Below are 57671 nucleotides of genomic sequence, written 5' to 3'. Positions count from 1 at the left end.
TTCTCAGGCGCGACGCGCACTACGCCAAGGTTAGGGTGCAACGTCGTGAAGGGGTAGTCAGCGATCTTGGGACGGGCATTCGAGACCGCCGTGATCAGCGTGGACTTGCCCGCATTGGGCTGCCCCAGCAGGCCGACATCGGCCAGCACGCGCAACTCCAGCTTCAGCTTCTTGGCCTCGCCAGGCCATCCGGGCGTCTTCTGGCGCGGAGCGCGGTTGGTACTGCTCTTGAAGTGAAGATTGCCGAATCCGCCGTCGCCCCCCTTGGCGATCATGATCTTCTCGCCCGGCTCCAGGAGCTCGGCGATGACGGCGCCGGTTTCTACGTCAGTGATGATGGTGCCCACCGGCATGCGCAGCACGATGTCGTCCGCGGCCGCACCGTATTGGTCTGAGCCGCGTCCGGCCTCGCCATTGCGGGCCTCGTGGCGGCGCGCGTAGCGGTAGTCGATCAGGGTATTCAGGTTGAGGTCACCGACAGCAAACACACTGCCGCCACGACCGCCATCGCCGCCATCCGGGCCGCCGAAGGGAATGAATTTTTCGCGGCGAAAGCTGGCACAGCCGGCACCACCATTGCCGGCCACAACATCGATGGTGGCTTCGTCTACGAACTTCATGTCTTGCTTCTCGGGCTCGTGGAAGGAGCCATGGTAAGGCAGGCCCACAACTGGGGCCTCACCTGGGTTGCAGCCGAAAAAACAAAGCCCCGGGCATGCCGGGGCTCAGTCTGAACGGTGTGGCCGGCTGCTGCCACCGCACCGCTTCGGTCAGGTCAGAAGACTCAGACCGGCGTCACGACCACGGTCGAGCGGTTGTTCTCGCCCTTGGTGGTGAAGGACACGGTGCCGTCGATCAGCGCGAACAGCGTGTGGTCCTTGCCCATGCCGACGTTGGAGCCAGCGTGGAACTTGGTACCGCGCTGACGCACGATGATGGAACCAGCCGAGATGGCCTGGCCGCCGTACACCTTCACGCCCAGCATCTTCGGTTTGGAATCGCGGCCGTTACGAGTCGAGCCGCCGCCCTTTTTCTGTGCCATGGATTACTCCTTGAACTGTTGCGAGAGCGAGGATCAGCCGTTGACCGCGCTGATTTCCAGCTCGGTGTAGGTCTGGCGATGGCCTTGGCTCTTCTTGTAGTGCTTGCGACGACGCAGCTTGAAGATGCGCACCTTGTCGTGCTTGCCCTGAGCCACCACAGTGGCCTTGACGCTCGCGCCAGCAACCAAGGGAGTGCCGATCTTCAGTTCGGCGCCGTTACCCACGGCGAGAACTTGATCGATCACGATCTCTTGGCCAACTTCCGCAGCAATCTGTTCTACCTTGATCTTTTCGCCAGCAGCAACCTTGTATTGCTTGCCACCGGTTTTTATGACCGCGTACATATCAGCCCTTTCAATGAAACTACCTGCCGCTTGCATCGCGCATCCTGTATCGAGGCTCCGCCACAGCGAAGCACTCCGGCAGCACTCTGGCATTAGAACGAAGCCACGCCAGACTACCGAACAAGACCGCCGCACAAGGCTGCAGGCCTAAGCCTCCGCACGCAATGCGCGCAGAGCCGGCGACTATAACATGATCGCTTACCCGGATTCAAGCGCCCCCGCATCGCCGTGGGAAGCCACCGACGCCCGCGAGCCCGCCTCCCCACAAGGCCGACACCCCCGGCTGCGCTTCCTATAATCCCAGCTTCGCCCAATAGTGAGCCCAGAGTGCACGCCCTGTCTGCCTCGTCCCCCCTTCGAGAGGTTCTTGCCGCGCTGGACGCGGACATGCGCGAGGTGGATGCCGTCATCGCCCGACGCCTGACCTCCGATGTCGCCCTCGTCAATCAGATCGCCGGCTATATCGTCCACGCTGGCGGCAAGCGCATGCGCCCCAAGCTCGTCCTGCTGTTCGCGAACGCCCTGGGCTTCGAAGGGCCGGAGCGCTTCGAGCTGGCCGCCGTGGTGGAATTCATCCACACAGCCACATTGCTGCACGATGACGTCGTCGACGAATCCTCCTTGCGCCGCGGCAAGCAGACCGCCAACGCCCTGTTCGGCAACGCCGCCAGCGTCCTGGTGGGCGATTTCCTTTATTCGCGCGCCTTCCAGATGATGGTGTCGACCAACCGGATGCGCGTACTGGACGTACTGGCCGAGGCCACCAACATCATTGCCGAGGGCGAGGTCCTGCAGTTGATGAACATGCATGACCCCGACATTTCCGTCGAGGACTATCTGCGCGTCATCCGCTACAAGACAGCAAAGCTGTTTGAGGCCAGCGCCCGCCTGGGTGCCGTGCTGGCAGACGCCAGCCCCGAACTCGAAGACGCCTGCGCCGCCTACGGTCGCGCGCTGGGCACCGCCTTCCAATTGATCGACGATGTACTGGACTACGAAGGCGACACCCAGTCGCTGGGAAAGAACGTGGGAGACGACCTGCGCGAAGGCAAACCCACCCTGCCCCTGCTGGTGGCCATGGAGCGGGGCAGCGCCGATCAACGCGAGCTGATCCGCCACGCCATCCAGCACGGCGAGGTCGAGCGCCTGCCAGACATCATCGACATTGTGCGCAGTACCGGAGCCCTGGAGGCCACGCGCGAAGCCGCCCGCCAGGAGGCTGAACATGCCCGTGAAAAACTTTCGCTGCTACCTCTTAACAAGTGGCAAGAAGCTCTGCTAGAATTCGCGTTTCTGTCGGTGAACAGATCCAACTGAATCGCAGTACGATCTCACAATCGCAACTGAGTCACAACCGGAACTGAGCCACGCCCCAGTCAGCATCTGAACAGGGCAGGCAAAGCAAACGAGCTTGTGGGTGGTTGTTGAATGCGGATCGCCTGGGAGCAGCCAGGGCACCGAGGGACAAGACACATCGGGGTGTAGCTTAGCCTGGTAGAGCGCTACGTTCGGGACGTAGAGGCCGGAGGTTCGAATCCTCTCACCCCGACCAGATTTTTTGACTTGATCACTGAGCTGGGCCGCAAGGTTCTTCCATGCAGCAAAGTCAGCTCAAGCATCAGACGACATCAAACGGCGCCTTCGGGCGCCGTTTTCGTTTGGACTCACGAGACACAACTGGTCGCAAATCTGCAGCCAATGTGGTGTGATTACAAGGAATTCCCGGGCTTTCCAGTGCCGCAGAGGGTCCGGGCTCGGTTTACAGTGCCAGAGGCAGCCCTTGTGCCTGCATGCCCATGCATGCAGGCACTCGCAAGGCCACCGCTGATATTCGTTGGGAAGCTCACCGCTCGTCATGCAAGCCGATTCAACGCTGGTCGATCCATCATCCATGCTGTCCGGGGTTGCGCGCGTGCTCGTGCATGCCGGTAAGCTGCCCGCCAAGCAGGCCGAGGACCTCGTGCGCCAGGCGCGCGAAAAGAAGATCAGCTTTGTCAATGCACTCATTGGCGCGAACCTGATCTCGCCCGGTGATCTTGCCCACACACTCTCCAGTGCGCTGGCGGTCCCTCTGCTGGACCTCAACGCGTTGGATGCGCAGCGGCTTCCTCACAACATCATCGACAGCAAGCTCGCACAGCAGTACCAGGTGATTGCGCTGGGGCGCCGCGGCAACCGCCTCTTCATCGGCGGGGCAGACCCGACGGAACCGGAGGTCGTCGAGCGCATCAAGTTCGCCACCCAGCTGTCGCCAGAGTGGGTAATCGTCGAGCACGACAAACTGCAGAAGCTGCTGCAGGGCACGACCACGAACGCGACAGAGGCCCTGGAGTCCATCGCCGGTGGCGACTTCGATTTCGACATCGCCGAGGAGGACGCCTCCCCGCAGGAAGAAACGCCGGAAATGGCGGACGTGGAAGACGCCCCGGTGGTGCGTTTTCTGCAGAAGATGCTGGTGGACGCCATCAACATGCGTGCGTCCGACCTTCACTTCGAGCCCTACGAATACAACTACCGGGTCCGCTTCCGCGTTGATGGCGAGCTGCGCGAGATCACTCAGCCGCCAGTGGCCATCAAGGACAAGCTGTCCTCCCGCATCAAGGTCATCTCGCGCCTGGACATCGCCGAGCGGCGCGTGCCCCAGGACGGACGGATGAAGCTGAAGTTCGGCTCCAAGTCCATCGATTTCCGCGTTTCGACCCTGCCGACCCTGTTCGGCGAGAAGATCGTGATCCGTATTCTGGATCCCTCCTCGGCCAAGCTGGGTATCGACGCCCTGGGCTATGAAAAGGCGGAGAAGGATCGGCTGATGGCCTGCATCCAGCGGCCCTACGGCATGATTCTGGTCACCGGGCCCACGGGCTCTGGCAAGACGGTGTCGCTGTATACCTGCCTCAACATCCTGAATCAGCCGGGCGTCAATATCTCCACCGTGGAGGACCCTGCGGAAATCAACCTGCCAGGCATCAACCAGGTCAATGTCAATGACAAGGCGGGCCTGACCTTCTCCGCGGCCCTGAAGTCCTTCCTGCGCCAGGATCCCGACGTGATCATGGTGGGCGAAATCCGTGACCTGGAAACGGCCGACATCGCCATCAAGGCCGCGCAGACGGGTCACATGGTGATGTCCACCCTGCACACCAATGACGCGCCGACCACGCTGACCCGCCTGATGAACATGGGTGTCGCGCCGTTCAACATCGCATCCAGCGTGCTACTGATCACGGCCCAGCGTCTGGCACGGCGTCTGTGCGAGAACTGCAAGGCCCCTGCAGAATACCCGCGCGAAGCCCTGCTGCGCGCCGGCTTCACCGACAACGACCTGGACGGCTCCTGGCGCCCCTACCGCGCCGTGGGCTGCTCCATGTGCAACAACGGCTACAAAGGCCGGGTCGGCCTGTACCAGGTCATGCCCATCACCGAGGCCATCCAGCGCATCATCCTCAGCCAGGGCACGGCCATAGACATCGCCGACCAGGCCCGCAAGGAAGGCGTGCGCGATTTGCGCCAGTCCGGCCTGGTGAAGGTCCGCGCCGGCGTCACCACGCTGGAGGAAGTCCTGGCAGCAACCAACGAATAGGCTTCAGGCCACTGACCCGACAGCAGTACCGCTGCCTGCAGCGGCGGCAACGACAACAGGGCCTCTGATGCCCGGGAGTGAATATGGCGACAAGCGCGACCACCACCAAGGGTGTGAACGAGCAGGTCTTCGAGTGGGAAGGCAAGGACCGCAATGGCAAGGTCGTGCGGGGCGAGATGCGCGCCGGCGGCGAAGCCATGGTGAGCGCGTCGCTGCGCCGCCAAGGCATCCTGGTCAGCAAGGTCAAGAAGCGCCGCTCCAGCGGTGGCAAGGCCATCAAGCAGAAGGACATTGCTGTCTTCACCCGCCAGCTCGCCACCATGATGCGCGCCGGCGTGCCCTTGCTGCAGTCCTTCGACATCGTCGGCCGCGGAGCCACCAATCCACGGTTGACCAAGCTGCTCAATGACATCCGCCAGGACGTCGAGACCGGCACCAGCCTGTCCGCGGCCTTCCGCAAGCATCCGCTGTACTTCGACGCTCTCTATTGCAATCTGGTCGAGGCGGGCGAAGCGGGCGGTATCCTTGAACAACTGCTGGATCGACTGGCCATCTACCAGGAAAAGACGGTGGCCATCAAGCAGAAGATCAAATCGGCACTGACCTACCCGATCGCCGTGCTGGTCGTGGCCTTCATCGTGCTGGCCGTCATCATGATCTTCGTGGTGCCCGCCTTCAAGGATGTGTTCTCCTCCTTCGGCGCACAACTGCCGGCGCCAACGATGTTCGTGATCACCCTCTCCGAGATCTTCGTGAGCTATTGGTGGCTGATCTTCGGCAGCATCGGCGGCGGCATCTATTTCTTCTTCCAGAGCTGGAAGCGCTCAGAGAAGATGCAGAAGACGATGGACCGGCTGCTCCTCAAGATCCCCGTGTTCGGCGACCTCATGTACAAGTCCGCCATGGCACGCTGGACGCGCACGCTGGCCACCATGTTCGCTGCAGGCGTGCCCCTGGTCGAGGCCCTAGATTCCGTGGGCGGGGCCTCTGGCAACATCGTCTTTTCGGAGGCCACCGAGAAAATCCAGCGCGACGTCTCCACGGGTTCCGCACTCACTACCTCCATGCAGTCCACCGGCATCTTCCCGGTGATGGTGCTGCAGATGGCCGGCATCGGCGAGGAATCCGGCTCCCTGGACCACATGCTGGCCAAGGCGGCCGAGTTCTACGAAGAGGAAGTGGATGATGCCGTGAAGTCGCTGTCCAGCCTGATGGAACCCTTCGTCATCGTCATCCTGGGCACGCTGATCGGCGGCATCGTGGTGGCCATGTACCTGCCGATCTTCAAGCTTGGCCAGGTGGTCTGACGCATGCCCGGAATGATCGCTCCCGAATGGCAGTACCTGCTGAGTCCTTGGGCTCTGGGCCTGCTGGGACTGTGCATTGGCAGTTTCCTGAATGTGGTCGTGCTGCGCCTGCCGCGCATGATGGAAAGGGAATGGACGCAGGACGCCGCTGCCCACCTGGGTGATGCCGGCGTGCTGGAGCGCAGCACCGGTCTGCCCCCCACCAAAGCCGCCCCGCTGGCCGACCAGATCCAGAAGCTGGGTGAGTTGCTGGACAAGCAGCCCGCATTCAGCCTGGTCACGCCACGCTCGCGCTGCCCGAAATGCGCCCATCAGCTGGCCTGGCACGAGAACCTCCCCTTGCTGGGCTGGTTGCGCCTGCGTGGCCGCTGCGCGTCCTGCAAGACCCCCATCTCTGTTCGCTATCCGCTGATAGAAGCGCTGACGGGCGCCCTGTTCGCTGCCATCGCCTGGCGCTTCGGCCCCCAGTTCCAGACCCTGCTGTGGTGCGGCTTTGCCGCGGCCCTGGTGGCTCTCGCAGCAATCGACTGGGACACCACCCTGCTGCCGGACAGCATCAACCAACCGCTGCTGTGGGCCGGCCTTTGGGCTGCGCTGCTGGGCTGGACCCTGCCCCTGGACCAGGCCTTGATCGGGGCTCTGGCGGGCTATTTGAGCCTGTGGTCCGTCTACTGGCTGTTCAAGCTGCTGACTGGCAAGGAAGGCATGGGCTACGGCGACTTCAAGCTGCTGGCGGCCCTGGGGGCCTGGCTGGGCTGGCAGATGGTGCTGCCCATCGTGCTGGGCGCCTCTGTGATCGGCGCCATCGTGGGCATCGCCATGAAGCTCACCAGCAGCCTGCGCGAAGGCCGCTATGTCCCCTTCGGCCCATTCCTGGCTGGTGGCGGGTTGGCCGTGCTGCTGATCGGCCCGACACGCCTGCTGAGCTGGTGGCTGGGCGGGCACTGAGCCACCGCATGGTGGTTTACGCATGCGCATCGGACTGACCGGCGGCATCGGCAGCGGCAAGAGCACAGTCGCGCGCTGCCTGGCCGAACTGGGCGCTGCGCTGATCGACACCGACGCCATTTCCCGCAGCCTGACCGCGGCCGGTGGCGCGGCGATGCCGGCCATCATCGCGGCCTTCGGCCCGGAGGCACAATCCCCGGACGGCGCCCTGGACCGCGCCTTCATGCGCGAATGGGCCTTTCGTGAGCCCGATGCGCGCAAACGCCTTGAAGGCATCCTGCATCCCATGATTGGCGCTGAGACTCGGCGCCTCGAACAGGCCGCCGCGGGCAGCCCCTGGATCGTCTTCGACGTGCCGCTGCTGGTGGAGTCGGGCCGCTGGCGCCAGCGTGTCGACCGCGTGCTGGTGGTGGACTGCGAGGTCCAGACCCAGATACAGCGTGTCATGGCCCGCAATGGCTGGCCATGCGAGGCCGTGCAGGCCGTGCTCGCGCAGCAGGCCACGCGGGCCCAGCGCCGAGCCGCAGCCGATGCCGTGATCTTCAACGAAGGCCTTGAGCTGGCCGCCCTGGCCCATGAGGTCCGCCAGTTGGCCGAGCAATGGCGCACCTGAGCCGAGCCACGCTCGCCAGGCCAGCACAAGCCCCTTTCGGCAGAGCGAGCTGCGGCGGGACCTGCCGGCTGTGAAACAATCCGGGCATCCGCCTGCAGGCAGCCAAGCCGTCCTGCGCGCCCACAACGCCAATTGCCCTGGGATGTCCGCCTTGGTCTTGTACGAATACCCGTTCAACGAAAGCATTCGAACAATGCTGCGGCTGGAGCATCTCTTTGATCGCCTCGGCCAGCTGATCGCCCGCGAGACGGCGCTGGACCATCACTTTGCCCTGGTCACCCTCTTCGAGATCATGGACGTGGCCTCACGGGCCGACCTCAAGTCCGACCTGCTCAAGGAACTGGAACGCCACAAGGCGCAGTTCAACAGCTACCGCGGCAATCCGGCGATTTCCGAGGCGGCGCTGGACCATGTGATCCAGCGCATTGACGCAGCCTTCAACAAGCTCAACGCCCTGTCCGGCAAGGCCGGCCATGCCCTCACCGGCAATGAATGGCTGATGAGCATCCGCAGCCGCATCAGCATTCCCGGCGGTACCTGCGAGTTCGACCTCCCCGCCTACTTCACCTGGCAGCAGTTCCTGCCCGTGCGCCGCCGCAATGACCTGATGCAGTGGACCCAGTCCCTGATGCCCCTGGCCGAAGCCCTGCAGGTGCTGCTGGGCCTGCTGCGCGACTCCGGTGCCCCGCACAAGGTCGCCGCCCAGGCCGGGCAGTACCAGCAGAGCCTGCCTCAGGGTCGCAGCTACCAGTTGCTGCGTATGCGCATAGATCCCAGCCTGGGCCTGATTCCCGAGATCAGCGGCCACCGTCTGATGGTGGCCATCCGCCTGATGCGTCAGGACGAGGAAGGCCGGCTCAAGCTGGCCTCCCAGGACGCCAGCTTCGAATTGACGCTTTGCGCCTGATCCCATGAGTGCCATGAAGAAGAACGCCCAGGGCGAACGCCTGGTGCCCTGCCCTCACTGCGGCGGCGATGCCGTCTTCGCGCCCAGCAACCGATATCGGCCCTTCTGCGGCGAGCGCTGCCGGGAGATGGATCTCGGCGCCTGGGCCAGCGAGTCTTTTCGCGTGGCTGCAGCGCCGCCCACCGACGACAACGAGCCGCTACCACACTGATTGATGGCTGCTGGCCGGCAGCTCAGCCCAGCAAGCCCCGCGCGCGCAAGGCCTGTTCGGCCGCTTGCGGCGTAGTGAACAGCAGTGCCTGCCAGCCGCGCGCGGCTGCGGCCTCGATGTTGGCAGGATGGTCGTCAAGGAACACCATCTCCCGCGGCGGCACGCCCAGCTGCGTCTCCATCAACGCAAAGATCTCGGCGCCCGGCTTGGACTGTTTGACACGGCTGGAGAAAATGCCCCCGTCGAACCAGCGATCCAGCGGGTAGTGGTGCTCCAGGTAGTCTGCGTAGATGGCGGGCATATTGGACAGGTAGTGCGTCTGGTGACCCGCCGCCTGTGCGGCCTCGATGAGTCGCACGGTGCCCGGTACGGCCTGCAACTCGTCCGGCACCGCATCCACCACCGCGCGCACCTCCGCTTCGGGCCAGCCGGTGCGTGCGGCGATGCGCTGGATGACAGCCTCCGGGCCGATGAGCCCCTGGTCGAAGGCGCCCCAATCACCGCTGTACTGGGTGAAGAACTCGCGCGCCGCGACCGCCCCCGCCGCCTCGTCAGGGCATCGATGGGGCCAGACCCGCGCCAGGAAGCTGGGCGGATGCCAGCGGAACAACACGCCGCCGAAGTCAAAGACGATACGCATCAGCTTCGCAGCCTGCGCAGCAAACCCGCCGTGGAGCCGTCCAGGCCTTGCACATCGCCGGAGCCCAGGCGGGGCAGCAGGCTGTTGCACAAGGCCTTGCCCAGCTCCACGCCCCATTGATCGAAGCTGTTGATGCCCCACAGCGCGCCACTGACGAAGACACGGTGTTCATAGAGCGCGATCAGCGCCCCCAGGCTGCGCGGCGTGAGCTGATCCATCAGGATGGTGGTGCTCGGGCGGTTGCCAGGAAAGCTGCGGTGGCGGGCCACGGTCAGCTTGCCCAGGGAAGCCGAGGCCGTCGGCGCCTTCTCGTGCAGGGCCTGCTCCACCGTCTTGCCCTGCATGAGCGCCTGTGACTGCGCCAGGCAGTTGGCCAGCAGCTTCTGGTGCTGGTCCTGCAGGCGCGCGGCCAGCTCACCCTGCACGTGGGTGCCGTGGCGGGGCGTCTTCACCGCGATGAACTCCACCGGGATCACGTCCGTGCCCTGGTGCAGCATCTGGAAATAGGCATGCTGGCCATTGGTGCCGGCATCGCCCCAGACGACGGGGCTGGTGCCATATGGCAAGACCTGACCCTCGCGGTCCACGCCCTTGCCGTTGCTCTCCATCTCCAGCTGCTGGAGATAGGCCGGCAGCCGGCGCAGGCCCTGGTGATAGGGCGCTACGCTGCGGCTGCTGAAGCCGTGGAAGTTGCGATACCAGAGGTCCAGCAATCCCAGCAGCACCGGCACATTGCGTTCCAGCGGCGTCTCGGCGAAGTGGCGGTCCATGGCATGGGCGCCCGCCAGCAGCTCGCGGAAGGCCGCGGCGCCAATGGCGATCGCGATGGGCAGGCCGATCACCGACCACAGCGAGTAGCGCCCGCCGACCCAGTCCCAGAAGCCGAAGCTGGTGTGGATGCCGAAGGCCTGGGCTGCCGCCGTGTTGCTGCTGGTGGCCACGAAATGGCGCCCGATGTCCGTGCCGCCCTGGGCCAGGAACCAGGCCTTGGCGGCCTCGGCATTGGCCAGGGTCTCCTGCGTCGTGAAAGTCTTGGAGGCGATCACGAACAGCGTCCTGTTCGCGTCCAGTCCGCGCAGGACGGGGGCCAGGTCATGCCCGTCGACATTGGAGACGAAGTGCAGGCGACGACCGGCGTCGGTGAAGGACTGCAGGGCCTGCACCACCATGGCCGGGCCGAGGTCCGAACCGCCGATGCCGATGTGCACGATGTCGGTGATGCCGGCATCTGCACGCACGCTCTCGGCAAAGGCCAGCATGCGGCTCAGCGAGGCCTGGACCTCGTCGCCGAAGGGCGCGGCGCCGGCCGGTGCGCGCAGGGCCGTGTGCAGCACGGCACGGCCTTCGGTGTGGTTGATGGGCTCGCCCTTGAAGAGCGCCTCGCGTTGCGATTCCAGCCGGCAGTCCCGGGCCAGCTGCAGCAGCAGGGCCAGCGTGGGCGCGTCGATGCGGTTCTTGGACAGGTCCACGAACAGCTCGGGCGCATCGAAGGACCAGCGCTCGAAGCGCGCCGCCTCGTCAGCAAAGGCCTGGCGCACGTCAAAGGCGGCGCCGCTGGATTGGTACTGTGCTTGCAGGAGAGCCCAGGCCGGGCTTTGGTCGCAACGCGGGTGCTGCATCAGAGTTGGCTTTCGATGATCTGGTCCAGCTTGCCGGCATCGACGGCAAACAGGCGGATGCCCTCGGCCAGCTTCTCGGTGGCCATGGCGTCCTGGTTGAGGGCGAAGCGGAAGGCCGCTTCGTTGTACGAGATCTTGGGCACGTCAGCTGTGGCCGCCGTGGCGGCATCCAGCGCACGGCTCAGCGGCGCCTCGCTGGCCTGCAGCTGGGCCAGCAGGTCCGGGCTGATGGTCAGCAGGTCGCAGCCCGCCAGGGCCTGGATCTGGCCGATGTTGCGGAAGCTGGCGCCCATCACCTCGGTGCGGATGCCGTGCTTCTTGTAGTAGGTGTAGATCTGGCTCACCGACTTGACACCGGGGTCGTTGGCACCCGCTTGTGCTGCCTCATCCCAGGCGCTGCCGGCGGCCTTCTTGTACCAGTCGTAGATGCGGCCGACGAAGGGAGAAATCAGCTGCACGCCGGCTTCGCCGCAGGCCACGGCCTGGCAGAAGGAGAACAGCAGGGTCAGGTTGCAGTGGATGCCCTCGAGCTCCAGCGCACGCGCCGCCTGGATGCCCTCCCAGGTGGAGGCAATCTTGATCAGCACACGGTCACGACCAATGCCGGCAGCCTCGTACAGGCCAATCAGGCGCTTGGCGCGGGCGATGGTGGCGGCGGTGTCGAAGCTCAGGCGGGCGTCGACCTCGGTCGACACGCGGCCCGGCACCACCTTGAGGATCTCCAGGCCGAAGCGCACCAGCACCTGGTCCACGATCTCGTCCAGCGGCTTGCCCTTGTGGGCCGCCACGGTCTCGTTCAGCAGGGGCGCATAGTCGGGCGACTGCACGGCCTTCAGGATCAGCGAGGGATTGGTCGTCGCATCCCGCGGCGTGAACTGCGCCAGTTGCAGGAAGTTGCCGGTGTCGGCGACGACAGTGGTGAAGGCCTTGAGTTGTTCGAGCTGATGCATAGGGAAACCCCGAAGTTCGTGCAGGCCGTTATTAGAACCGCTCCCCGCCCGCCTGCAAGCCGAATGAGGTTACAAGCGCAGGGAAGACGGATTCAAGCTTTCCCATAGGGCAAGGCCTGAAGACGGCGGTCCGGATTGACCCGATTACGAAACTCGTGCATCATAAATCTGGAAACTTTGTTACATCAAGAGTTCAAGCAGCGCAGACTGCTCGAGCCTCAACAGGAACCCTGGCATGGCATTCGATCTCGTCTTCTTTGGTGGCACTGGCGATCTCACCTGGCGCAAGCTGATGCCGGCCCTGTTCCAGGCCTTCCGTCACGGCAAGCTGCCCGAGGGCGGCCGCATCCTGGCGGTGGCCCGCGACGACATGCCCGACGAGCGCTACCGCGACTGGCTCAAGGAGCGCTTCCAGGAAGTCGAGGGCGCCAAGCGTCCCAGCGACGAGGAGTTCGAACGCTTCGCGGCCCTGGTGCACTACCGCCGCATGGACCTCTCCCAGCCCGAGCACTACACACGGCTGAAGGAGTGGCTGGGCGAGCGCAGCGCCGAGACCGTGGTGTTCTACCTGGCCACCAGCCCCCACCTATTCACCCAGATCTGCGAGCAGTTGGGTGCCGCCGGCCTCAATGGGCCGCATATCCGTGTGGTGCTGGAGAAGCCTCTGGGCCACGACCTGGCCAGCGCCCAGCACATCAACCGCGTGGTGCGTTCGGTCTTCACCGAGTCGCAAGCCTTCCGCATCGACCACTACCTGGGCAAGCCCTCGGTGCAGAACCTCATGGCCCTGCGCTTCGGCAATGCGCTCTTCGAGCCACTGTGGAACCGCCAGGCCATCGCCAACATCCAGATCACGCTGGCGGAGTCCTTGGGCGTGGGCACGCGGGGCCCCTTCTACGACAGCACCGGCGCCCTGCGCGACATGATCCAGAACCATGCGCTGCAGCTGCTGACCATGATTGCCATGGAGCCCCCCTCCACCAACGATGCCGACGCCATCCGCGACGAGAAGCTCAAGGTGCTGCGCTCGCTCAAGCCCTTCACGCGAGAGTCCGTGGCCCGCGATGTGGTGCGCGGGCAGTACCGCGCCGGCAGTGTGGATGGCAAGTCGGTGGTGGGCTATCTGGACGAGGCCAAGATCCCGGCCAATAGCCCTTGCGAGACCTTCGTGGCCCTGCGCACCGAGGTGCAGAACTGGCGCTGGGCCGGCGTGCCCTTCTACCTGCGCACCGGCAAGCGCCTGGCCGCGCGTGATGCCCAGATCGTCGTCAATTTCCGGCCGGTGCCCCATCCCATCTTCCCCGGCGCCAACCAGCCCAACCGCCTGGTGATCAAGCTGCAGCCCGAGGACGGCCTGGAGCTGCAGTTGCTGGCCGCCAAGGGCAACTCGCACGGCGAGTCCCTGGCGCCTGTATCCCTGGACCTGGACTTCGACAAGGCCTTCGGCAGCGCCCGCGTAGGTGCCTATGAACGCCTGCTGCTGGACGCCATCGCCGGCAAGCTCAACCTCTTCGTTCGCAGCGATGAGCAGGAGCAGGCCTGGCGCTGGGTCGAGCCTGTGCTGGACGCATGGTCCGCCGACAGCATGGGCCCGCGGGCCTACAACGCCGGCAGCTGGGGCCCTGCCGCCGCCAGCGCCCTGGTGGCGCGCGATGGCTTCAGTTGGGCCGAGGAGCAGTGAGCATGAGCATCCTGGAACGCGTCAAGGCAGCCCTGCCCGCCCTGCCACCGGCGGAGCAGCGGGTGGCCAAGCTGCTGCTCACCGACCCCCGCTCCTTCGCCAATCTGCCGGTCAGCGAGCTGGCGGATCGCTCGCATGTCAGCAAGCCCACGGTGGTGCGCTTCTGCCGCAGCGTGGGCTATGACGGCCTGGCCGATTTCAAGCTGAAGCTGGCGGGCAGCGTCAACGAGGGTGTGCCTTTCGTCCACCGTGCCGTGGACGAGGACGACAAGCCGGGCGACCTCATCGTCAAGGTGGTCGACAACGCCGTGGCCGCCCTGCTGCACTACCGCAACGACGCCGCCAGCCATGCTTTCGAGCGTGCCATCACGGCCCTGACCGAGGCTGCCCGCCAGGGCAAGCGCATCGAGTTCTATGGCGTTGGCAATTCGGGCATCGTGGCCCAGGATGCCCAGCACAAGTTCTTTCGCCTGGGCGTGCACACCATCGCCTGCAGCGATGGTCATGTGCAACTGATGAGCGCCACCATGCTGACGCCCGGCGACTGCGCCGTGATCATCTCCAATTCCGGCCGCAGCCGGGACCTGCTCGACGCCGCGGAGATCGCCCGCAAGAAGGGCGCCACCACCATCATCATCACCGCCAGCGGATCGCCGCTCGCGCAACTGGGCCAGGCCCCGGGACAGGTGCTGTTGGCAGTGGACCACCCGGAAGACTACGACCGCTACAGCCCCATGGTCTCCCGCCTGCTGCATCTGACGGCCGTGGACATTCTGACCACGGGCGTCGCCCTGCGCCTGGGCCAGCAGCTGCGGCCGATGCTGCAGGAGATCAAGCGCAATCTGCGCAGCAAGCGCTACGCGGCCTGAGCCAGGCGCAGCGCCAAAGTACAACGGCGCCCGAGGGCGCCGTCTACTGCATCTATTGCGAGAGCTCAGCGCTCAGAGCTGAGGTGCCAGCTCGGGCCAGAGCGCCGCATCCACCCCATACACCCGGGCCAACTCCTGGAGCTTGGCAGGCACTTCATGGATCTGCATCTGCAGGCCCATCTGCTCACCAAGGCGGACCGCACTCAACAGCAGGGTGAGCACTCCGGAGTCGAACTCGCTGAGATCCACGGCGTTGAGGCGCAGCGTCGACCCCGCAGCGGCATTCACCTGCGCGGCTTCAGCGCGCAGCGCCGCCTCGAGCTCCGCCCAGATCAGGGGCAGCTCGGGCAGGCGGATGCTGGCGGGCAGCTTGAGCATGGCAGCATTCACTCCGTTCAGCTCTTGGCGCCGGCCGCAGCCTTCTGGTTCTTGTCAGCCAGGGCCTTGATCAGGCCATCGATGCCATTCGCACCGATCTCCTGGGCGAAGCTGTTGCGATACTGGTCTGCCAGCCAGATGCCCAGCACATTGACGTCATAGATCTTCCAGGCGCTGCCGACCTTTTCCAGGCGGTAGTCCAGCTGGATGGGATCGCCCTTGCCCCGCACCTCGGTCTTGACCACGACCTCGGTGTCTTCGGTACTGGCACGCAGGGGCTTCAGCGCAATGGTCTGGTCCTTGACCTGCGCGAGAGCGCCAGCGTAGGTGCGCACGAGCAAGGTCTTGAACTCGTCCTGCAGACGCTTCTGCTGCTCGGGGCTGGCCTGGCGCCAGAAGCGGCCCACGGCGGACGAGGTCATGCGCTGAAAGTTCACGTGCGGCATCACCTTGGTGTCCACCAGGGTCACGATCTTGCTGACATCGCCGGCCTGAATGGCCTTGTCGGCCTTGACGGCTTCGATGGTCTCGATGGACAGCTGGCGGATCAGGCCATCGGGTGTGCTGGCATCAGCGGCATGACTGGACAGAGGCAGCCAGGCGAAAGAGGCGGCAGCCAGCAGGGCCTTCAGAGCGGAGCGCTTGGTCGACAGAATCATTCAATTTCCTTTCAGTAGCGCGGCGACGGTATCCGTCGCCATGGGACCCACAACGCAGCAGGGGTCCCGGCGGTTCACACGAGGGTCAGGGCTTGCTGTCGCCCGCGGACGGCGGCGTGATCACCTCGAACTCGTCCTCGGCAGCCTCGAAATGCCCGCGGCGCTGCAGGTAGGCGTCGCGGATGAAGGTGTATTTGTCCAGGGCGATGCCATCCAGCATCTCGCCGGCACGCAGGAAGTTGGAACGACCGTTGACCGTCTGCAGCAGATAGATGGAGACCTTGCTGCGGCCGTCCTGGAAATACAGGGCCGGGCTGGCCGTACGGTCCCAGGGCAGGGCCAGGGAGTCACGAACCGAGGAGGGGCCGAACAGGGGCCACACGATGTAGGCACCGGTGCCGAAGCCCCAGCGGCCAAAGGTCTGTCCCAGGTCCTGGCTGTTGCGCTCCACGCCCGCCTCGCCGGCCAGGTCGATGAGACCGCCCAGGCCCAGGGTGGAGTTCACCGCAAAGCGGAACGCCTGCTGAGCAGCCAGCTTGAAACGCCCTTGCAATGTCAGGTTGATGGCCGACCAGGCGTCACCCACATTGCTGAAGAAATTGCCAATGCCGGTGCGGGCCGGGCTGGGCACGACCTCGCTATAGGCGGTGGCCACAGGTTTGAGGACATGAGCGTCCAGGTCCTCGTTGAAGGCGAAGACTTTGCGGTTCCAGTTTTCCCAGGGATCCAGCTTCTGCCCTTGGGCGCCTGGTCCCTTGAGCGAGGCGCAGGCCGCCAGGTTCAGGCTCAGCACCAGCACGGCGCCGCGTTGGGTCCAATTCACTTTTTCTCCCCGCTGCCGCTGTCCGCGGCCTTGTTGTAGAGGAATTGCCCGATCAGATTTTCCAGCACCACGGCAGACTGGGTCTGCTTGATCACATCGCCGGCCACCAGGTTCTTCTCGTCGGCGCCGGGCTCCAGGCCGATGTACTGCTCACCGAGCAGGCCAGCCGTCAGGATCTTGGCCGAGCTGTCCTTGGGGAAGGCCACGCCCTGGTTGAGCTTGAGCACCACGCGAGCCTGAAAGCTCTTGTCATCGAAGGTGATGGATTCCACCCGGCCCACGACCACACCAGCGCTCTTGACGGCCGCGCGGGCCTTGAGGCCACCGATGTTGTCGAACTTGGCCACCACCGTGTAGGTGTCGTCGAAGTTGAGGCTCAGCAGATTGCCCGCCTTCAAGGCCAGGAACAGCAGCGCCGCTGCACCCAGCAGCACGAAGGAACCGACCCACACATCATGTCGAGAGGCTTGCATCCTCTTCTCCCATCAAATCGAGAACATCATGGCCGTCAGCACGAAATCCAGTGCAAGCACAGCCAACGATGAAACCACGACCGTGCGGGTCGTGGCGTAAGACACCCCTTCTGGTGTCGGTTTGCAGGCATAGCCTTGCAGCAGTGCCACAAAGCTCACCGTGAGGCCGAAGACCAGACTCTTGATGACGCCGTTGCCCACATCGGCAAAGACATCCACCCCGCCCTGCATCTGGGACCAGAAGGCGCCAGCATCGATGCCTATCAGCACCACGCCCACCAGCCAGCCCCCGATGACGCCCACGGCAGAGAACACCGCCGCCAGCAGGGGCATGGCAATGAAGCCCGCCCAGAAACGTGGCGCCAGCACGCGCGTGACGGGGTCCACCGCCATCATTTCCATGGCGGTCAGTTGCTCCCCGGCCTTCATGAGACCGATCTCGGCCGTCAGCGAGGTGCCAGCCCGACCAGCGAACAGCAGAGCACTCACCACCGGGCCCAGCTCACGCACCAGGCTCAGCGCAACCAACAGACCCACGGCCTCGGCCGAACCATAGCGCTGCAGGGTGTAGTAGCCCTGCAGGGCCAGCACAAAGCCCACGAAGAGCCCCGAGACGCCGATGATGGACAGCGAGCGGTTGCCCAGGTAGAACACCTGTTCGCGGATCAGCGAGAAGCGCATCAGGGCGCGCGGGCTGCGGGCCAGCAGCTGCGAGAACAGCCGTGCGGCCTGGCCAATCTCGGCCAGCTTGCTGCGCAGGGTGTAGCCGACGTGCAAGGGGAGGCGCTTCATGCAGACCTCCCGCTGACGCCGAAGTCCTCCAGCACCGGCACGGCCGGCTGATGGAAGCGCACAGGGCCGTCCGGCTGGGCGCCCACGAACTGCTGCACCAGGGGATCCTGGCTGTGCCGCAGTTCGTCCGGCGTGCCTTGCGCCACCACCCGGCCATTGGCAACCATCGCAACATGGTCAGCGATGGCAAAGGTTTCATGGAGGTCGTGCGACACGATCACGCTGCTCAGTCCCAGGGCATCGTTGAGGTCACGGATCAGGCGCGCCGTGACGCCCAGTGAAATGGGGTCCAGGCCCGCGAAAGGCTCGTCATACAGCACGAGGTCGGGGTCCAGTGCGATCGCGCGCGCCAGGGCCACACGGCGCGCCATGCCGCCGGAGATCTCGCTGGGCATGAGCTCGCGGGCGCCCCGCAGGCCGACGGCATTGAGCTTCATCAGCACCAGGTCCCGGATCATGGACTCCGGCAAGCGGGTGTGCTCCCGCAGCGGGAAGGCCACGTTCTCGAACACGCTGAGATCCGTGAACAGGGCGCCAAACTGGAAGAGCATGCCCATGCGACGGCGCACCGCGTACAGGCCAGCCTGGTCGAGATCGGCCATGTCCTGGCCATCGAACAGGGCCTTTCCGGCCATGGGCGTGATCTGGCGGCTCAAGGCGCGCAGCAGCGTGGTCTTGCCGCCGCCCGAGGTGCCGATCAAGGCCAGCACGGAGCCGCGTCTGAGTTGCAGGTTCACGCCCTGCAAAATGGCACGCCCGGCGTAGCCGCAGCTCACATCGCGCAGCTCGATCAGGGGTGTTTCTTGATCAGTGGTCTGTAGTCTTTGGGCAGGCATGGGCCAGTGGCGGCTGGGCACCTGCCCAGACAAAAGAGGCCACATCATAGGGGAAACACGGAATTGCCTCCGGAGGTCACGACATGGCCCGCCGAGGGAGGCGTTTTCTCAGTTCAGCATGCGGGTGCTGACGATGCCGCGGGCGTCGAAGGTCACCTCGATGCGGATCCAGGACTTGACCTGCCGTCCTGCGAGTTCGCCCGGCGCGAATCGGGCGTTGCTGAAGGTGTCCTGCGTCAGGCGCACCAGGGGCGGCAGGAGGTTGCCCGTCTCGCCCATGATGCGGCGTACCCGCCCCTGCTCATCGATATAGAGCCTGAAACGGCCCATGTACAAGGCACCGTCCGGAACACCTCCGCCTTCAGGCCAGGGCAGTTGCACCTGCTCCTGGATCAGTGGGCGCTGGCTGAGGCGTGCCGCCGGGATGTAGTCGTCGAAGGAAATGGCCCCGATCGCCTCGCGAGCCGCCGCGGCCTCCGCCGCTTCACGCGCCAGTCGCTCGAGCAGGGCTTGCTCCTCGGACTCTGGCACGCTGCCGGGAATGCCGGAGTTTGCGACGGGACCGGAGAGCGGCGCCTTGTCCGCCCCCTGCCCCGGCTCCTCCGCCAAGGCGGGCGGTGGCTCGGCAGCCGCCAGGCCTTGCGGCTCCACCACCGACCGGACCCTCACCGGGACGGCCCCAGCCTTAGCGCTACGCCGACCGCCCTCGCCCGGATGAAGCTCAGGCATCCACGCCAGCCATAGCACCGCGACACAATGCAGCGCAATGGCGCCCAGCACGGCTGCTCCCAGCGGAGCACCCCGCACTGGACTCATCGCCGCCATGCTGCCATGTGCGCTCAGCGGAGCTCACGCCAGGAGCTGCGACGAGCCGGGTTGGCGCCCGCCGTCAGCGGCTCGATGTCCGGAGTCAGGATGCCGCCTTCGGTGGTCGTGCCGATGAGCTTGATGCGGCTGGTGCCGGCTCCGGTGTCAGAACCCGTGCCGCTGCCGCTGCCGCTGCCGCCGCCGCTGCCGCTGCCGCTGCCAGAGGACGTGATCTCGACGGCACCCAGACCCGCCATCATCGTGCCCAGGGAAGTGGAGTTGCCGCCACCGGTGATGATGTTGAACAGGTACATCCAGGCGCTGTTCGAACCCGGCGCAGCGCAGTCCGACGATGTCTTGCCAGGGACGTTGCCCACAGCGACCAGCGTATTGGCCACCAGAAGCATGTCCACGTTGACGCGCTCGGCCTTGGACACGAAGTCCATATACCAGCCCTTCTTCTTGGACCAGTCCATCAAGGTGTCCTTGCTGCCGACGATGCGGGGCGTCGACGAAGTATCAACTGGCTGCTTGACCAGGTCGGTGCCGGCACGCATGTCCCCGTAGCCCGTGTCGGTCAGTTTGTCCAGCACGGCATAGACGGACTGCTGCTCCCCCGAGGTGCTCGACGCCGGCACGTCAGAGGCACCCAGATACTTCCCGGTCCCCACATAGATGACCTGGCGCACCGCCCCGTTGGCGTTGAACTCAGCCAGCATGGGCATGGTCGTGATGGGCTGCGGCGTCACCGTCTTGGCCACGGTGTCGGTGATCTGGAATTGCGCCAGTTCCACCACATCCTTGGGCAGGGCCAGCCGGCTGTCAGGGTCAAAGCGGTACAGGCGTCCGGTCAGGTCCCCGCCATAGAAGCGCAGGGCCTTGTTCTCAGCCGGGGAATTGATCCAGGCATTGATGCGGGACAGGCCAGAGGGATTGGAAGCGTCACCAACGCCGGTGCTGAGGGTCTTGATCAGCTCGCCGGTATTGGCGTTGACGACGAACAGGTAGCCGCCACCATCAGGGTTGTTGTGGCCGGAGGTGAAGACCACGACCCAGGTGCCGTCCTTGGCCTTGGTCACGACCGGGTTCCCGAAGGTGTAGCCCAGGCGGCCTTCCTGGCCAGCCGGGAGATTACCGGGACCGAACTCCCACATGGCCACGGGGTTGGCGGGGTCGGTGATGTCGAGCGCGTAGTAGCCGCGGCCACCCGCATTGAGCCCGCCCACCACGATGGTCCGCCACTTGCCCTCAGGGCCCACGATGTCGGACACGACTGGCGTGCCGTCGACGAAGTAGCGATGCTGGCTGCCGTAGTTCATGTCAGCCAGCTTGTACATGTTGTCCATCACCAGGCGCGGCACATAGGCCCACATTTCGGTGCCGCCCGTGGCGTCGTCTGCGTCCTTGAAGGCGTGCAGCATGCCGTCATTGCCGCCGACCAGCAGCGTGCGCTGACGCTTGACCATGGCTTCACTCGAAGCCCAGGTCGCGTAATCATTCTCCAGGTACTTGAAGCCCGGCTTGCCCACGAAGACAGGGGATGAGTTCACCAAGTCACCCAGCACAGCGTCGCGCGGACGGTAGCCCGTCTTCGGCTGCCCCCGCAGATAGTCCACCATGGTCGCTGCGGAGTTCAGCGCGGCAAGCGTCGTGGCATCCGCCGTTGCGCATTGGGACAGGCGATCCGCCGTGGCGGTCCTGGTGCAGGCGGCGGAGAACAGGGCCTGCTCGGCGGAGGTCATGTTCGCCGCGTCAAAGTTCTGGAGCGACCCCGTGGCACCCGAGCCGGGACGGAAGAAATAGATCCTGCGCGTGTAGTCCTTGGTGAGCTTCGCCGCCGCGCTCCATACGGCAGTGTCGGTCTCCTCGCCTGTCGAGCTCACCGACTTGAGGGTCACGGAGCCATCGTCGTTGAAGCGGTACTTGCGCAGGTCACCGGTCCACGCTGGTGACGTGAACTGAGAGATGTAGATGCCGTTGTCACCCGCGACCGGCTGCAGGGTGCTCGTGGCAGCGGCTGCGGAGGTCCCACGAACCTTGGTGATCTCACTCAGCGCCTTCTTCAGGCTGTAGGCCAGGCTGTTGGGGTCCGTCGCGCTGAAGTACATGCCCCGGCCATTGACCGCAGCGTGCCAGAGGTCATCGATACGGGTCGCACCGCCACCGGAAGGATTGGACCAGTCCCGCGTCCCCTTGCGAGCGGCCACATCACCGGTTTCGTCACCGAGGTAGTAGTAGTCGTTGTAGATGGACGCCGCCTCATTGGGAATGGCGGTGAGGTAGTCCTTGTTGTAGCGCAGCGTGCCACTGTTGCCCAGGCTGATGGTGTAGGTCGTCAAGTGCTGATGAGTGGCCTTGTCACGCTCGCCTGCGAGTGGCTTCACGTTGTTCTCGCACACATCCTTTTCCAGGGCTCCCGTGCAGTTGTCGAGCTCAGAGGTACGCAGGTCCGTGTTGTAGTAGTACATGGCCAGATCGGCCAGGGTGTTGCTCGTCGCACCCGTGGTCTTGTCGGTCGAGCCATACAAGGACTCCGCGCCCGCTTCCGCCGTCTTGAGGCCGTCCACATTGGTGACGGATCCAGTGGCCGTGGTCAGGCTGCCGGACGTCGTCTTCTTCACGAACGTCGGCCCGTCCACAGTCACGATGGCGCTGGGATTGGGTGAAGGCACGGAGGTGGTGCAAACGCCCTTGGTCACACTCACATTGCTCCATGAGCCGGCGCTGACAAAGGCTTCCGGAGCTACGCTGGAGACGTAGCTCGTGTCGGCCGCGCTGCTTTCGATCTTGACGGAGGTGCTGCTCACCAGGGAGGGCGTACCCGGTGAGGTAACAGTGGAAGCGCCGGCATTGGTGGTGGTGTCTGTCCTCTGCCATGTCTCTACCTGAGACACATTGTTGGTATCAATGCGCTTGGTATAGGACGTGACCGTCTTGTAGGTCGCAGTACGCTCCCGAAGAGTGGTCTGCAGGTACTTGTAGGGACTGGCCTTGCAGTAGGTCGAGTCTGCCTTGATGGCGTAAGCCTCCTGCTGCTGCTTGTATGAGTTGTTGACAGTCTCTGAGTAACTGATGGGTGTCGTCGAAGTCCGAACCCAGGTATTCTTCACCGCCCAGCGATAAGTATTCTTGATGATCTGAGCGCCGCCTTCAAAATAGGGGCGAGGCGTCCCGATGCCATCCTGGTTGCCCACCTCGGCAGTACCATCCACGGTATACGGCCCATAATCAACCGCTTCGTCATAGGTATTCCAGTAGCCATCCGTCGAGAGGATCAGGAAATTCTTCTGGCACGAGTACTGGACCGGATCATAGGTCTGATCCGGCATTTTCTTCGCGTAGTATCTACCTGCTTTTTGGAGCGCCCCCCGCAGAGGAGTTGAAGCCGAAGGCACGGCCTGGGACAGGTTGTAATAGAACGTCGACTTCTGGTCCTTGTCAAAGTCCTTGACATCGAGCATGCGCTTGTCGGGCTTGACGTCCAGCTTGAGAATGGTCGTGAAGCCAACGCGGAATTTATCGTCAATATCCTTGAAGGCCAGCGACATCGCCGTCTTCATCATGTCCATGCGCGTGCTGTAATATTTTCGCCACAGCCAATAGTTGGCGGCATCCGGCGCCTTGTCCGTCATGATCACGGGCCGGAAGAGAGCAGGCGTGGTGTTGATGGTGGAGATGCACTGCTTGTAGAACGTGGTCGTGGTGTCAACGGCAGAGACCGGATAGCTGTAGTTCATCTTGGGCTCGGAGCCCGTATATTCGTAGACCAGCTGATTCGTCGGGGTCCCATAGGCCACCACCGGGGTCGTCATGGCACTGGTGCCGCGGGCTTGCTTGACATCGATGGTCAGCTTTTGGGCCCCGTCCCAGGACGTCACCAAACCCACCATATAGCGCCCCTTGGCGCTAGAGTCATAGACCGTGACAGGCTGATTGACAAAGTAGTAATCGGCTGGCACGACTACCTTCAGCGTGACAGACAAGGCCCCAGAACTGACAGGCGAGAAACCCGCTGTATCAAGGAGCTGAGCCCGAACTGTCCTCACCGAGGCGTCTGAGGTTTCAAACAGCGCCGTGAGTTCGCTTGACGTAGGACTGCCGGCCCCCACCGTCGCCCCCGTGGCATCCACTGGGCGCAGGTAGCTCACGGTCTTGTCATAGGCCAGGCCATTGCACTGCGGCGACAGGTAGCCGAAATGTGCCCAATAGAAGGTGTCGGTCCGGGAATCGATCCAGGAAACCGGGTAGAAGTTCCCCGCGTCATCAGGCAGATAGCCGTCCGCCATACTGCCGGAGTCGTCCAGCGTGAACAGGACGTTGGGCTTGACGTTGGACATCACAGAAGACCACAGGGGCGCCGTCGCAATGTCCGTGGGGGCCGCCATGGCCAGGGGCGCCAGCAGGATGGCCAGGGCCAGGCCGCTGGCCCGCAGAGGGGCGGAAAGACAGAGGTTGTTCATGAAAGACTCCTCAAGCAGGCGTCAATGGCAGGTACGGTCAGAAATGAACCAGCGTTTCGGTGTAGGCCACGGAGCCCCGTGCACCTTCGGTGCGCGCAATGACGCGATAAAAGGTCACGGCCGTGGGCACGGTGATCGTCCCCTGGCCGGTGAATACACCGCGGTCCATGGAGAGGGCATCACTGGTAATCAAGGGAATGACACAAGGACGGCTGCTGCCACCGCGCCCCGCCATGCTGCAAAGGCGCGTCACCACGTACTTCACGACGACGCCGTCCTTCAATTCCTTCTTGGCGACCTTGAGACATTGGCGCGTGGCAGAGGTCGTGGCCTTGCCACAATCGTTCCCGTCCCAGTCCACCAAGGACACCGGGTGCGCATCGCTGGTCGTGGTGTCCATGGGCGCCAGGTTGGTCACTGCGGTAGCGTAGTAACCGTTCTCGACATCGTTGTTGTGGAGGCTCGCAGGCGGCTGGGAGAACAGCCAGGTTACCGCCGCCTCCGAGCCGGCAGAGGCGGCTGACAAGGCGTCCTTGCGGAATCCAAGATTGCCCAAGGTCAGCATGCCGGTATCCACAGAACGCACGAGCGCCACGGCGCCAAGCGTGAGCACCGCCAGCGCAATCAGCGCAAACATCATGGAGGCGCCACGTTGACGTCGGCTCCGCAGGGACAGGCTCTTCAGATTGCGTATGGACTTGACCATGTTCGGGCATCCATTCAAGTGCCGGCAGGCGCCGGGGCTGGTTCGGGAGCCGGCGCCGGGGCCGGCTCGGTAGCGGGCGTCGGCGGGGGAGGCACGGTGAGGTCCGAGCGCCACAGCTGGTTGCGCATAGGGGACACAAGGTCGAACAGCTTGTAGCGGTAATGCTTCCAGCTGGCGTCGCCAGCCACAGGATTGAGCTTGATGCACTTGCTGTCGCCGCAATCCACGGCGCCCGTGACGGTGATGCCCGTTCCCACATCCCACACGGGCTCGGTCGGGGTGACTTCTTCCTTCTCGAATTGGTCGCTGCGGGCCAGCACGGCCAGGCGAACCGACTTCACGCGCGCCCAGCCGGCAGCGGTGGTGGGCGTCGTGGTGTCATAGACGTCCACGATGCCATCGTCATCGGTATCGCGGCCGTAGAAGGCCTTGAGGTCGACAATGCCTGTCTGGATGACCTGAGTCGTGCTGGTGCGCCGGGCAAGGTTGTACCGCGTCAAGGACAGCTGGTACTGCGATGTGTCCTTGCCAGATGCATTCTTGGCCGGAGCGACCGAATAGGTCTCCATCTCCAGCTCACCGAGGTTGATCACGTACTGCTTGTCCTCCGCCTTGGCCAGATCGCCCGTACCGTTCCAGGGCGTGTCCGGCGTGCGAGTGATGTCACGCTGGCTGGCCCCCAACCCCGAGGCTTGAAACACCGTGCAGGAACCCAGTCCGACAGCGGGATCCGCTGGCGGCGTCACCACGGCCAACAGGTCGTTCACAGCCATGCCCAGGGTGGAAGTCACGATCAAGGTGGTCCTCACCGAGCCAGTGGCGACGGTGGGATCAAACAGCGGAGCCTTGACCTTGGCCGGCAAGGAGAACCCGGCAGCCGTGCTTCGCATCAGGGCGATGGTGCTGGGCTTTCCGTCAGCGTCCGGGGTGATGCGAACCGGTTCCAGGTGGGTAGGCGCTCCGGCCAGGTCCACGCCCACGGCATAGCGGGCCCTCAAGGTGCAACCAATGCCGCTGACGTCGGTGGTCAAGCCATAGCCAGCGTCCTTGATGGAACGGTCCAGCTCATTGAGAGCCAGGGCCCCTGCAATCTGCGCATCATTGCCCGAGGATGAACTACGCTTCTGCTGCTCAGACCGGGCCAGGATGGTCGCGATTACCACTGTCGACAGGAGGCCGACGCCGACCCCCACCATCAGCTCGACCAAGGAGAAGCCCGCCTGCCCGCGTTCCATGCGAAGCCTGCGCGTGGACGACGACGACGACGACGTGTTCATTGTTGCCATACCATGCTCGTCCGGTACTGGTTTTCGGATTCCGTCCCCTGCTGCCACCGAATGCGGAGCTCGACCTTGCCAGGCCCCGCATCCACGGTGATCTCGGGAGCGAGATCGCCCGGCAGCGTCGTGCTCACCTTGGTGAGCCAGTCCTTGCAACGTGCATAGCTGGCACACGAGGCGGTCGCGTACTTGCTGATCATGGCGGGGTTGTCGGTCTGGATGAGACCGAAAAGGTCCGACGCCAGGTTGGCGGCATCGGCCCTGAACTTGGCCGACGATTGCGCCTTGGTCATCGCAGCCTGCAGGCCCATCAGGCCCAGCACGCCGAAAGCGAAGATCAGGATGCCAATCAGCGCCTCCAGCAAGGCAATGCCGCGACGGCTTCGCCGGCTGGTAGAGGAAATTTGACGAGGCTTCATGTCATGCTCCAGGCCCAGCTCAGGGGCAGGCGCGCGGATCGCCCGCGCTCACCTTGGGATCGCAGGTCCGGACGCTGCCGCCCGGCTCCACCAGGATGAGCAGGGTGCGCCCCGTCCCGCCGATGCGTGCAACGGTCACCTGACGGATCATTCCGACGCCCTGGACCTGCCCCAGGGCATTGAAGGTCACCTGATTGGCCTTCTTGCCGTCGGCGTCAACCGCCTCGACCGTCACCTGCGCGCCATCCTGGGAAACCTCGGAGCGGTAGGCCAGCCGCGGCTTTGCCGTGGTGGACCGCGCGGCGTTACAAGCCTTGCTGGGGCTGTCGACGCTCACCACCCAGGACATGCCCATGTCGGACAACTCGCAGTCGGCCCCCGGGACCTTGGACTTGGCGTCCGTCACCAGCCAGAAGGACATGGTGCGATTGCCTTTCAGCGCTTCCATGCGCGCCCGGTCCAGACCTGTCTTCAGCGATTCGGCCACGCCGCGCATGCGGAGGTCCTGCATCCATTCGGCCGCGCTGGGCACCACGGATGCCAGCACGAGCGCGAGGACGACCAGCGTCACCGCCAGTTCGATCAGGCTGTAGCCACGCACGAGCACGGTGCGGGCAGACGAGCGGCGAGTCAGCATTCGTCCCCCGAGACCAGCCAGCAGTTCTTGCCTGTGACGTCCGTGCCTTTGAAGGTTCGCGTGGCCATGCCGCCGGACGTCAGCACATAGACATGCCCGGCCACCGAGGTCGAACTCCCGCCGGTCGCGACGATTTCGTAGTCCTGGCCCTTGTCCGTCAGCTTGCAGCTGTAGGTGAAGCTGCGCTTGGCGGCCGGGCTGAAATCACTCCAGGCAGGAGCCGGATCCGCATTGGCACATGCCGTGCCGGTGCCGTAGTTCCGGTTGTCCTGGTAGTACTGCTCCATCTTGATGCGATAGTCCGACAAGGTTCCGGTCGCTTCCGGAATTGCTCCGCGGCGGACGTAATCCTTGTAGGACGGCAGCGCAATGCCGAACAGCACCCCCATGATGGCCACGGCAATCATCAGTTCCATCAGGCTGAAGCCGGCCTGGGGGCGGCGCGAAGAAAGGCGTGCGTAGGACATGGTTTGAGGCAGTTGATCCGGACACCATGCGCACCTGCAAAGCCGGCAGCATGGACCTGAGCCTAGTGTCGGGCGAAGCATAGACAAAGCACAGGGGCGTTTTCCACTGCGGCGCCACAGTGCCCGACCAGCGGCCGCTGGTCCCGGATGAGTGGCGAAGTCCTGTAACCGAGTGCTTACAAGTGGCGAATCAAGGAGCACATCAAGGAGCGCAACAAGGAAAAAGGCCGCCCTCGCGTCACGCGGGGCGGCCTGGCCGCAGCACAGGAGCGGGACTCAGCGCGGCAGCACGCTGGCACCCATGAGGAACTCGTCCACAGCGCGGGCCGCCTGGCGCCCCTCGCGGATGGCCCAGACGACCAAGGACTGCCCACGGCGCATGTCGCCGGCTGCGAAGACCTTGTCGACATTGGTCGCATAGCCCCCCTGGGCCTCGGTGCCGGCCTTGGCATTGCCGCGCGCGTCCTTGTTGACGCCGAAGGCCTCCAGCACCGGTGACACCGGCGAGACAAAGCCCATGGCCAGCAGCACCAGGTCCGCCTTCAGCACCTGCTCGGAACCCGGCACCTCGACCATCTTGCCGCCCTGCCACTCGACACGCACCGTCTTGACGCCGGTGACCTTGCCCTTCTCACCCAGGAATTCCTTGGTGGCGATGGCGAACTCGCGCTCGCAGCCTTCCTCATGGCTGGACGAGGTGCGCAGCCTGTAGGGCCAGTACGGCCAGGTCAGCGGACGGTCCTCTTCCTCCGGCGGGCGGGGCATGAGCTCGAACTGCGTGACGCTCTTGGCGCCGTGGCGATTGCTGGTGCCCACACAGTCGCTGCCGGTATCGCCCCCGCCGATCACGATGACGTGCTTGCCATCGGCACGCAGCTGCCCCTTGAGCTTGTCGCCAGCATTGACCTTGTTCTGCTGAGGCAGGAACTCCATCGCGAAATGGACACCCGCCAGGTCGCGCCCCGGCACCGGCAGGTCGCGCGACTGCTCGGCACCGCCGCAAAGCAACACCGCATCGAACTGCGCCTTGAGGTCCTCCGCGCTGACGGATTCCTTGGCCCAGTTGGTGACCTTGGCGTCCTCGCCCATGCTGGCCACCAGCACACCGGTGCGGAAGACCACGCCTTCGGCCTGCATCTGCTGCACACGACGGTCGATGTGGGACTTTTCCATCTTGAAGTCGGGGATGCCATAGCGGAGCAGCCCGCCCACGCGATCGTTCTTCTCGAAGACCGTCACCTCATGGCCCACTCGGGCCAGTTGCTGGGCCGCCGCCAGGCCGGCCGGCCCCGAGCCCACGACTGCGACACGCTTGCCCGTCTTCGTGGCAGCGGGTTGTGGCTTGACCCAGCCCTCGGCCCAGGCGCGGTCGATGATGGCGTGCTCGATGGACTTGATGCCCACGGCGTCGTCATTCACATTGAGCGTGCAGGCGGCCTCGCAGGGCGCGGGGCAGATGCGACCGGTGAACTCGGGGAAGTTGTTGGTGCTGTGCAGGATGGTGATGGCGTTCTGCCAATCCTGCGTCTGGCCGCGGTACACCAGGTCGTTGAAGTCCGGAATGACGTTGTTGACCGGGCAGCCGTTGTTGCAGAACGGCGTGCCGCAGTCCATGCAGCGCGCGCCCTGCTGCTTAGCCTGGTCGGCGTTCAGCGCGATGACGAACTCCTTGTAGTTCTTCAGCCGGGACGGGACGGGCTCGTAGCCTTCCTCCAGGCGCTCGTACTCCATGAAGCCGGTGACTTTTCCCATTGTGTACTCCTAATCTCTCAAGCCTTGGCGGCGGCCACAGGGGCCTTGGCGTGGGCGATGGTCTCGGCGGCTTCGCGGGCGGCATGCAGCTCGCCCAGAGCGCGGCGGTATTCGTTGGGGAAGACCTTGACGAACTTGGCACGCGAATCGGCCCAGTGGTCCAGGATGTCGCGGGCGCGCTGGCTGCCGGTCCAGCGGTGGTGGTCCTCGATCATTTTCTTCAGGATGGCCTCGTCGGTCTGGGCTTCGCCGCCCTGCTTGAGACGGTGCCAGATGGCCTTGTCCACGCCCGCCTCCTGCTCATGCGACGGCAGGATGCGGTCGAGGCTGACCATGCTGGTGTTGCAGCGTTTGGCGAAGCTGCCGTCCTCGTCAAAGACATAGGCGATGCCACCGCTCATGCCCGCGGCGAAGTTGCGGCCGGTCTTGCCCAGCACGACCACGGTGCCGCCGGTCATGTATTCGCAGCCATGGTCGCCCGTGCCCTCGACGACCGCCGAGGCGCCGGACAGGCGCACCGCGAAGCGCTCGCCCGCCACCCCACGGAAGAAGGCCTCGCCGCGGGTGGCACCGTACAGCACGGTGTTGCCCACGATGATGTTCTTGGTCGCGTCGCCCCGGAAGTCAATGGAGGGACGCACCACCACGCGCCCCCCCGAGAGGCCCTTGCCGGTGTAGTCGTTGGCGTCGCCGATCAAGTACAGCGTGATGCCCGGGGCCAGGAAGGCGCCGAAGCTCTGGCCGCCCGTGCCTTCCATCTGGATGAAGATGGTGTGGTCAGGCAAGCCCTCCGGATGGCGGCGCACCAGCTCACCGGAGAGCATGGCACCCACGGTGCGGCGCACATTGCTGACCTCCTGCATGAACTGCACCTTCTCGCCCTTCTCGAAGGCGGGCAGGCATTTCTCGATCAACTTGACGTCCAGGGCCCGGTCCAGGCCATGGTCCTGTGCGGCGCTGTGCAGGCGGGCCACGTCCGCAGCCAGGGTCGGGCGGTGGAAGACGCGGCTGAAGTCCAGCCCCCTGGCCTTCCAGTGGCTGATGCCCTTGCGGGTGTCCAGCAGATCGGAGCGGCCGATCAGTTCGTCGAACTTGCGCAGCCCCAGCTGAGCCATGATCTGGCGAGCTTCCTCGGCGACGAAGAAGAAGTAGTTCACCACGTGCTCGGGCTTGCCGGAGAACTTGGCACGCAGCACCGGGTCCTGCGTGGCCACGCCCACCGGGCAGGTGTTCAGATGGCACTTGCGCATCATGATGCAGCCCTCCACCACCAGCGGTGCGGTGGCAAAGCCGAATTCATCAGCGCCCAGCAGCGCGCCGATGACGACATCGCGGCCGGTCTTCATCTGACCATCTGCCTGCACCCGCACACGCCCGCGCAGGCGGTTGAGGACCAGGGTCTGCTGCGCCTCGGCCAGCCCCAGTTCCCAGGGGGTGCCGGCGTGCTTGATGGAGCTCCACGGCGAGGCGCCCGTGCCCCCGTCATGACCGGCAATCACAATGTGGTCGGCCTTGGCCTTGGCCACGCCAGCGGCGATGGTGCCGACACCCACTTCCGACACCAGCTTGACCGAGATGTCCGCCTTGCCATTGACGTTCTTCAGGTCATGGATCAGCTGGGCCAGATCCTCGATGGAATAGATGTCATGGTGCGGCGGCGGCGAGATCAGGCCCACGCCTGGCACGGAGTAGCGCAGGAAGCCGATGTACTCGGACACCTTGCCACCGGGCAACTGGCCACCCTCGCCGGGCTTCGCGCCCTGGGCCATCTTGATCTGGATCTGGTCGGCACTCACCAGGTATTCCGCGGTCACGCCGAAGCGGCCCGAAGCCACCTGCTTGATTTTGGAACGCAGGGAGTCGCCGTCCTGCAGCTCGTAGTCGGCCTCGATGACCTTCTTGCCGATGACGTCTGACACCTTGGTGCCCTTGACGATCTTGATGCCCTTGAGTTCGTTGCGATAGCGCGCCGGATCCTCGCCGCCTTCGCCCGTGTTGCTCTTGCCGCCGATGCGGTTCATGGCGACAGCCAGCGTGGCATGAGCCTCCGTGGAGATGGAACCCAGCGACATCGCGCCCGTGGCGAAGCGCTTGACGATCTCGGCGGCCGGCTCGACCTCCTCCAGCGGAATCGCCTTGGACGGATCGAACTTGAACTCGAACAACCCACGCAAGGTCATGTGGCGCCTGCTCTGGTCGTTGATGAGCTGCGCGTATTCCTTGTAGGTCTCGAACTTGCCCGAGCGGGTACTGTGCTGCAGCTTCGCAATGGCGTCAGGCGTCCACATATGCTCCTCGCCGCGGGCGCGCCAGGCGTATTCACCGCCGGCATCAAGCATGGTGGCCAGCACCGGGTCCTCGCCAAAGGCCGCCTCGTGCAGTCGGATGGCCTCCTCCGCCACCTCGAACACGCCGATCCCGCCGACCTGCGTGGGCGTGCCGCGGAAGTACTTCTCGACGAAGTCAGCCTTCAGGCCGATGGCCTCGAAGATCTGCGCGCCGCAGTAGGACATATAGGTCGAGATGCCCATCTTGGACATGATCTTCGACAGCCCCTTGCCCACAGCCTTGATGTAGTTGTAGATCGCCTTCTCGGCAGAGAGATTGGCAGGCAGCTCGGTCGTCATCTGGGACAGTGTCTCGAGCGCCAGATAGGGGTGAACGGCCTCGGCGCCGAAGCCAGCCAACACCGCGAAATGATGCACCTCGCGGGCCGTCCCCGTCTCGACGACCAGCCCGGCCGTGGTGCGCAAACCCTCGCGCACCAGGTGGTGGTGCACGGCGGACAGAGCCAGCAATGCGGGAATGGCCACGCGGCTCGCGCTCAGGTGGCGGTCCGTGATGATGAGGATGTTGTGACCGCTCTTGATCGCATCCACGGTCTCCGCGCACAGCGAAGCCAGCTGCGCCTCCACGCCTTCACGACCCCACTCGCGCGGGTAGGTGATATCCAATTCGTAGGGCTTGAACTTGCCGTTGGTGTGCTGCTCGATGGCTCGCAGCCTGGCCATGTCCTTGAAGTCCAGCACGGGCTGGCTCACTTCCAGGCGCATGGGCGGATTGATCGCGTTGATGTCCAGCAGATTGGGCTTGGGACCCACGAAGCTGTTGAGGGACATCACGATGTTCTCGCGGATCGGGTCGATCGGCGGATTGGTGACCTGGGCAAACAGCTGCTTGAAATAGTTGTACAGGGGCTTGTTCTTGTCGGACAGCACCGCCAGGGGCGAGTCATTGCCCATGGAGCCGATGCCCTCCTCGCCATTGGCAGCCATGGGCGCCAACAGGAACTTGAGATCTTCCTGGGTGAAGCCGAAGGCCTGCTGGCGGTCCAGCAAGGAGGTTTCGAAGCTGGCGGGCGCGGGGTCAGCCACAGGGATGCTGTCCAGCTTGACCCGGACGTTCTCGATCCACTGCCGATACGGGCGCGCGTTGGCGAACTGGGTCTTGAGCTCCTCGTCATCAACGATGCGGCCCTGCTCCAGATCGATGAGGAACATCTTGCCTGGCTGCAGGCGCCACTTCTTGACGATCTTGCTCTCGGGGATGGGCAGCACGCCGGACTCAGAGGCCAGCACGACCATGTCATCGTCGGTCACGCAGTAGCGCGCGGGACGCAGGCCATTGCGGTCCAGTGCTGCGCAGACTTGTCGGCCGTCGGTGAAAACCATGGCGGCCGGGCCATCCCAGGGCTCCATCATGGCCGCGTGGTACTCGTAGAAGGCACGGCGGCGCTCGTCCATCTGCTCGTGCTGCTCCCAGGCTTCCGGGATCATCATCATGGCCGCATGGGCGAGCGGATAGCCGGCCATCGTCAGCAGCTCGATGGCGTTGTCGAAGGTGGCTGTGTCGGACTGGTGCTCGAAGCTGATCGGGTACAGCTTCTTCAGATCGTCCCCCAGCACCGGCGACTTCATCACGCCCTCGCGGGCACGCATCCAGTTGAAGTTACCTTTGACTGTGTTGATCTCGCCGTTGTGGGCGACCATGCGGTAAGGGTGCGCCAGTGGCCACTCGGGGAAGGTGTTGGTCGAGAAGCGCTGGTGCACCAGGGCGATGGCAGAGACAGTGCGCGGGTCCGACAGGTCCTTGTAGTACTTGCCGACCTGATCAGCCAGCAGCAGGCCCTTGTAGATGACCGTGCGGCAGCTCATGCTGGGCACGTAGTACTCCCGGCTGTGCGTGAGCTTCAGAGCCTGGATGGCGCTGGAAGCCGTCTTACGGATCACATAGAGCTTACGTTCCAGGGCATCGGGCACGATGATGTCGGGGCCGCGACCGATGAAGACCTGGCGAATGATGGGTTCCTTCTCCCGCACCGTGGGTGACATGGGCAGTTCGGCGTCCACCGGCACGTCGCGCCAGCCCAGCAAGACCTGACCCTCGGCCTTGATGGCACGCACCAGCTCCTGCTCACAGGCCAGCCGGGACGCATGCTCCTTGGGCAGGAAGATCAGGCCCACGCCGTACTCGCCGGGGGGAGGCAGGGTGACGCCCTGCTTGGCCATGTCTTCGCGGTACAACTGGTCGGGAATCTGGATCAGGATGCCGGCGCCATCGCCCATCAGCGCATCCGCACCCACGGCACCGCGGTGGTCCAGGTTCTCCAGGATCTTCAGGCCCTGCTGGACGATGGCATGCGCCTTCTGCCCCTTGATGTGGGCCACGAAGCCAAGGCCGCAGGCGTCCTTCTCGTTCTGAGTCCGGTACAGCCCCTGGCTGGCCAGGGACTGGATCTCGGCGTGGTCAGGCCCTGTGATGAAAGGGCTCTGGGGGTGGCTCATCTCGACTGCCATGGCGACTCCGCATTCAAAAGGCTGTAGCTCCAGCCCTGGGGGGCCTGCGCTACGCGAATGCTGCAGCGCGGGAGGAATGCCGTGCAGATTAGTCGCCGGGCCGTTACAGGACAAGAACGATTAAATGGGGTCAGACTCTTTTATAAAGATTCTCGAGTGCACACTCCAATTTAATTAGGGACAGTCTCAAATTGCTTGCGCCGTGGACGGCCGCGCGGCCGCGGCGCCAAAGGTCGGTCTGTCTGCTTGGCCAGTTGGGCGCGAAAGGCTGCCGAGCCCAGGGGCCAGCCTCGCAGGGCAGCAGCCAGCAAGGCCTGCATTTCCTCCGCACTGCAGCCCTCCTCCATGTAACGCCGGTAATTGGCGTCACGCTCAAAAGGGGTGTTGCCCATGGCCCAGAAGCCGGCATGGTCGTGCACTAGCGGGTCCCGCACGGCACCCAGATGGTGAGCAGCACTCGACCAGGCGTAGCTTTCGGGGCGCTCCACCAAACCGGCTCGCACGGGATTGAGCTCGATGTAGCGCATGCACGACAGCAACCAGGCCGGCTCCAGAGGCGCGGCCCTGAAGCGCCCTTCCCAAAGCCCTCCGCTGCGCCCATGCCGTCGATTGAAGCGGGCCACGTAGCGGCGTCCCAGCGACTGCATCATGCGACTGAGGCTGTCAGGTGCGGGCGGTGTGGCAAGCAGGTGCAGATGGTTGTCCATCAACACATAGGCGTGGATGGCCACCTTGTGCAGGGCGGCACACTCGCGAAGGGCGTCAATGAAGGCCCGGCGGTCTTCATCGTCACGGACGATGGCTTGCTGGTCGTGACCGCGTTGGATCAGATGGTGAACCTCGCCGGGGATCGCGAGGCGGGACAGTCGGGCCATGCCGGCACTCCTGGCAGCCACAGGGCCGCATGAATCTGTCCCTAATTATTCAACAAATGCCGCCCTAGCCAAAAAGCCGCTGGCCTGTGAGCCGTTCGTGCTCCTTCAGGGCGAAGCGGTCCGTCATGCCAGCAATGTAGTCTGCGCAGGCTCGCGGATGGTCCACCTGCTCGGCAAAGTCCGGGGGGAGGTGCTGGCAATCCTGCAGATAGGCCGCGAACAGGTCCCGCAGCACGATTTCGGCGCGCTGGCGCGTCTCACGAACCTGGGCATGCCGGTACAGATTGGCGAAGAGAAAGCGCTTGAGTTCAGTGCTGGCCTGGCGCATGGGCGGGCTGAACCGGATCAGCGGCGGCGAGCGGCGAACCGCCTGCACATCGTGGGGGGCGTACTCAACCAAAGCGGCCTCGCTGGCATCGATGATGTCGTAGACCTGCTGGGACAGCATGCGCCGGATGGTTTCGAAAAGCAGGCGCTTGCCTTGCAAGGCTGGGTAGGCCGCGAGCGTCTCCCTCAGGTAGTGCTGGACCAGGGGCACGGATTCCAACTGCTCAAGCGTCAGCAGTCCCGAGCGCACGCCGTCGTCGATGTCGTGCGCGTTGTAGGCCACCTCGTCAGCCAGATTACAAAGCTGAGCCTCGAGGCTGGGCTGCCCGCCATTCAGGAAGCGCTGGGCAATCCCGCCGGGCTCGCGAGCCTCGATCTGCTCGGCGTTGCGCCGCGCACAGTGCTTGAGGATGCCCTCGCGACTCTCGAAAGTCAGGTTCAAGCCGTCGAAGGCTGGGTAGCGCTGCTCGAGTTGATCCACGACCCGCAGGCTCTGGAGATTGTGCTCAAAGCCGCCGTGCGCCTTCATGCAGTCGTCCAGAACATCCTGCCCCGCATGGCCGAAGGGCGTATGCCCCAGGTCGTGCGCCAGGGCCACCGTTTCAATGAGGTCTTCATCCAGCCCCAGACTGCGTCCGATGGAGCGGCCCAGCTGAGCCACCTCCAGCGAGTGCGTCAGGCGGGTGCGGAACAGGTCGCCCTCATGATTGAGGAAAACCTGGGTCTTGTAGACCAAGCGGCGAAAGGCAGAGCTGTGAACGATGCGGTCGCGATCGCGCTGGAACTCGCTGCGCGTGGGAGCGGCCGGCTCGGCGAAGCGTCGACCGCGAGAGGCGTTGGCATGGCAGGCATAGGGTTTCAATGACATGCGCAACGCTCTTTCCGGTTCAGGCGCAGTGCTGGCGGATGACCTCGGCGACCAGGGCGTCGGGGGCACCTCGCATCACGGCCCGCCCGAGGCGCTCAATCAGCACAAAGCGGATCTCGCCGTCCTCGGCCTTTTTGTCCACCCGCATGAGCGCCATGAAGCGGTCCACGTCCAGGGTGGCCGGCGCCTTCACCGGCAGACCGGCTCTTGTGATGAGCGAGGTCATGCGGGCAAGAAACTCAGCAGGCATCAGCCCCATGCGGACCGACAGGTCGCTGGCCATGACCATGCCACAGCCCACGGCCTCACCATGCAGCCACTCACCGTAGCCCAGGCCGGTCTCGATGGCGTGCCCGAAGGTATGGCCGAAATTGAGAATAGCGCGCAAGCCGGACTCTCGCTCGTCCTGGCCGACCACCCAGGCCTTGATCTCGCAGCTGCGCTGCACCGCCTGGGCCAGGGACTCGGGGTCCCGGGCTCGGAGTGCGTCGACGTGTTGCTCAAGCCAGCACAGGAACTCGGCGTCGGCAATAGGGCCGTACTTGATGACTTCGGCCAGTCCGGCGGACAGCTCCCGGTCCGGCAGGGTCTTGAGTGTGTCCAGGTCAGCAATGACGCGCTGCGGCTGATAGAACGCCCCGAGCATGTTCTTGCCCAGGACATGGTTGATGGCCGTCTTGCCACCTACAGAGGAATCCACCTGAGCCAGCAAGGTGGTGGGTATCTGCACAAAGGGTACCCCACGCATGTAGATGGCGGCGGCAAATCCGGTCATGTCACCGATCACGCCGCCGCCCAGGGCAAACAGGACCGTCTTTCGATCGGCCGCAGCCTGCAGCAAGGTCGAAGCGATGCGTTCGATGGCATCCCAGCCCTTGTACGCCTCGCCATCAGGCAGTACGACGGAAAGGACCTGCGCATAGCGCCCTCGCAGGCGCGCGGTGACCGCTTCCAGGTACAGCGGTGCAACAGTCTCGTTGCTGACCACCAGTGCGCAACGGGCCTTGGGCAGCCCGTCCCAGCTCCTATCATCGGCCAGCAGGCCCCTGCCAATGTGGATGTCGTAGCTGCGTTCGTCCAGGGTGATGGGGACCAGCCGGCGATCCACGGCGGCGGTACCAGTACCAGCAGGACAGGAAGGATTGGCGTTCATACCGACCGAGTGTACGGCCCACCACATCGCCCCGCCTTCGGCTGTGCCGATCTCAGGCTTGCGCCTCGTCCGGACGTGTGACCCCCACCGTGGCGGCAACCCGCTCCGAGGAAATCAGGCCAGCGAGTTCCAGCTGCATCAGCACCATATTGACCAGGGTCGCAACGGAAGGCCGGCCCACCTCGATGGTGTAGTGAGCAGTCGAGCGATACCAGGGATCTCGCTGCACATAGAGCTCACGCAACTTCTGCAGAGGATCCTTCACCTGCAGCAAGGGGCGCTGCGTGTCGTGGCGGAGCCGACGGAACAACTCCTCTGGCGTCGATCGCAGGTACAGCACGGTCGAATGCTGCCGAAGCGCCTGGCGGTTGGCCTCCCGCAGCACGGCCCCCCCACCGGTGGCCAGCACCATGTCACCTGGACGCTGCAGCAGGTCGGCAATGACCGCCTGCTCGATGTCTCGGAACCTGGCTTCGCCTTCTCGGTCGAAGAAACTGCGGATGCTTTCGCCCAACTGCTTCTCGATCTCGGTGTCGGAATCGACAAAGCGCATGCCAGCCTGTCTGGCAAGGCTGCGCCCGACGGTGGATTTGCCACCGCCGGGCATGCCGACGAGGGAGATGATCAAGGTTGCTTGATCAGGGGCAGGCCACATAACCGCCTGGGGCGGCTCCAGCAAAGATATTGATGGTCGAGAAGGTCTGCAGGCCGCTGGGCGACTGAACGGTGATCGTGATGGTGCCGCTGCTTGCCGTCGTGAAGGTGTAGTTCACCACCGAGGTAGTCGGCGTCAAGGTGTTGGGCACCGTGCCACCCACCACCGTCGCGGACATGCCTGCGGTCGCCGTTGCCGACACCACGGTGCCTACGGCCATCGGGTTGTAGAAGTTGGTGTTGGCGTCTGCCACTTCGAAGGTCAAGGACCCCGTCGTGCCAGCATTGGCCAGCGTCGTACCGCTCAGGTCATAGACAGACTTGTTTTGCACCGTGCCCGCTGCCGTGGCTGCGTAGCCGTAGGCCACCGTGCGTGCCGACGGGCAGGACCCCGCGGCCGGCCTGTAGACGCCGCTGGGAAGCGACGAACCCCAGGTCAGGCGGGCGCTGGACGTCGACCAGACCGTCTGGACAGCCGCCCGGACGAAGGCCTTGCCCCAGTTGGCAGAGCAGGTCGTGGGCTTGGACGGCACTGTCGGGCGTGCACTACCAACCGCACCGTTGGTGCCGTCGAAACGCTGGAAGGGAGCCGTCGCGGCGCTGAAGCAGGTCGACGTTCCTCCGCCGTAGGGAATGGTCTGCAGGTCGGCGGCGTAATAGCCACGGAACTTGGGATCCATGTACGGGTCGCCCAGGTCTTCGTAGTCCTCACCGGAGTTGTACTGGTTGTCGCCGTTCAGATCCAGGAAGCTTTCCTCGCCGATGGCATAGGCCAGGGTCGTGACGCGGCCGTCCCAGTTGGGAGGCCGCTGACCACCCGTGATCGAGTTGGCCGAGACTGTGGACAGCGACGTCGAGGCGCCAGTGGAAGGAGCGGTCAGCACCTGGCCCAGCGTGTTGACAAAGTTGACCACCGTCGTCGGCGGGACAGGGTTGCCCAGACGGTCCGCCACAACAGCCGTGTAGGTGTTGGTGGTGCCGTCGAGGTCGTAGCCCTCGATATTGAGCTTGAGCTGTGACAGCGAGAAGCGCGACTGCGTCGGCAGGCCCACGGCGATCGACAGATTGGCCGACACCGAAGAGAAGACCTGCGTGCCGTCGTCCGAGGTGTAGGTAGCGCGGATCGCCACCGGCGTCGGTACCGTGCCCGAGTTGACCAGCACGCGCACCTGACCATTGCTGTCCGTGGTCTTGGTGATCACGGGCAGGACACCGGCCGTGGAGGTCTGGCCATCCACAGTCAGTCCACCCACCGTGGTCGTGGGCGACAGCTTGACGGTCTTGCCGGCCAGGCCAGCGCCGTTGCCATCGTTGACCTGGAAGATCACGGTGGAGTTGGTGGGCGGATAGCCCGCAGTCGACAGGTACAGCAGCGAGGGGGACGCAGACACAAAAGTGATGCCCGCCACCGAGGGCGCTCCCAGCGGCAGATTCAGCGTGGCATTCACCGTGCTGCCCACCACCTGCAGCGACAGGGTGTCGCTGGTCTGCTTGGCACCGCAGCCCAGGTCCTGATAGGTAAAGGTGGCGGTACCCGTGGTTGTCGTGGCCGTGGTTGGCGTGAGCGTGGCCTTGGCTGGCGACTGCGCAGCGCACTGAGAGGCCAGGGCCAGTTGCACCGGCACCGAGCCTACCGTTCCGGACAGCTTCACGGTGATGATCGAAGAGCCATTGGCGGCCAGCTTGCTGCCTGACGGCACGTCAGAGGTGAAGGACTGGATGCCCACCACCGTGGCCGTCAGTTGGAAACCGACGCTGTTGGAGGTCACCGTCTGGCTGCCTACCGTCGTGGTGGCACTGACGCTGTCGGCCGCCGTCGAAGTGGCATTGGCAGGCGACAGCGTCACTGCTGCTGTGCCGGTGGCATCAGTCAGGGCGGTCACCGCGCTCAGGGCGCCAAAGCCACGCTGCGTGCTGAAGCTCACCACCTGGCCGGGGATGGCAACACCACTGCCATCCTTCAGGACCGCCGTCACCGTTGCGGGGGCCCCTGCGGTGACCGTCGCGCTCGAGAGGCTCAGCACCAGCGAGGCAGAACTGGTCGAGGTGCCCACGACGGCGAAGTTGACCTGGCTAGACAGGATGCGCGTGTTGTAGCTGATCGAGGCTTTAAGCGTATCCGCACCCGGTTGCGTCCCGGAGGTGGTCAGGACAACCACAGCATTGCCGTTGGCGTCGGTCAAGGCCTGGACCTGGTTCAGCTGCGCCAGCGTTGTGCCCAGGCTGAACGCAATGACTTGGTTCGGGATGCCCACGCCATTGGCGTCCTTCAGGCTGGCCGTCGCAGTAATGGACGACTTGGAAGTCAGGCTGTTGGAGGAGAGCGCCACCGTCAGCGATGCGGTGGAGGTGGAGGTCGCCGTCACCTGGAAGCCTCTGTTGTCACTCAGGGCCTTGCCGTTGTAGGCGACTGTCGCGACGACAGTATCCGCACCGGTGATGTCCGTGCTGACAGCAGTCAGCAGCACTCGGGCACTGCCATTGCCATCAGTGAGCGCCGTGGTCGAGCTCAGCTGAGCCAGCACACCGACACCGCTGCCAAAGCTGAAATTGACAACCTGACCAGCCACTGGCGCGCCATTGGCATCCTTCAGCACGGCAGTCACCGAAGCTGGCGAGCTGCCCGTCACATTGGGACTGGACAGCGTGACCGTCAGTGATGCTGCGCCAGAGGCTGCCCCCAGCACCTGGAAGGCCTTGTTGGCGCTCAGCGTTGTCCCGCTGTATGTGGAGGTGGCGACAACCGTGTCGGCCCCCGAGTTGCCGCTGCTGCCAGGGGACAGGACGGCCACGGCATTACCGTTGGCATCCGTCAGGGCGCTGGCGACGCTGAGGTCAGCCAGGCCGCCGGCACCGAAGCTGAAGTTCACCACCTGGTTGGGCACGCCGACGCCATTGGCATCTCGCAGCGTGGCGGTCACTGTGACCCTGGCCGTGCTGGACACCGTGGTGCCGGAAAGGCTCACGCTGAGCTGGGCGCTATTGGCGCCAGGATAGAGGGAGCTGCCAGCACTGCCGCCACCGCCGCAGGCCACCAGCCCCAGGCTCATCGTCATGGCCAGAAGTGCCATGAGCCAGCGGCCCAGGTGTTGTTGAAGGTAGTTCCTCATATCGTCAAACTCCAGCGCAGCAGATGCACATTGACCCGCACAGCTTTGATCATCAATCCAGCAGGCCGACCCATGGTCGGCCCATCTTTAATACTCAGCGGCCCGTCACCCGCTCCGTCACCACCTTCGGGGTGATGAAGATCAGGAGCTCGGTCTTGCTGGACGTCTTGGCCTTGTTCTTGAAAAGATTGCCCACGACAGGGACATCTCCCAGCAGCGGGACCTTCTTCACATCCTCACGCTCTTCCTGCGTGAAGATGCCACCCAGCACGACGGTGCCGCCATTCTCAACCAGCACCTGGGTCTTCACGTGCTTGTTGTTGATGGCATAGCCCTGAGGCGTCAGAACACCACGGCTGTCCTTGTTGACATCCACATCCAGAATCACATTGCCCTCGGGCGTGATCTGCGGCGTGACTTCCAGCTTCAGCACGGCCTTCTTGAAGGAGACGGACGTGGCACCAGCCGACGTGGCCTGCTGGTACGGGATTTCTTCGCCCTGCTCGATCAAGGCCTTGGCCTGGTCCGCCGTCACCACACGCGGGCTCGAGACGATTTTGCCCTTGCCGTCGGCTTCCAGCGCGGAGAGCTCCAGGTTCAGGAAGCGATTGGCGGTGGCATTGAACAAGGTCAGGGCGAAGGTCTGCGGCGTGCCACTCAGCACACTGGGGGCCGGCAGATTGATCATCTGCGTGTCACTGAAGCTTCTCGTGGCTCCGGGCTGCAAGGTCGTGCCGCCTGCAGCGTTGTAGTTGCCGCCGATGGCCACGTAGTTGTTGCCGCCAACGTTGTAACCCGGGATACCGCCCTGGCTGGCACGGATGTCATTGACGCCGAGCTTGACGCCCAGCGAGCGTCCAAAGCTGTCATCCGCTTCCACGATGCGGGCCTCGATCAGGACTTGCCGCACGGGAATGTCGATCTTGGCGATCAGCGCCTGGACTTCCTCCAGCTTGCTGGCGATGTCATTGATGAAGAGCTGGTTGGTCCGGCTCTCGGCAATGACGCTGCCGCGCGGAGACAGGATGCGCGCATTGCCGCCGCCAGTTCCCCCACCGGTCAGGCCCTTCATGACATCCTCGGCCTTGACGTAGTTCAACTGGATGGACTGGGTGCGCAAGGGCTCCAACTGGGCCATCTGCGCCTTCGCTTCCAGGTCCAACTTTTCCTTGTTGGCCAGCTCTTCCTTGGGCGCGATCCAGAGCACATTGCCGGACTTGCGAAGACCCAGGCCTCGGGCCTGCATGATGATGTCCAGTGCTTGATCCCAGGGGACGTCCTTTAGCCGCAGCGTCACATTGCCGGTTACGCTGTCGCTGGTCACCACGTTGAAGTTGGTGAAGTCGGCAATGACCTGCAGCAGGGCGCGCACCTCGATGCTCTGGAAGTTGAGCGAAAGCTTGTCGCCGGCAAAACCAGGCCCCTGTACCAGCTTGTTGGGGTCCACCTTCTGAGGCCGCACCTCCAGGACGAACTGGTTGTCGCTCTGGTAGGCGCTGTGCTCCCACACACCCTTGGGCTCGACGATCACCCGGACCTTGTCACCCACCTGGCTGGCGCTGACGTACTGCACAGGGCTGCCGAAGTCGGCCACGTCCAGACGGCGGCGCAGTTCGGGAGGCAGGCTGGTCTTGGGGAACTCCAGCACCAGGTTCTGCCCTTGCTGCTGGATGTCCACCCCCACCTGATTGCTGGGCAGGCTGATCACCACGCGACCGGCGCCATCGGCACCGCGTCGGAAGTCGATGTCGCGCAAGGTCTGGCTGGCCGCATTCAGGCTGGGCGCGAAATGCAGTGGCTCCGCAGGCTTGGCGGTAGTTGGCGCCGTGGCCTGGGTGCCGCCGTTCTCCAGGATCACCAGAAGCGCTTTGTCTGCCAACTGCGCGCGGTAGTTGGAGGCTTGGCGCAGGTTCAGAACCACCCGTGTACGCTCCCCCGCCTGGGCAACGCTGGCAGAGCGCAGATTGCCGGCGTTGATCTCCACCGTGTTGCGGCCCATGCCATTGGCGATGCCGGGAAGATCCAGGGCAATGCGCGGAGGCGCCTGCACCACGAATCCGGCGGGAATGTCCTTGAGACTTTCGCTGAGCTCGATACGAACGACCTCAACGCCAGACTGCTGCAAGGTGCTGATGGACTTGATGGCGTTCTGCGCCCAAGCCTGCAGCGGCAGCAAGGCCACCGCCACAACACCCACTGCCCAACGACGCCATTGAGTCATACCACTCATCTCCGACAAATTCTTCATCGTCCCTTCTCCTGCAACTGGAGGGTGCTTGTGCGTTCTATCCATTCGCCAGCCGCGTCCTGGACGACTTCCCGCAAGGTGATCTCTGTTTCGGAAATTTTCGTGATTCGCCCGAAATTGAGTCCGAGGTGGTCCCCTTGCTTGACCTGATACAGCAGCGCATCCACCTTCAGCAGCGCGAAGGGGCGCCCTTGGCGTGTGAGGCTGCCCACCATGGTCATGGAGTCCAGGGGATAGGACTCCAGAGGCTCCTTGCGCCGATTCATCTCGGCCGTCAGCAGGGAATTCGGCTGGGCCGCCTCCTGCTTCACGGCAACTCGCAGCTTCTGCGTGCTGAAGGGGTCGACACTGAGCGACGCGTCATAGGGCTGGGGCGAGAACTTCTTGGGAGGCGACAGCGGCTGCACGGTGGCCCGCGTCTCGCGCCGCTCCTGCGCCGTCCAGTCCTGCAACTCAGACAAGTCATTGCCGCAGCCACTGAGCCCCAGGGCTGCCAGTGAAAGGGAGATCAGGGTCAGGCGCTTCATTTCTTGGCTCCTGCCTTGCTACCGGACTTCGCCTTGCGCTGCTCAGCGACTTCACCCGCATCCAGATAGCGATAGGTACGCGCCATGGCTTCCATGGTCAGCGTGCCGGTCAGCGCCTGGTCCCTGCCCGTGACGGCCGCCACGTTGAGGTTGTTGAGCGTCACGATGCGGGACAGGTTGGCGATGTCCGCCGAAAAGGAACCGATGTCATGGTAGCGACCGGACACCTTGATCGCGATGGGCTTCTCGGCGTAATAGTCCCGTACCACCTCGGCACCCGGGCGGAAGAGCTCGAACTGCAGTCCGCGCCCGACACCAGCGTTGTTGATGTCGGACAGCAGCGCATCCATCTCGGCCTTGCCGGGGAGCTGCTTCTCGAGCTGATTGACATACTCCTCGACTTGGCTCTTCTGCTTGCGCAACTCCGGCAGGTTGACGGCCTGGATCAGCTTGGTCTTGAAGTCCTGACGCAACGCCGGCTCCTTGGCGGCCTCGGCATCAAGGCTCGCCTGCGCATCGGCCAGCACAAGGAACCAGCCTGCAACAACAGCCACCGTGGCTGCCGCGAAGAAGGTCAGCAGGCGAGGTGCCAGGGGCCATTGACCAGGCTCCTGGGGGTTGAGTCCTCTGAACTGCTCCTGGATCTCTTCGAACCAGGCGTTCAGGTCGAATTTGGCAGTGGAATTCTTGGCCATGTCGTCAGGGCTTCTTCGAAGGCTGCCCCTTGGCAGGCGCTTCCGCCTGAGGAGCCTTGATGGAGACGCGCATCGTGAAATCGAACAGGCGCTTCTGGTCCTTGGAGTTGGCAAGTCCCGCCTGCCGGATCTCCACGAGATCCGGGTTGTAGAGCCATTCGGAAGACCGCGAGGTGTTGCGAATGAACTCCGAGATCCGATCCTGCGTCTGGGCCAGTCCGGTGATCGTCACGACCTTGTCCAGCTGTCGAATGCTGGTCAGGAAGATGCCCTCGGGCACCTGCCGCACCAACTCGTTGAGCAGGTGAATCGGCATATTGCGATCCGTCTGGAGGTCTTCCACCGCCTTCTGCCGGGACTTCAGACCTTCGATCTCGGCCTTCAGGTTGGCGATGTCCTTGATCTGGTCGTCCAGCAGCTTGTTCTCGCGCTTCAAGTATTCATTGCGCGCGATCTGCTGGTCTGTCATCTGCTGCAGCAACAGCAAGCCGACGCCGACGAGCAGGGCGCCCAGGACCATCGACAGCCCCAGCCAGACAAAGAAGGCCGTCTTGCGACGCTTGCGCTTCTCGGCACGATGCGGAAGGAGGTTGATCAAAATCACTGGAAGAACCTCCGCATCGCTAGCCCACAGGCGGTCAGGTAGGCCGGAGCCTCACGGCGAAGCTTGGATTCGCGCACCGCCGTACCCAGTTCCATGCTCTCGAAGGGATTGACCACCATGCACGCAAACCCGGTCAGTTCGGTCACCCGGTCCTTCAGGCCAGGCAGGGTGGCCGTGCCGCCAGCCAGCATCACGTAATGGACCTTGTGGTGCGGCGTGCTGGTGAAGAAGTACTGCAGCGCGCGGCCGATCTCCTGCGACAGGCTGTCGACAAAAGGCTGCAGCACCACGGTCTCGTAGTCCTCTGGGAGCTCATTGGCCAGCTTCTTTTGCTCGGCCTCCTCGAAGGAGAAACCGTACTGGCGCGAAATCAGCTGCGTCAGCTGCGAGCCTCCGAAAGCCTGGTCGCGGTCGTAGAGCATTTCATCGTCGCGCAGCACCTTGAGGCTGGTGGTGTCTGCGCCGATCTCGAACAACGCCACCAGGGCATCCTTGCCCTCACCAGGCAGAGCCGCAACCAGGCGCCCCATGGCCAGACGGGAGGCATGAGACTCGATGTCCAGGACCACTGGGCGCAGGCCGGCGGCTTCCGCCAGACCTTGGCGATCCTGGACCTTGTCTTTGCGCGAGGCGGCGATCAACACCTCCACATCCCCGACCGAGGTGGGGCTGGGACCCAGCACGCAGAAGTCCAGGCTGACCTCGTCCAGCGAGAACGGAATGTACTGATTGGCCTCCGCCTCGACCTGGATCTCCAGCTCCTCTTCGCGGAGGCCTGCGGGCAGCATGATCTTCTTGGTGATCACGGCCGACTGTGGCATGGCCAGCACGGCATCGCGGGTCTTGGTACCGCTACGGGCAACCACCCGACGCACAGCATCCGCGACTTCGTCGAACTTCTCGATCTGGCCGTCGGCGATCCAACCCTTCTCGAACGACTCCATCGCGAAGCGCTCAAGCACCATCTCACCGTTCTTGTTTTGACTGAGTTCGACCAGCTTGACGCTGGAAGAGCTGATGTCCAAGCCAATCATGGGCGGATGCTTGCGACCCAGCAGTACGTCAAGAATTCCCATGACGCGGTTCCCCCAACACGCTTTGCAGGCGTCGGATTGTTAATAAGTTACTTGAATGCTAGCAGTAAAGCCTATGACACCGTTCGAAAAACGGCTGCCAGCACGTAACACCACGTTGCGAAACATACACGGCTTTCTACGCCTATCTGTCCCTGAAAAGAAGCCCTTTCGTACTGGATTCGAAGTATCGAAAGGAGGAGCGCCGATTCCAAGCGCAGCAGAGTGCCGTTTCTATAATGATTTGCCCTCACTGGAGCCCCATGAGCAAATCCAAATCATCAAACGTGTCCAGCTCGCCAGATATGGACGCGAAGGATGGGAAGACGGCGTCGCGTCGTCACCACACACCGGCCTATCGCTTCGTCTGGCGCCCCCTGATGTGGCTGGGCGGCCTGGCCCTGGGAGGCGCCGCTGCCCTCGCCTTGCTGCTGGCCCTGGGCCTGGCCATGGCCTACCCCAATCTGCCGGACATCTCAGGCCTGACCGACTACCGGCCCAAGCTGCCGCTTCGGGTGCTGTCCGCCGATGGCGTCGTGCTGGCCGAGTTCGGCGAGGAGCGGCGCAACTATCAGCCCATCAAGGACATCCCCAAGGTGATGCAGGAAGCCATCCTCGCCATCGAGGATGCGCGCTTCTACCAGCATGGCGGCGTTGACTACCTAGGTGTGATCCGCGCCGGCCTGGCGAATGTGGGCGAAGCGCGCAGCCAGGGCGCCTCCACCATCACCATGCAGGTGGCACGCAACTTCTATCTCTCCACTGAGAAGACCATGACGCGCAAGATCTACGAGATCCTGTTGGCGCTCAAGATCGAATCGGCACTCAGCAAGGAGCAGATCCTCGAGATCTACATGAACCAGATCTTCCTGGGGCACAAGGCCTATGGCTTCGCCGCTGCCAGCGAGGTCTACTTCGGCAAGCCGCTCAAGGAGATCTCCGTGGCCGAGGCGGCAATGCTGGCCGGCCTGCCCAAGGCACCGTCAGCCTACAACCCCATCAACAACCCCCGCCGGGCCAGGATTCGTCAGCAGTACATCATCGACCGCATGCTGGAGAACGGCTACATCACCGAGGAGCAGCATGCACACGCCAAAGCCGAGGTCCTGCGCTACCGCTCGCTGAGCGACACCACCAGCCATGCGGAGTACGTGGCCGAGGCCGCCCGGCAGCTGATCTTCACGCAGTACGGCGATGAGGCCTACAGCCGGGGCTTGGACGTCTACCTGACCCTGCGCCATGACGAACAAATGGTCGCCTACCGAGCCTTGCGCCGAGGCATCATGGATTTCGAGCGCCGCCAGGTTTACCGCGGCCCCGAGGCTTACATTGACCTGCCGGCCGACCCCAAGGACATGGATGTGCGCATTGCCGAAGCGCTGGCGGACCATCCGGCCAATGACGAACTGCTGGCCGCCGCCGTGCTGGAAGCCGATCCCAAGAAGGTGGTGGCCGTGCTGCAGAGCGGCGAAAGCCTGACCATCACCGGCGACGGCCTCAAGCCAGCCACCTCCGGGCTGTCAGAGCGCGGCAACCCCAAGACCCGCATCCGCCGCGGCGCCATCATCCGGGTGCTGAAGCTACCCAAGGGCGATTGGAGCATCACGCAGTTGCCGGAGGTCGAAGGCGCATTCGTCGCCATGGACCCCAAGGACGGCCGCATCCGTGCCATGGTTGGCGGCTTCGACTACAACAAGAACAAATTCAACCACGTCACCCAAGCTTGGCGCCAACCTGGGTCCAGCTTCAAGCCCTTCATCTATTCGGCCGCACTCGAGAAAGGCTTCACGCCCGCTACCGTGGTCAACGATGCCCCGCTTTTCTTCGATGCCACCACGACCGGCAGCCAGCCCTGGGAACCCAAGAACTACGACGGCACCTTCGATGGCCCCCTGCCACTGCGAAAGGCGCTGGCCAAGTCCAAGAACATGGTGTCTATCCGTGTACTGCAGTCCATAGGTGTGCACTACGCCCAGGACTGGATCACTCGCTTCGGCTTCGAGGCGGAAAAGCATCCCGCGTACCTGACCATGGCTCTGGGCGCCGGCTCTGTGACGCCCATGCAGATGGCGCAGGGCTATGCCGTGTTCGCCAATGGCGGCTACCGTGTCATGCCGCAGTTGGTCGCCAAGCTGACGGACCACAAGGGCCGCGTGCTCTACGAGGCGCCGCCGCGCGCACCCAGCGATGAGGCGCGAGCCATCGAATCACGCAATGCCTTCCTGATGAGCAGCCTGCTGCAAGAGGTCACCCGCAGTGGCACGGCAGCCAAGGCCCAAGCACTACTCAAGCGGCCCGACATCTACGGCAAGACCGGCACGACCAACGACTCCATGGACGCCTGGTTCGCCGGCTACCAACAAGACCTCGTCGCCGTGGTGTGGATAGGCTATGACCAACCGCGCAAGCTGGGGGACCGCGAAACCGGCGGCGGCCTTTCCCTGCCGGTCTGGATCGAGTTCATGGGCTTCGCGCTGAAGAACGTGCCCGTGGCCGAGATCCAGCCTCCCGAGGGGGTCGTGCAGATCAACGGCGAATGGTTCTACGACGAATATGCCGGCAACTCAGGCGTGCGCGCATTGAGCAATGACGCAGGCATCCCGCCGCCCGCCACCGACGAGGAAAAGAAGAGCATCTTGGATCTGTTCAGGCGCTGAGCCCCGGCACGGCGCCTGGCCGGGGCATGCCAGGCAGACCCGCCGCAGCGGCCGGCCATGCTTTCTAGCCTCAAGCGAGCAGGAGGTTGTGCTTCGGCTCATCCATTGTCATTGACACACAGGCAGCAGCGGCCTTGCGCGGGACGGCGTCAGGACTGCACGGGTTCGAAACAGAGCGCCTGACCAGCCTGGGCCGAGGCCTCTTCAGACAGCAGGGCGTGAAATTCACGTCCACCCCGCTCCACCCAGCGCCCGTCCACGAAGCGGAAGTGGTAGCCCCCGGCTTTGGCTGCCACCCACAGTTCCTGCAACGGCGGCTGGGTGTTGATGATGATCTTGCTGCGATTGGGGAAGCTGAGCTCCAGCAGACCACCGGTACGGTGGGTGTCGATGTCGATCACATCGCCATCCAGCCAAGCGTCGACCCGCGACTCTATGCCCTGCAGGATCGCATCGGTGCGCGCATGGTAATCGGCATCATCAAGGGGCGTGGCGGTGAGAGCACTCATGACCGATAAACTTGCAGCTATGAAGACCTATCAAGGCTCCAGTTTAGTCGCCGCCAGCCCTGGACCGACCAGCAAGGCCCTGCAAGCAATGCGGTCGCGAGGCCTGCGGGCCAGCCTCGGATCCCTGCTGCTGTGGAATGTGCTATGGCTCACAGCCTGCGGCCAGAAGGGCCCGCTGACGGCACCAGCCCCCCGGACGCCCGCGCCAGCAGCATCCAGCCCCTCGAGCTGAGTGGCCCAGACTCGGCGCGCGCCGGGCTCAGAAGCGCAGGCTGCCAGGCAGCTCGCGATAAGAGGCATCCAGGAACTGCACAGGGCCGTAGCAAGCCTGCGCCGAGCCATGCCCGTTGTCAGCGTCCGTCATCAGCGCAGCACCTACCAGCGGGCCCGCCGCCTCGCCGAAGGCCAGGCGGTAGTCCTCGGCAATATTGCGACTGAAGCTCAGCCATCCGCCCCGCTTCTCATGACCTGACCCAATCACGATTTTGCGGATGCGATCGCTGCGAGGACTGACCTTGACGGTACCGGGTGCAGCCTTCGCATCCCAGACATACATCAGCGTGGCATAGGGGGGCGGCTCGCCCATGACCGCCTGAGCCAGCTCGAACAGCATGCGGTTGCGCAGGGACAGTTGCCCCACGTCACCATCAAAAGCCAGGACCAGGCTGGCCGGCGCGTCGTCCACATCCGGATCATCCACATCACGGCTGGACTCGAAACGATCGATCCACCACTCGAATCGGACCTCCTGCAGCTGCTCCACGGGCAGATGCAGCCGTCGGCGCAGTAGGCTCGCTGAGGACCGGGCATTTGCCTGCACACAGGGGCGGCTGTCGCGCTCGTTCATGCTGTAGTGCGTGCGCGCCTTGCCGGGCAACTCACGGACCGACCAATCCTGCGGCAGGGAGACCGCAACCGCCTCCGACACGGTCTGCGCCGGTTCAGAGGCAGGGCCATGAGCGCAGGCAACGAGGCCCAGCACCCATCCCAACAACAACCATTTCTTACAGGCGCTCATGTACTGCTCCAGACCCGTTGCAGCCAAGACTAGCTGCTTCGCTTCCCGGCGCCGTGATGCTATGCACAACATCTGTCGACAGCATGAAAAAGGGCCCCGAAGGGCCCTGGATTGCGCGAACAACTGCGCAGATCAGAAGCGATGCCGCATACCGACGGTGTAGCCCATGCGGGACTTGGCACCATTGGGACTGCCGACGCTGCTGTTCAGACTGGCGTGATCGCCCGTCAGCGAGGTGCGATCGATCTCAGCATACAGATCGGTGCGCTTGGACAGGGCATAGTCAGCAACTGCAGACCAGAACTTGGCCTTCAGTTCCAGCGCAGCCACGGCACCAGTTTGCTTGGCGCTGTAGAAGTGCGTGCCCAGGTTCAGCTGGGGCGTCATCTGGTAACCCAGGCCCAGGGTCCACATCGTGCGCTTCTTCAGACCAAGGAGTGCAGCATTGCCACCCATGGCGGCGTCATAGCCGGTACCACCGTTGTTGAAGGAGGCCCACAGCAGAGTGCTGGCGACGGTCGCCGCATCGGCGGCCGTGGGCGTGCCTTCCACCTTGTTCTCGCCCCAGCCGGCGTTCAGGTACCAGTCACCCACCTTGTAGGAACCGCCAAAGGTCTTGGCCTTGATCTTGGCCGAAGAGGGCAGCTGGTAATCCTGCATACCAGCACCGAAGGAGATGCCGTCAGCCGAATAGCGCAGGATGCCGCCGATGGTACGGCCACCACCGCCCTCGCCGGCCGAAGCCTGCAGTTCGCCGCGGATCGGACCTTGTTCGAACAGGTACTTGACCATATTGTCCGCACGGGCGCTCAGCGCCAGACCGACTTCAGGCTTGTAAACATCGAAGTAGGGCGAATAGGGGTAGGACACATAGGTGCTGGTGACCAAGTCAAACAGCACGTTGTACTGACGACCAATCGTCACGCGACCAAAATCACTGCTTTGCACGCCGACCCAGGATTGCATCCAGAAAGGCAGCGGTGCCGGGTTGGACGAACCGGTATCCAGGTTCAGCCGATGCTCCAGGTTAGCCAACACCTTCATGCCACCACCCAGGTCTTCGGTCACATTGACGCCCAGGCGGCTCTGCGAAAAACCGCCACCGACCGCGCGGGTGATGGAACCGCTGCCCCTGCTACCTTCGTTCGTGGTCATGCGCACACCGCCGTCCACGATGCCGTAAAGCGTCACGCTCGACTGGGCGTAAGCGGCGCTCACGCTGGCAGCCAGCAAACCCAAAACCAGAGTAGCCTTCTTCATGAACTGTCTCCTGCTATATGAATGAAGAGTCGCTTTGGATTCTGTGACAGATGCACCCGCAGGCCTAGCCAAGTCGTTGCAGCCCACCCACAAGCACTAACCCTGTCGCCACGGCGACAAGGCTGAAATGAGGCTGACAATCCTGCACTTTCCAACCCGTTGGAGGCAGTTCGCTGACGATCAACAAACGAAAAGAGCCGCCCAGAGGGCGGCTCTTACGAAGGCCGGCGAACTACAGCGAACCACAAGGGTCCGCCAAGCCAAGCATCAGAAGCTGTGGCGCACGCCCACTTCGTAGGCCGAAGACTTCTGGCCGGCAGCAGCAGCCGGAGCGCCGGCAACGGCAACCTTGGAGTTGCCCTTGTTGTCGATCTGCGAGTAGGTGGCGTACAGAGCCGTGCGCTTGGACATGTCGTGAACATAGCCAAAGGACAGGATGTTCAGGTCATCAGCAACCTTGGCAGTAGCCACGGCGTCATTCGCGTTGGAACGAGCGTAGTGCACGCGAACCGAACCTTCCTTGGTGACGGGCACCTTGGCGCCGATCGTGAAGATCGACTGCTTGTAGGAACCGAACTTGGTGTTGGCCACGGTGCCCATCACGACGGCGGCACCGAAGTCATAGGAAGCACCCAGCACGGTCAGCTTGTACTTGCTGCCCTTGGCGTCGGTTTGCGCATAAGCACCGGCGACGTTCAATTCCTTGTCCTTGTAGCCCAGACGAGCCGAGCTGTACTTCTTGCCGTCCGTACCTTCGCCAGCACCCAGTTCGAAGGTGCCATAGATGCCACCCAGGGTGTCAGGCAGGCTGTAGGCCACCTGATTGTCCGAACGGTTCAGCGTGTCAGCGCCGCTGCCCAGAGCCGAGTAGGCCTTGGTGATTTCGGCGATGCCAGTGGTCTCGAAGGGGGTGAAGCCGTCGACAGCCAGACGCGCAGCCACCTTGTGGCGACCGAGGCGCAGTTCGCCGAACTCGGTGGAGCTCAGGCTCACCGTGGCGCGGCGGCCCCAGAAGCGGGAGCTGTCAGCGGCGCCGGTGTCGGGGTTCAGGGCAGCTTCCAGCCAGAAGCCTGCCTTCAGGCCACCGCCCAGGTCTTCGGTACCACGCACGCCCAGACGGCTGGCGTTCAGGCCGTCGGTGCCCACCTGCTTGATGGAGGCGCTGCCAGACTTGGCGGAACGCACATTGGCATCGATCACGCCGAACAGGGTCACGGAAGATTGGGCCGCAGCGGCACCAGCGAAGGCGGCCAGAACGGCTCCCACCAGGATCGTCTTTTTCATTCGTAGCTCCGAAAGAGTCATCAAGGGTCGGCAACCATGTCGATCTGCTGCCTTTCAGACAGCAGCTCGCATGGAAGTTGGCGCCATTGAACCAAAGGTTTTCCCTGATGCGCCACCTGCAAATCATGACAGTTTGTCATCCGTTGTCGCACGGCAACGACGATCGAACATTTGCTTATGTTCATATGACTGTCACGAACCAAGACATGGACAACAGCGGGGACTTGCGGCGGGAGGGCACGCCAAGTGCGCTGCCCGGCCTGTCCTGCTGCCTATTTACACTTCGGGCATCTCGCCCAAGACAATCAAATGCCACAAGCCCTCGACTTCAAGGACCGCCTCCTTTGTGCCGCCGGCCACGGCCTGCTGACCGTCTTCGGCCGCCCCCTAGCGGGCCGCCCCAGCCCGGCGCACAGCCCTGCGGCCAAGTTGAGCGAGGCTCAGCGCACGCTGGCCGGCGCGTTGATGCGGGTCAATCATGTCGGCGAAGTCTGCGCGCAGGCCTTGTACCAGTCGCAGGCCCTGTTCTCGCATGACGAAGCGCTGCGCAGTCAGCTGGAACAGGCCGCCGACGAGGAGATCGATCACCTGGCCTGGACACGTGCGCGGTTGGACGAGCTCAAGGACCGCCCCAGCCTGCTCAACCCGCTCTGGTACGGCGGCGCCTTCGCGCTGGGCAGCCTTGCCGGACTCATGGGGGACCGAATCAGCCTGGGCTTTCTGGTCGAGACCGAGCGCCAGGTCGAGCAGCACCTGGCCGCACACCTGGATCGCCTACCAGCGGAGGATCAGCGATCCAGGGAAATCGTCGACCGAATGAAGCAGGACGAGGCCGAGCATGCGCGGCACGCACTGGAGGCCGGCGGGGCTGAGCTGCCCCCACCGGTGCCAGGCCTGATGCGCCTGGCCGCCCGCGTGATGACCACGGTGGCGCACCGGGTGTGAGGCGTCGACGCCCGGGTGATGCGCTCAGGCCTCGACAATCTCCACCGAGGTGGTGATGTCCGCTGTCTTGCCCAGCATGATGCTCGCCGAGCAGTACTTTTCGTGCGACAAGGCCACCGCCCGCTCCACGGCGGCACGATCCAGTGCCTTGCCGCTCACCACGAAATGCATGTGGATGCTGGTGAACACCTTGGGCTCCGTGGCCGCGCGCTCCGCCTTGAGCTGGACCTGGCAGCCCCGCACGTCATGGCGGCCGCGCTTGAGGATGAGCACCACATCGTAGGCTGTACAGCCGCCCGTGCCTGCAAGCACCGTCTCCATCGGCCGCGGGGCCAGGTTGTGGCCACCGCCCTCCGGTGCGCCATCCATGGCCAGCATGTGGCCGCTGCCGGTCTGGGCGACGAAGCTCATGCCGTCCACGCCCATCCAATTGATCGTGCATTCCATGTGGCGCATTGTGGGCCCAATTTAAAGCCCCCTCGCTTCCCCAGCCCTCGGGAACAGGCGGCGCCGGCCGATGACGGATATCACGTTCGGTGCGCAACTAGAGATGCCGCTCCAATACCAATGGCTTGTGGATATTGCAGTGCAGCATGGCGCAACATAGAATGAATTTCATTGGGGATGACGAATGCGCAAACGTATGCGCACTCGTTTTGTGCATCAGTCTGCACCAATCCGGCCCCTGCCCTTTGTCTCCTCCACCGCCTCCATGGTGGATTCAACCCGAAGCTGCAAGGCTTCGGGTTTTTTTTTGGCCGCCCGGCCTCGACAAGCAGCATTCGCGCACCGTCTCAGGGCTCTTGCTGAAGGGCGACATCTCGACGACGGCCCGCCGCCCCCCCCCCGGAGACCGCCCCTTATGATGCAGTGCCGCAACACTCTCATTGGAGTCCGCAGATGGCTGGCCAGGTTCGCAAGCGCCGCTCCCCGTCCACCCCACCGCAGTCCCCCGCCCTCATTCCGGCCGGCAACAGCTATCTGCAACGAATTCTGAATGCCAAGGTCTACGACGTCGCCGTCGAGACGCCGCTGGATGCCGCGCGCAATTTGTCGCGCCGAGTCGGCAACAAGGTCTACCTGAAGCGCGAGGACCAGCAGCCCGTCTTCAGCTTCAAGCTGCGCGGCGCCTACAACAAAATGGCCCACTTGACGCCCGAGCAGCTGAAGCGCGGCGTCATCTGTGCCTCGGCCGGCAACCATGCGCAGGGCGTGGCCCTGTCCGCCCGCAAGCTGGGCTGCCGCGCCGTGATCGTGATGCCCACGACCACGCCCTCGGTCAAGGTCAACGCCGTCCAGGCCCTGGGTGGCGAGGTGGTGCTGCATGGCGACAGCTTCTCCGATGCCTACCTCCACGCCCTGGAGCTGGAGAAGGCACAGGGCCTGGGCTTCGTCCACCCCTTCGACGACCCCGACGTCATCGCCGGCCAGGGCACCATTGCCATGGAGATCCTGCGCCAGCATGAGGGCCACATCGACGCCATCTTCGTTGCCATCGGCGGCGGCGGGCTGATCTCGGGCGTGGCCGCCTACATCAAGGCCGTGCGCCCGGACATCAAGGTCATCGGGGTGCAGACCCGTGATTCCGACGCCATGGTGCGCTCGGTACGCGCCGGCAAGCGCGTGCAGCTGACCGATGTGGGCCTGTTCTCCGACGGAACAGCCGTCAAGCTGGTCGGCGAGGAAACCTTCCGCATCACTCGCGAGCTGGTGGACGACTTCGTCGTGGTCGACACCGATGCCGTCTGCGCCGCCATCAAGGATGTCTTCGAGGACACGCGCAGCATCCTGGAGCCCGCAGGCGCGCTGGGCGTGGCCGCGGTCAAGCAGTACTGCGCGGCACAAGGCGCCAAGGGGCAGACCTTCGTTGCCATCACCTGCGGCGCCAACATGAACTTCGACCGCCTGCGCTTCGTCGCCGAACGCGCCGAGGTGGGCGAGCAGCGCGAAGCCGTCTTCGCGGTGACCATTCCCGAGGAGCGCGGCAGCTTCCGGCGCTTCTGTGAATTCCTGGGGCCGCGCAACGTCACCGAGTTCAACTACCGCATCTCGGACAGCAGCCAGGCGCATGTCTTCGTGGGCGTCTCCACGCAAAAGCGCGAAGAGGCGCAGAAGGTCATTCGCCAACTGAGCCGCCAGGGCTACGAGACCGTGGACCTGACCGACGACGAACTCGCCAAGCAGCACGTGCGCCACATGGTTGGCGGTCGCAGCGAACTGGCCCAGAACGAGCGCCTGTTCCGTTTCGTCTTCCCGGAGCGGCCAGGGGCGCTGATGAAGTTCCTCTCCAGCATGCACCCGGACTGGAACATCAGCCTCTTTCACTACCGCAACCAGGGCGCGGACTACGGTCGCATCCTGGTCGGCATCCAGGTACCGCGCCGGGACAACGCAGCTTTCAAGCGCTTCCTCGATTCGCTGAACTATCCATTCGTGGAAGAAACGGACAACCCGGTCTACCGCCTGTTCCTGCGCTGAGCCCCCCCGCAGGAAAGTTCGCGCAGGCAAGGCGGTCGGCATGGCGCACAATCCGGGCCAGCGGCGCAGGTCGCCGGCCCGTCAGCGCCCATGTCCATCCACCAGTCCCTGATTTCCCCGACCGCGAATCCCGAGCTGCGCCGCGCCCTGAGCGAGCGGCTCCAGCGCCGTGCCGCCCTGGCTGGGGGATTGGGCGAGCTGGAACCCCTGGCCATACGCCTGGGTCTGATCCAGGACAGCCTGACGCCCCGTTTCCGCGACCCGACGCTGGCCCTCTTCGCGGCCGACCACGGCCTGGCCGTCGACGGACTGCCCCTGCTCTGGGGACGGTCCACCAAGGCTCATGCCGACCTGCTTCTGCACAACCGGCTGCCCTGCAGCGTGCTGGCGCGCACCCAGGGCCTGCAACTGTCGGTGGTGGACTGCGGCATCGCCGAGGAAATGCCGCCCAACCCGCGCCTGCAGTCACGCAAGATCGCACACGGCACGCGCAACTGCCGCCTGGGTCCGGCCATGAGCCTGGAGCACGCCCATGCTGCCGTGCGCGTGGGCATGGAGATCGCCGACAAGTTCAGCGGCAATGTGCTGATCTGTGCCGGCGTCGGCCAGGGCGCCTTCGAATCCAGCGCGCTGGTCATGTCGCGACTGTGCGACCTGCCGGTCAAGGATTTCATCGTGTCTGGCCCCGACATGCGCCAGGACCAGCTCGACCCACTGCTCAACCTGCTGCTCGCCTGTCAGGCGCGCCACCGCGAAGTCGTCGACCCCATGGACGTGCTGGCCGCCTTTGGTGGATTCGAGACCGCCGTGATGGTGGGCGCCATGCTGGTGGCCGCCAGCAAGAGGCACCTCATCATCGTCGACGGCCTGCCGGCCTGCGCCGCGCTCAAGGCAGCGTCCATGATTGCCGCCCCCGTCACCGACTACGCTGTGTTCTGCCGCAGCCACACCCACCATGGCATCGACCAGGCCCTGGCGCAGTTCCATGCGGCCGCCCTGCTGGAGCTGGGCCTGGACAGCGCCGATGGCTGCGGCGCCCTGCTCGCCTGGCCCATGCTGCGGTCAGCCGCGGCCATGCTGACAGATCTGCAGGACCCGGCTGACACGCTGATGCCGCCCCCTGCACCGCCGGCGGTGCGCGTCTCGGGGCCGGGGCGGCTCAGCAGCAGGCCGGGTCTGCTGAGCATGCCGGGCGATATTGAGTCCTGAGCTTGAGTCCTGAGCGCGTCGTGACCGAGTACCCAGTGGGTTCCGAATTTTCCTGACCTGACCCGTCCTGAATTAGGTTGACACTCAGAACGGTTGAACAAGGCCGGCGTCAGCCGGCCATCGACGCCCGATGCACTGCATCGGGCGTCTGCATTTTCAGCGACAGATGAGGCCGCTCGT

Annotated in this window: 49 protein-coding genes and 1 tRNA gene (1 of these 50 running past the window's edge); 14 read left to right on the top strand and 36 right to left on the bottom strand. The window is 64.2% G+C overall.

The annotated features are described in order from the left end of the window. The 3 genes from cgtA to rplU all read right to left on the bottom strand — a co-directional run. Positions 1-620 carry the 5' portion of an Obg family GTPase CgtA gene (gene cgtA, locus ACS5PK_RS19425; protein WP_439441916.1) on the bottom strand. The gene continues 463 nt to the left of window position 1, outside the view, so only the first 620 of its 1083 coding nucleotides appear in the window; the start codon lies at positions 618-620; its stop codon lies off the left edge, out of view. A gap of 164 nt (positions 621-784) precedes the next feature. Next, a complete protein-coding gene (rpmA, locus tag ACS5PK_RS19420; RefSeq protein WP_439441915.1) occupies positions 785-1042 on the bottom strand; it encodes a 50S ribosomal protein L27 in 258 nt (85 codons plus the stop codon). 33 nt (positions 1043-1075) lie between these two features. After that, the gene (gene rplU / locus ACS5PK_RS19415; protein WP_183103740.1) at positions 1076-1387 is read right to left on the bottom strand and encodes a 50S ribosomal protein L21; all 312 of its coding nucleotides are present in this window, start codon (positions 1385-1387) and stop codon (positions 1076-1078) included. Between the two features lie 387 nt (positions 1388-1774). Between rplU and ACS5PK_RS19410 the strand changes: the two genes are divergently transcribed. From ACS5PK_RS19410 to ACS5PK_RS19375, 8 genes are all read left to right on the top strand, one after another. Then, on the top strand, positions 1775-2704 hold the full coding sequence (locus ACS5PK_RS19410; RefSeq protein ID WP_439441951.1) for a polyprenyl synthetase family protein: 930 nt from the start codon (positions 1775-1777) through the stop codon (positions 2702-2704). A gap of 158 nt (positions 2705-2862) precedes the next feature. Beyond that, positions 2863-2939: transfer RNA gene (locus tag ACS5PK_RS19405), tRNA-Pro, on the top strand. A 339-nt stretch (positions 2940-3278) separates the two neighbouring features. Further along, the gene (pilB, locus tag ACS5PK_RS19400) at positions 3279-4967 is read left to right on the top strand and encodes a type IV-A pilus assembly ATPase PilB (RefSeq protein ID WP_439441914.1); all 1689 of its coding nucleotides are present in this window, start codon (positions 3279-3281) and stop codon (positions 4965-4967) included. Positions 4968-5050: 83 nt separating this feature from the next. Continuing rightward, positions 5051-6274, top strand: coding sequence for a type II secretion system F family protein (locus ACS5PK_RS19395; protein ID WP_439441913.1), 1224 nt, complete (start codon positions 5051-5053; stop codon positions 6272-6274). Between the two features lie 12 nt (positions 6275-6286). After that, entirely contained in the window at positions 6287-7222 is a 936-nt protein-coding gene (locus tag ACS5PK_RS19390) for a prepilin peptidase (protein WP_439441912.1), read from the top strand. A 22-nt stretch (positions 7223-7244) separates the two neighbouring features. Next, the gene (gene coaE / locus ACS5PK_RS19385) at positions 7245-7835 is read left to right on the top strand and encodes a dephospho-CoA kinase (protein ID WP_439441911.1); all 591 of its coding nucleotides are present in this window, start codon (positions 7245-7247) and stop codon (positions 7833-7835) included. A 151-nt stretch (positions 7836-7986) separates the two neighbouring features. After that, positions 7987-8742, top strand: a complete 756-nt coding sequence (zapD, locus tag ACS5PK_RS19380; RefSeq protein ID WP_439441910.1) for a cell division protein ZapD — start codon at positions 7987-7989, stop codon at positions 8740-8742. A gap of 4 nt (positions 8743-8746) precedes the next feature. Then, complete coding sequence (locus ACS5PK_RS19375; RefSeq protein ID WP_439441909.1) at positions 8747-8953, top strand: DNA gyrase inhibitor YacG; 207 nt, start codon at positions 8747-8749, stop codon at positions 8951-8953. A gap of 22 nt (positions 8954-8975) precedes the next feature. Here ACS5PK_RS19375 and ACS5PK_RS19370 read toward each other — a convergent pair whose 3' ends face one another. The 3 genes from ACS5PK_RS19370 to tal are packed head-to-tail and all read right to left on the bottom strand — an operon-like array spanning position 8976 to position 12162. Further along, positions 8976-9593: an HAD family hydrolase gene (locus ACS5PK_RS19370; RefSeq protein WP_439441908.1), complete on the bottom strand. Its 618-nt coding sequence runs from the start codon at positions 9591-9593 to the stop codon at positions 8976-8978. Beyond that, a complete protein-coding gene (gene pgi / locus ACS5PK_RS19365; RefSeq protein ID WP_439441907.1) occupies positions 9593-11212 on the bottom strand; it encodes a glucose-6-phosphate isomerase in 1620 nt (539 codons plus the stop codon). The genes ACS5PK_RS19370 and pgi overlap by 1 nt, the downstream gene beginning before the upstream one ends. Next, positions 11212-12162: a transaldolase gene (gene tal, locus ACS5PK_RS19360; RefSeq protein WP_439441906.1), complete on the bottom strand. Its 951-nt coding sequence runs from the start codon at positions 12160-12162 to the stop codon at positions 11212-11214. The genes pgi and tal overlap by 1 nt, the downstream gene beginning before the upstream one ends. 235 nt (positions 12163-12397) lie before the next feature. On the opposite strand from tal, the gene zwf reads away from it, so the two are divergent. Next, positions 12398-13843, top strand: coding sequence for a glucose-6-phosphate dehydrogenase (zwf, locus tag ACS5PK_RS19355; protein WP_439441905.1), 1446 nt, complete (start codon positions 12398-12400; stop codon positions 13841-13843). A gap of 8 nt (positions 13844-13851) precedes the next feature. After that, positions 13852-14712 carry a MurR/RpiR family transcriptional regulator gene (locus ACS5PK_RS19350; protein WP_439441950.1) on the top strand — a complete coding sequence of 287 codons (861 nt, stop codon included), beginning with the start codon at positions 13852-13854 and terminating at the stop codon, positions 14710-14712. 72 nt (positions 14713-14784) lie between these two features. Here the strand turns inward: ACS5PK_RS19350 and ACS5PK_RS19345 are convergent, their stop codons facing one another. From ACS5PK_RS19345 to ACS5PK_RS19225, 25 genes are all read right to left on the bottom strand, one after another. Continuing rightward, on the bottom strand, positions 14785-15090 hold the full coding sequence (locus tag ACS5PK_RS19345) for an STAS domain-containing protein (RefSeq protein WP_439441904.1): 306 nt from the start codon (positions 15088-15090) through the stop codon (positions 14785-14787). Positions 15091-15107: 17 nt separating this feature from the next. Next, positions 15108-15749 (bottom strand): MlaC/ttg2D family ABC transporter substrate-binding protein, encoded by a 642-nt coding sequence (locus tag ACS5PK_RS19340; RefSeq protein ID WP_439441903.1) that lies wholly within the window; start codon positions 15747-15749, stop codon positions 15108-15110. Between the two features lie 85 nt (positions 15750-15834). Beyond that, a complete protein-coding gene (locus ACS5PK_RS19335) occupies positions 15835-16572 on the bottom strand; it encodes an MlaA family lipoprotein (RefSeq protein ID WP_439441902.1) in 738 nt (245 codons plus the stop codon). After that, the gene (gene mlaD / locus ACS5PK_RS19330) at positions 16569-17045 is read right to left on the bottom strand and encodes an outer membrane lipid asymmetry maintenance protein MlaD (protein WP_439441901.1); all 477 of its coding nucleotides are present in this window, start codon (positions 17043-17045) and stop codon (positions 16569-16571) included. Before mlaD ends, ACS5PK_RS19335 begins: the two co-directional genes overlap by 4 nt. A gap of 12 nt (positions 17046-17057) precedes the next feature. After that, a complete protein-coding gene (gene mlaE, locus ACS5PK_RS19325; protein ID WP_439441900.1) occupies positions 17058-17837 on the bottom strand; it encodes a lipid asymmetry maintenance ABC transporter permease subunit MlaE in 780 nt (259 codons plus the stop codon). Next, a complete protein-coding gene (locus ACS5PK_RS19320) occupies positions 17834-18673 on the bottom strand; it encodes an ABC transporter ATP-binding protein (RefSeq protein ID WP_439441899.1) in 840 nt (279 codons plus the stop codon). Before ACS5PK_RS19320 ends, mlaE begins: the two co-directional genes overlap by 4 nt. Before the next feature lie 108 nt (positions 18674-18781). After that, complete coding sequence (locus ACS5PK_RS19315; protein ID WP_439441898.1) at positions 18782-19342, bottom strand: hypothetical protein; 561 nt, start codon at positions 19340-19342, stop codon at positions 18782-18784. A 170-nt stretch (positions 19343-19512) separates the two neighbouring features. Next, positions 19513-23940, bottom strand: coding sequence for a pilus assembly protein (locus ACS5PK_RS19310; RefSeq protein ID WP_439441897.1), 4428 nt, complete (start codon positions 23938-23940; stop codon positions 19513-19515). A gap of 37 nt (positions 23941-23977) precedes the next feature. Next, entirely contained in the window at positions 23978-24646 is a 669-nt protein-coding gene (locus tag ACS5PK_RS19305; protein WP_439441896.1) for a pilus assembly PilX family protein, read from the bottom strand. Positions 24647-24660: 14 nt separating this feature from the next. After that, positions 24661-25932: a PilW family protein gene (locus ACS5PK_RS19300; protein ID WP_439441895.1), complete on the bottom strand. Its 1272-nt coding sequence runs from the start codon at positions 25930-25932 to the stop codon at positions 24661-24663. Beyond that, positions 25920-26345 carry a type IV pilus modification PilV family protein gene (locus ACS5PK_RS19295; RefSeq protein ID WP_439441894.1) on the bottom strand — a complete coding sequence of 142 codons (426 nt, stop codon included), beginning with the start codon at positions 26343-26345 and terminating at the stop codon, positions 25920-25922. Before ACS5PK_RS19295 ends, ACS5PK_RS19300 begins: the two co-directional genes overlap by 13 nt. 19 nt (positions 26346-26364) lie before the next feature. After that, positions 26365-26982 (bottom strand): GspH/FimT family protein, encoded by a 618-nt coding sequence (locus ACS5PK_RS19290; RefSeq protein WP_439441893.1) that lies wholly within the window; start codon positions 26980-26982, stop codon positions 26365-26367. Further along, positions 26976-27449 carry a type IV pilin protein gene (locus ACS5PK_RS19285; protein WP_439441892.1) on the bottom strand — a complete coding sequence of 158 codons (474 nt, stop codon included), beginning with the start codon at positions 27447-27449 and terminating at the stop codon, positions 26976-26978. The genes ACS5PK_RS19290 and ACS5PK_RS19285 overlap by 7 nt, the downstream gene beginning before the upstream one ends. A 276-nt stretch (positions 27450-27725) precedes the next feature. Beyond that, complete coding sequence (locus tag ACS5PK_RS19280) at positions 27726-29201, bottom strand: glutamate synthase subunit beta (protein ID WP_439441891.1); 1476 nt, start codon at positions 29199-29201, stop codon at positions 27726-27728. 17 nt (positions 29202-29218) lie between these two features. Beyond that, positions 29219-33997 (bottom strand): glutamate synthase-related protein, encoded by a 4779-nt coding sequence (locus tag ACS5PK_RS19275; RefSeq protein WP_439441890.1) that lies wholly within the window; start codon positions 33995-33997, stop codon positions 29219-29221. A 170-nt stretch (positions 33998-34167) separates the two neighbouring features. Next, positions 34168-34872: an REP-associated tyrosine transposase gene (locus ACS5PK_RS19270; protein ID WP_439441889.1), complete on the bottom strand. Its 705-nt coding sequence runs from the start codon at positions 34870-34872 to the stop codon at positions 34168-34170. Positions 34873-34936: 64 nt separating this feature from the next. Further along, positions 34937-36067, bottom strand: coding sequence for a deoxyguanosinetriphosphate triphosphohydrolase (locus ACS5PK_RS19265; RefSeq protein ID WP_439441888.1), 1131 nt, complete (start codon positions 36065-36067; stop codon positions 34937-34939). A gap of 19 nt (positions 36068-36086) precedes the next feature. Beyond that, positions 36087-37220 carry a 3-dehydroquinate synthase gene (gene aroB / locus ACS5PK_RS19260; protein ID WP_439441887.1) on the bottom strand — a complete coding sequence of 378 codons (1134 nt, stop codon included), beginning with the start codon at positions 37218-37220 and terminating at the stop codon, positions 36087-36089. Positions 37221-37272: 52 nt separating this feature from the next. Further along, positions 37273-37848 carry a shikimate kinase gene (locus tag ACS5PK_RS19255; protein ID WP_439441886.1) on the bottom strand — a complete coding sequence of 192 codons (576 nt, stop codon included), beginning with the start codon at positions 37846-37848 and terminating at the stop codon, positions 37273-37275. Between the two features lie 10 nt (positions 37849-37858). Beyond that, on the bottom strand, positions 37859-40984 hold the full coding sequence (locus tag ACS5PK_RS19250) for a beta strand repeat-containing protein (protein WP_439441885.1): 3126 nt from the start codon (positions 40982-40984) through the stop codon (positions 37859-37861). Between the two features lie 94 nt (positions 40985-41078). Continuing rightward, a complete protein-coding gene (pilQ, locus tag ACS5PK_RS19245) occupies positions 41079-43205 on the bottom strand; it encodes a type IV pilus secretin PilQ (protein ID WP_439441949.1) in 2127 nt (708 codons plus the stop codon). Between the two features lie 23 nt (positions 43206-43228). Further along, the gene (locus ACS5PK_RS19240) at positions 43229-43759 is read right to left on the bottom strand and encodes a pilus assembly protein PilP (protein ID WP_439441884.1); all 531 of its coding nucleotides are present in this window, start codon (positions 43757-43759) and stop codon (positions 43229-43231) included. Continuing rightward, positions 43756-44454 carry a type 4a pilus biogenesis protein PilO gene (locus tag ACS5PK_RS19235; RefSeq protein WP_439441883.1) on the bottom strand — a complete coding sequence of 233 codons (699 nt, stop codon included), beginning with the start codon at positions 44452-44454 and terminating at the stop codon, positions 43756-43758. Before ACS5PK_RS19235 ends, ACS5PK_RS19240 begins: the two co-directional genes overlap by 4 nt. Positions 44455-44458: 4 nt before the next feature. Next, positions 44459-45058, bottom strand: coding sequence for a PilN domain-containing protein (locus tag ACS5PK_RS19230; RefSeq protein ID WP_439441882.1), 600 nt, complete (start codon positions 45056-45058; stop codon positions 44459-44461). Next, entirely contained in the window at positions 45055-46134 is a 1080-nt protein-coding gene (locus ACS5PK_RS19225; protein WP_439441881.1) for a pilus assembly protein PilM, read from the bottom strand. Before ACS5PK_RS19225 ends, ACS5PK_RS19230 begins: the two co-directional genes overlap by 4 nt. Positions 46135-46394: 260 nt before the next feature. Here ACS5PK_RS19225 and ACS5PK_RS19220 point away from each other — a divergent pair, with 260 nt between their 5' ends. Continuing rightward, on the top strand, positions 46395-48788 hold the full coding sequence (locus ACS5PK_RS19220) for a penicillin-binding protein 1A (RefSeq protein WP_439441880.1): 2394 nt from the start codon (positions 46395-46397) through the stop codon (positions 48786-48788). Between the two features lie 149 nt (positions 48789-48937). Here the strand turns inward: ACS5PK_RS19220 and cyaY are convergent, their stop codons facing one another. The 4 genes from cyaY to ACS5PK_RS19200 all read right to left on the bottom strand — a co-directional run bounded on the left by cyaY (position 48938) and on the right by ACS5PK_RS19200 (position 52859). Next, complete coding sequence (gene cyaY, locus ACS5PK_RS19215; RefSeq protein ID WP_439441879.1) at positions 48938-49297, bottom strand: iron donor protein CyaY; 360 nt, start codon at positions 49295-49297, stop codon at positions 48938-48940. A gap of 259 nt (positions 49298-49556) precedes the next feature. Beyond that, positions 49557-50315, bottom strand: coding sequence for a DUF3047 domain-containing protein (locus ACS5PK_RS19210; RefSeq protein ID WP_439441878.1), 759 nt, complete (start codon positions 50313-50315; stop codon positions 49557-49559). A 132-nt stretch (positions 50316-50447) separates the two neighbouring features. Further along, positions 50448-51575 (bottom strand): porin, encoded by a 1128-nt coding sequence (locus ACS5PK_RS19205; RefSeq protein WP_439441877.1) that lies wholly within the window; start codon positions 51573-51575, stop codon positions 50448-50450. Between the two features lie 267 nt (positions 51576-51842). Beyond that, positions 51843-52859 carry a porin gene (locus ACS5PK_RS19200; protein ID WP_439441876.1) on the bottom strand — a complete coding sequence of 339 codons (1017 nt, stop codon included), beginning with the start codon at positions 52857-52859 and terminating at the stop codon, positions 51843-51845. A 309-nt stretch (positions 52860-53168) separates the two neighbouring features. Between ACS5PK_RS19200 and coq7 the strand changes: the two genes are divergently transcribed. Then, positions 53169-53804: a 2-polyprenyl-3-methyl-6-methoxy-1,4-benzoquinone monooxygenase gene (gene coq7, locus ACS5PK_RS19195; RefSeq protein WP_439441875.1), complete on the top strand. Its 636-nt coding sequence runs from the start codon at positions 53169-53171 to the stop codon at positions 53802-53804. A gap of 24 nt (positions 53805-53828) precedes the next feature. Here the strand turns inward: coq7 and ACS5PK_RS19190 are convergent, their stop codons facing one another. Further along, positions 53829-54251 (bottom strand): OsmC family protein, encoded by a 423-nt coding sequence (locus tag ACS5PK_RS19190; protein WP_439441874.1) that lies wholly within the window; start codon positions 54249-54251, stop codon positions 53829-53831. A gap of 453 nt (positions 54252-54704) precedes the next feature. Between ACS5PK_RS19190 and ilvA the strand changes: the two genes are divergently transcribed. Together ilvA and ACS5PK_RS19180 are read left to right on the top strand one after the other, a co-directional pair. Further along, on the top strand, positions 54705-56282 hold the full coding sequence (gene ilvA, locus ACS5PK_RS19185; RefSeq protein ID WP_439441873.1) for a threonine ammonia-lyase, biosynthetic: 1578 nt from the start codon (positions 54705-54707) through the stop codon (positions 56280-56282). Positions 56283-56372: 90 nt separating this feature from the next. Continuing rightward, a complete protein-coding gene (locus tag ACS5PK_RS19180; protein ID WP_439441872.1) occupies positions 56373-57491 on the top strand; it encodes a nicotinate-nucleotide--dimethylbenzimidazole phosphoribosyltransferase in 1119 nt (372 codons plus the stop codon). Positions 57492-57671: the final 180 nt, after the last annotated feature.

Source organism: Roseateles sp. DB2 (genome assembly GCF_051857535.1).
Taxonomy (GTDB): domain Bacteria; phylum Pseudomonadota; class Gammaproteobacteria; order Burkholderiales; family Burkholderiaceae_C; genus Roseateles_B.
The sequence above is the reverse complement of the archived record's forward strand: the minus strand, read 5'-3'. Positions and strand labels throughout refer to the sequence as shown.

Excerpts from the sequence above, each read along its gene's own strand:
- rpmA (WP_439441915.1), bottom strand. The coding sequence starts at position 1,042 with ATGGCACAGAAAAAGGGCGGCGGCTCGACTCGTAACGGCCGCGATTCC.
- rplU (WP_183103740.1), bottom strand. The coding sequence starts at position 1,387 with ATGTACGCGGTCATAAAAACCGGTGGCAAGCAATACAAGGTTGCTGCT.
- ACS5PK_RS19410 (WP_439441951.1), top strand. The coding sequence starts at position 1,775 with ATGCGCGAGGTGGATGCCGTCATCGCCCGACGCCTGACCTCCGATGTC.
- pilB (WP_439441914.1), top strand. The coding sequence starts at position 3,279 with ATGCTGTCCGGGGTTGCGCGCGTGCTCGTGCATGCCGGTAAGCTGCCC.
- ACS5PK_RS19395 (WP_439441913.1), top strand. The coding sequence starts at position 5,051 with ATGGCGACAAGCGCGACCACCACCAAGGGTGTGAACGAGCAGGTCTTC.
- ACS5PK_RS19390 (WP_439441912.1), top strand. The coding sequence starts at position 6,287 with ATGATCGCTCCCGAATGGCAGTACCTGCTGAGTCCTTGGGCTCTGGGC.
- coaE (WP_439441911.1), top strand. The coding sequence starts at position 7,245 with ATGCGCATCGGACTGACCGGCGGCATCGGCAGCGGCAAGAGCACAGTC.
- ACS5PK_RS19375 (WP_439441909.1), top strand. The coding sequence starts at position 8,747 with ATGAGTGCCATGAAGAAGAACGCCCAGGGCGAACGCCTGGTGCCCTGC.
- ACS5PK_RS19370 (WP_439441908.1), bottom strand. The coding sequence starts at position 9,593 with ATGCGTATCGTCTTTGACTTCGGCGGCGTGTTGTTCCGCTGGCATCCG.
- pgi (WP_439441907.1), bottom strand. The coding sequence starts at position 11,212 with ATGCAGCACCCGCGTTGCGACCAAAGCCCGGCCTGGGCTCTCCTGCAA.
- tal (WP_439441906.1), bottom strand. The coding sequence starts at position 12,162 with ATGCATCAGCTCGAACAACTCAAGGCCTTCACCACTGTCGTCGCCGAC.
- zwf (WP_439441905.1), top strand. The coding sequence starts at position 12,398 with ATGGCATTCGATCTCGTCTTCTTTGGTGGCACTGGCGATCTCACCTGG.
- ACS5PK_RS19345 (WP_439441904.1), bottom strand. The coding sequence starts at position 15,090 with ATGCTCAAGCTGCCCGCCAGCATCCGCCTGCCCGAGCTGCCCCTGATC.
- ACS5PK_RS19340 (WP_439441903.1), bottom strand. The coding sequence starts at position 15,749 with ATGATTCTGTCGACCAAGCGCTCCGCTCTGAAGGCCCTGCTGGCTGCC.
- mlaD (WP_439441901.1), bottom strand. The coding sequence starts at position 17,045 with ATGCAAGCCTCTCGACATGATGTGTGGGTCGGTTCCTTCGTGCTGCTG.
- mlaE (WP_439441900.1), bottom strand. The coding sequence starts at position 17,837 with ATGAAGCGCCTCCCCTTGCACGTCGGCTACACCCTGCGCAGCAAGCTG.
- ACS5PK_RS19320 (WP_439441899.1), bottom strand. The coding sequence starts at position 18,673 with ATGCCTGCCCAAAGACTACAGACCACTGATCAAGAAACACCCCTGATC.
- ACS5PK_RS19310 (WP_439441897.1), bottom strand. The coding sequence starts at position 23,940 with ATGAACAACCTCTGTCTTTCCGCCCCTCTGCGGGCCAGCGGCCTGGCC.
- ACS5PK_RS19305 (WP_439441896.1), bottom strand. The coding sequence starts at position 24,646 with ATGGTCAAGTCCATACGCAATCTGAAGAGCCTGTCCCTGCGGAGCCGA.
- ACS5PK_RS19300 (WP_439441895.1), bottom strand. The coding sequence starts at position 25,932 with ATGGCAACAATGAACACGTCGTCGTCGTCGTCGTCCACGCGCAGGCTT.
- ACS5PK_RS19295 (WP_439441894.1), bottom strand. The coding sequence starts at position 26,345 with ATGAAGCCTCGTCAAATTTCCTCTACCAGCCGGCGAAGCCGTCGCGGC.
- ACS5PK_RS19290 (WP_439441893.1), bottom strand. The coding sequence starts at position 26,982 with ATGCTGACTCGCCGCTCGTCTGCCCGCACCGTGCTCGTGCGTGGCTAC.
- ACS5PK_RS19285 (WP_439441892.1), bottom strand. The coding sequence starts at position 27,449 with ATGTCCTACGCACGCCTTTCTTCGCGCCGCCCCCAGGCCGGCTTCAGC.
- ACS5PK_RS19280 (WP_439441891.1), bottom strand. The coding sequence starts at position 29,201 with ATGGGAAAAGTCACCGGCTTCATGGAGTACGAGCGCCTGGAGGAAGGC.
- ACS5PK_RS19275 (WP_439441890.1), bottom strand. The coding sequence starts at position 33,997 with ATGGCAGTCGAGATGAGCCACCCCCAGAGCCCTTTCATCACAGGGCCT.
- ACS5PK_RS19270 (WP_439441889.1), bottom strand. The coding sequence starts at position 34,872 with ATGGCCCGACTGTCCCGCCTCGCGATCCCCGGCGAGGTTCACCATCTG.
- ACS5PK_RS19265 (WP_439441888.1), bottom strand. The coding sequence starts at position 36,067 with ATGTCATTGAAACCCTATGCCTGCCATGCCAACGCCTCTCGCGGTCGA.
- aroB (WP_439441887.1), bottom strand. The coding sequence starts at position 37,220 with ATGAACGCCAATCCTTCCTGTCCTGCTGGTACTGGTACCGCCGCCGTG.
- ACS5PK_RS19250 (WP_439441885.1), bottom strand. The coding sequence starts at position 40,984 with ATGAGGAACTACCTTCAACAACACCTGGGCCGCTGGCTCATGGCACTT.
- pilQ (WP_439441949.1), bottom strand. The coding sequence starts at position 43,205 with ATGACTCAATGGCGTCGTTGGGCAGTGGGTGTTGTGGCGGTGGCCTTG.
- ACS5PK_RS19240 (WP_439441884.1), bottom strand. The coding sequence starts at position 43,759 with ATGAAGCGCCTGACCCTGATCTCCCTTTCACTGGCAGCCCTGGGGCTC.
- ACS5PK_RS19235 (WP_439441883.1), bottom strand. The coding sequence starts at position 44,454 with ATGGCCAAGAATTCCACTGCCAAATTCGACCTGAACGCCTGGTTCGAA.
- ACS5PK_RS19225 (WP_439441881.1), bottom strand. The coding sequence starts at position 46,134 with ATGGGAATTCTTGACGTACTGCTGGGTCGCAAGCATCCGCCCATGATT.
- ACS5PK_RS19220 (WP_439441880.1), top strand. The coding sequence starts at position 46,395 with ATGAGCAAATCCAAATCATCAAACGTGTCCAGCTCGCCAGATATGGAC.
- cyaY (WP_439441879.1), bottom strand. The coding sequence starts at position 49,297 with ATGAGTGCTCTCACCGCCACGCCCCTTGATGATGCCGATTACCATGCG.
- ACS5PK_RS19210 (WP_439441878.1), bottom strand. The coding sequence starts at position 50,315 with ATGAGCGCCTGTAAGAAATGGTTGTTGTTGGGATGGGTGCTGGGCCTC.
- ACS5PK_RS19205 (WP_439441877.1), bottom strand. The coding sequence starts at position 51,575 with ATGAAGAAGGCTACTCTGGTTTTGGGTTTGCTGGCTGCCAGCGTGAGC.
- ACS5PK_RS19200 (WP_439441876.1), bottom strand. The coding sequence starts at position 52,859 with ATGAAAAAGACGATCCTGGTGGGAGCCGTTCTGGCCGCCTTCGCTGGT.
- coq7 (WP_439441875.1), top strand. The coding sequence starts at position 53,169 with ATGCCACAAGCCCTCGACTTCAAGGACCGCCTCCTTTGTGCCGCCGGC.
- ACS5PK_RS19190 (WP_439441874.1), bottom strand. The coding sequence starts at position 54,251 with ATGGAATGCACGATCAATTGGATGGGCGTGGACGGCATGAGCTTCGTC.
- ilvA (WP_439441873.1), top strand. The coding sequence starts at position 54,705 with ATGGCTGGCCAGGTTCGCAAGCGCCGCTCCCCGTCCACCCCACCGCAG.
- ACS5PK_RS19180 (WP_439441872.1), top strand. The coding sequence starts at position 56,373 with ATGTCCATCCACCAGTCCCTGATTTCCCCGACCGCGAATCCCGAGCTG.